General features: G+C 60.5%; 36 protein-coding genes and 2 rRNA genes (2 of these 38 running past the window's edge). 14 read left to right on the top strand and 24 right to left on the bottom strand.

The window, feature by feature from the left end; all coding sequences use genetic code 11:
• On the top strand, positions 1-754 hold the 3' portion of the coding sequence (locus tag I6L34_RS09295) for a triacylglycerol lipase (RefSeq protein WP_075115798.1). 158 nt of this gene lie to the left of the window's left edge; the window shows 754 of its 912 coding nt (coding positions 159-912); its start codon lies beyond the left edge, outside the window; it ends in the stop codon at positions 752-754.
• Positions 751-1,500: a lipase secretion chaperone gene (locus I6L34_RS09300; protein WP_075115797.1), complete on the top strand. Its 750-nt coding sequence runs from the start codon at positions 751-753 to the stop codon at positions 1,498-1,500. Before I6L34_RS09295 ends, I6L34_RS09300 begins: the two co-directional genes overlap by 4 nt.
• Positions 1,501-1,536: 36 nt before the next feature.
• Here I6L34_RS09300 and I6L34_RS09305 read toward each other — a convergent pair whose 3' ends face one another.
• The 4 genes from I6L34_RS09305 to sgrR all read right to left on the bottom strand — a co-directional run bounded on the left by I6L34_RS09305 (position 1,537) and on the right by sgrR (position 6,968).
• Positions 1,537-2,238, bottom strand: coding sequence for a hypothetical protein (locus I6L34_RS09305; RefSeq protein ID WP_075115861.1), 702 nt, complete (start codon positions 2,236-2,238; stop codon positions 1,537-1,539).
• Positions 2,239-2,282: 44 nt separating this feature from the next.
• A complete protein-coding gene (locus I6L34_RS09310) occupies positions 2,283-2,678 on the bottom strand; it encodes a thioesterase family protein (protein ID WP_075115796.1) in 396 nt (131 codons plus the stop codon).
• Positions 2,679-2,941: 263 nt separating this feature from the next.
• Positions 2,942-5,119, bottom strand: a complete 2,178-nt coding sequence (gene katG, locus I6L34_RS09315; protein ID WP_075115795.1) for a catalase/peroxidase HPI — start codon at positions 5,117-5,119, stop codon at positions 2,942-2,944.
• Positions 5,120-5,264: 145 nt separating this feature from the next.
• Entirely contained in the window at positions 5,265-6,968 is a 1,704-nt protein-coding gene (gene sgrR, locus I6L34_RS09320; RefSeq protein ID WP_216956664.1) for an HTH-type transcriptional regulator SgrR, read from the bottom strand.
• 100 nt (positions 6,969-7,068) lie between these two features.
• Here sgrR and I6L34_RS09325 point away from each other — a divergent pair, with 100 nt between their 5' ends.
• From I6L34_RS09325 to I6L34_RS09335, 3 genes are all read left to right on the top strand, one after another.
• On the top strand, positions 7,069-7,245 hold the full coding sequence (locus I6L34_RS09325; RefSeq protein WP_005336463.1) for a hypothetical protein: 177 nt from the start codon (positions 7,069-7,071) through the stop codon (positions 7,243-7,245).
• A gap of 152 nt (positions 7,246-7,397) precedes the next feature.
• On the top strand, positions 7,398-8,666 hold the full coding sequence (locus I6L34_RS09330) for an O-acetylhomoserine aminocarboxypropyltransferase/cysteine synthase family protein (RefSeq protein WP_075115793.1): 1,269 nt from the start codon (positions 7,398-7,400) through the stop codon (positions 8,664-8,666).
• A gap of 106 nt (positions 8,667-8,772) precedes the next feature.
• Positions 8,773-9,399, top strand: a complete 627-nt coding sequence (locus I6L34_RS09335; RefSeq protein WP_216956666.1) for a glutathione S-transferase family protein — start codon at positions 8,773-8,775, stop codon at positions 9,397-9,399.
• Between the two features lie 66 nt (positions 9,400-9,465).
• On the opposite strand, the gene I6L34_RS09340 is transcribed toward I6L34_RS09335, so the two are convergent.
• Positions 9,466-10,365 (bottom strand): DMT family transporter, encoded by a 900-nt coding sequence (locus I6L34_RS09340; protein ID WP_216956668.1) that lies wholly within the window; start codon positions 10,363-10,365, stop codon positions 9,466-9,468.
• A 137-nt stretch (positions 10,366-10,502) separates the two neighbouring features.
• Positions 10,503-10,943, bottom strand: coding sequence for a DUF2214 family protein (locus I6L34_RS09345; protein ID WP_005355246.1), 441 nt, complete (start codon positions 10,941-10,943; stop codon positions 10,503-10,505).
• 83 nt (positions 10,944-11,026) lie between these two features.
• On the opposite strand from I6L34_RS09345, the gene I6L34_RS09350 reads away from it, so the two are divergent.
• Positions 11,027-12,661 carry a sensor domain-containing diguanylate cyclase gene (locus tag I6L34_RS09350; RefSeq protein WP_216956670.1) on the top strand — a complete coding sequence of 545 codons (1,635 nt, stop codon included), beginning with the start codon at positions 11,027-11,029 and terminating at the stop codon, positions 12,659-12,661.
• A 115-nt stretch (positions 12,662-12,776) separates the two neighbouring features.
• Here the strand turns inward: I6L34_RS09350 and I6L34_RS09355 are convergent, their stop codons facing one another.
• The 6 genes from I6L34_RS09355 to I6L34_RS09380 are packed head-to-tail and all read right to left on the bottom strand — an operon-like array spanning position 12,777 to position 18,056.
• Positions 12,777-13,430, bottom strand: a complete 654-nt coding sequence (locus I6L34_RS09355; protein WP_058059842.1) for an HAD family phosphatase — start codon at positions 13,428-13,430, stop codon at positions 12,777-12,779.
• Positions 13,431-13,469: 39 nt separating this feature from the next.
• Positions 13,470-14,477, bottom strand: a complete 1,008-nt coding sequence (locus I6L34_RS09360; RefSeq protein ID WP_216956672.1) for an ABC transporter ATP-binding protein — start codon at positions 14,475-14,477, stop codon at positions 13,470-13,472.
• 6 nt (positions 14,478-14,483) lie between these two features.
• The gene (locus I6L34_RS09365) at positions 14,484-15,260 is read right to left on the bottom strand and encodes an ABC transporter permease (protein ID WP_005355251.1); all 777 of its coding nucleotides are present in this window, start codon (positions 15,258-15,260) and stop codon (positions 14,484-14,486) included.
• On the bottom strand, positions 15,253-16,152 hold the full coding sequence (locus I6L34_RS09370) for an ABC transporter permease subunit (RefSeq protein ID WP_216956674.1): 900 nt from the start codon (positions 16,150-16,152) through the stop codon (positions 15,253-15,255). Before I6L34_RS09370 ends, I6L34_RS09365 begins: the two co-directional genes overlap by 8 nt.
• The gene (locus tag I6L34_RS09375; protein WP_216956675.1) at positions 16,152-16,985 is read right to left on the bottom strand and encodes an alkaline phosphatase family protein; all 834 of its coding nucleotides are present in this window, start codon (positions 16,983-16,985) and stop codon (positions 16,152-16,154) included. The genes I6L34_RS09370 and I6L34_RS09375 overlap by 1 nt, the downstream gene beginning before the upstream one ends.
• Positions 16,986-16,994: 9 nt before the next feature.
• Positions 16,995-18,056, bottom strand: coding sequence for an ABC transporter substrate-binding protein (locus I6L34_RS09380; protein WP_005355254.1), 1,062 nt, complete (start codon positions 18,054-18,056; stop codon positions 16,995-16,997).
• Positions 18,057-18,268: 212 nt separating this feature from the next.
• Between I6L34_RS09380 and I6L34_RS09385 the strand changes: the two genes are divergently transcribed.
• Positions 18,269-19,081: a UTRA domain-containing protein gene (locus I6L34_RS09385; protein WP_201296131.1), complete on the top strand. Its 813-nt coding sequence runs from the start codon at positions 18,269-18,271 to the stop codon at positions 19,079-19,081.
• Between the two features lie 49 nt (positions 19,082-19,130).
• On the opposite strand, the gene I6L34_RS09390 is transcribed toward I6L34_RS09385, so the two are convergent.
• The gene (locus I6L34_RS09390; protein WP_005336490.1) at positions 19,131-19,895 is read right to left on the bottom strand and encodes a helix-turn-helix transcriptional regulator; all 765 of its coding nucleotides are present in this window, start codon (positions 19,893-19,895) and stop codon (positions 19,131-19,133) included.
• 1,276 nt (positions 19,896-21,171) lie between these two features.
• On the opposite strand from I6L34_RS09390, the gene I6L34_RS09395 reads away from it, so the two are divergent.
• The gene (locus tag I6L34_RS09395; protein WP_075115785.1) at positions 21,172-21,798 is read left to right on the top strand and encodes a porin family protein; all 627 of its coding nucleotides are present in this window, start codon (positions 21,172-21,174) and stop codon (positions 21,796-21,798) included.
• 84 nt (positions 21,799-21,882) lie between these two features.
• On the opposite strand, the gene I6L34_RS09400 is transcribed toward I6L34_RS09395, so the two are convergent.
• Positions 21,883-22,881: a sensor domain-containing diguanylate cyclase gene (locus I6L34_RS09400; RefSeq protein WP_216956677.1), complete on the bottom strand. Its 999-nt coding sequence runs from the start codon at positions 22,879-22,881 to the stop codon at positions 21,883-21,885.
• Between the two features lie 638 nt (positions 22,882-23,519).
• On the opposite strand from I6L34_RS09400, the gene I6L34_RS09405 reads away from it, so the two are divergent.
• The gene (locus I6L34_RS09405) at positions 23,520-24,437 is read left to right on the top strand and encodes a hypothetical protein (RefSeq protein WP_216956678.1); all 918 of its coding nucleotides are present in this window, start codon (positions 23,520-23,522) and stop codon (positions 24,435-24,437) included.
• Positions 24,438-24,490: 53 nt separating this feature from the next.
• On the opposite strand, the gene recD is transcribed toward I6L34_RS09405, so the two are convergent.
• From recD to I6L34_RS09435, 6 genes are all read right to left on the bottom strand, one after another.
• The gene (gene recD / locus I6L34_RS09410; RefSeq protein ID WP_216956679.1) at positions 24,491-26,554 is read right to left on the bottom strand and encodes an exodeoxyribonuclease V subunit alpha; all 2,064 of its coding nucleotides are present in this window, start codon (positions 26,552-26,554) and stop codon (positions 24,491-24,493) included.
• Entirely contained in the window at positions 26,551-30,159 is a 3,609-nt protein-coding gene (gene recB, locus I6L34_RS09415; RefSeq protein ID WP_216956680.1) for an exodeoxyribonuclease V subunit beta, read from the bottom strand. The genes recD and recB overlap by 4 nt, the downstream gene beginning before the upstream one ends.
• On the bottom strand, positions 30,159-33,512 hold the full coding sequence (gene recC / locus I6L34_RS09420) for an exodeoxyribonuclease V subunit gamma (RefSeq protein ID WP_216956681.1): 3,354 nt from the start codon (positions 33,510-33,512) through the stop codon (positions 30,159-30,161). Before recC ends, recB begins: the two co-directional genes overlap by 1 nt.
• A gap of 234 nt (positions 33,513-33,746) precedes the next feature.
• Positions 33,747-34,139: a DoxX family protein gene (locus I6L34_RS09425; RefSeq protein WP_159157816.1), complete on the bottom strand. Its 393-nt coding sequence runs from the start codon at positions 34,137-34,139 to the stop codon at positions 33,747-33,749.
• A 39-nt stretch (positions 34,140-34,178) separates the two neighbouring features.
• Positions 34,179-34,865, bottom strand: coding sequence for a pirin family protein (locus tag I6L34_RS09430; protein WP_159157817.1), 687 nt, complete (start codon positions 34,863-34,865; stop codon positions 34,179-34,181).
• Between the two features lie 30 nt (positions 34,866-34,895).
• Positions 34,896-35,228: a hypothetical protein gene (locus tag I6L34_RS09435; protein ID WP_013723379.1), complete on the bottom strand. Its 333-nt coding sequence runs from the start codon at positions 35,226-35,228 to the stop codon at positions 34,896-34,898.
• A 258-nt stretch (positions 35,229-35,486) separates the two neighbouring features.
• Between I6L34_RS09435 and I6L34_RS09440 the strand changes: the two genes are divergently transcribed.
• Together I6L34_RS09440 and I6L34_RS09445 are read left to right on the top strand one after the other, a co-directional pair.
• A complete protein-coding gene (locus I6L34_RS09440) occupies positions 35,487-36,401 on the top strand; it encodes a LysR family transcriptional regulator (protein ID WP_159157818.1) in 915 nt (304 codons plus the stop codon).
• A 99-nt stretch (positions 36,402-36,500) separates the two neighbouring features.
• A complete protein-coding gene (locus I6L34_RS09445; protein WP_019446736.1) occupies positions 36,501-36,920 on the top strand; it encodes a hypothetical protein in 420 nt (139 codons plus the stop codon).
• A gap of 178 nt (positions 36,921-37,098) precedes the next feature.
• On the opposite strand, the gene I6L34_RS09450 is transcribed toward I6L34_RS09445, so the two are convergent.
• Positions 37,099-37,449, bottom strand: a complete 351-nt coding sequence (locus tag I6L34_RS09450) for a hypothetical protein (RefSeq protein WP_216956682.1) — start codon at positions 37,447-37,449, stop codon at positions 37,099-37,101.
• A 199-nt stretch (positions 37,450-37,648) separates the two neighbouring features.
• Here I6L34_RS09450 and I6L34_RS09455 point away from each other — a divergent pair, with 199 nt between their 5' ends.
• The 3 genes from I6L34_RS09455 (at position 37,649) to I6L34_RS09465 (ending at position 41,295) form a co-directional block, all read left to right on the top strand.
• The gene (locus tag I6L34_RS09455; protein ID WP_216956683.1) at positions 37,649-38,371 is read left to right on the top strand and encodes a response regulator; all 723 of its coding nucleotides are present in this window, start codon (positions 37,649-37,651) and stop codon (positions 38,369-38,371) included.
• A 33-nt stretch (positions 38,372-38,404) separates the two neighbouring features.
• A complete protein-coding gene (locus I6L34_RS09460) occupies positions 38,405-39,766 on the top strand; it encodes an ATP-binding protein (RefSeq protein ID WP_075115775.1) in 1,362 nt (453 codons plus the stop codon).
• Positions 39,767-39,906: 140 nt separating this feature from the next.
• Positions 39,907-41,295, top strand: coding sequence for a transporter substrate-binding domain-containing protein (locus I6L34_RS09465; RefSeq protein ID WP_075115774.1), 1,389 nt, complete (start codon positions 39,907-39,909; stop codon positions 41,293-41,295).
• Positions 41,296-41,362: 67 nt separating this feature from the next.
• On the opposite strand, the gene I6L34_RS09470 is transcribed toward I6L34_RS09465, so the two are convergent.
• From I6L34_RS09470 to I6L34_RS09480, 3 genes are all read right to left on the bottom strand, one after another.
• Complete coding sequence (locus tag I6L34_RS09470; protein ID WP_058057074.1) at positions 41,363-43,315, bottom strand: ligand-gated channel protein; 1,953 nt, start codon at positions 43,313-43,315, stop codon at positions 41,363-41,365.
• Between the two features lie 377 nt (positions 43,316-43,692).
• Positions 43,693-43,807 (bottom strand): 5S ribosomal RNA (rrf, locus tag I6L34_RS09475).
• Between the two features lie 109 nt (positions 43,808-43,916).
• Positions 43,917-45,193: ribosomal RNA gene (locus I6L34_RS09480) — 23S ribosomal RNA — on the bottom strand (it continues 1,613 nt past the right edge of the window).

The following is a 45,193-nucleotide window of genomic DNA, read 5'->3' on the forward strand; positions in this document are numbered from 1 at the left end:
GAGCCGGGATGGTGCCAAAGTCTACGTGGCTCAGGTATCGGCCACCGCCAGTTCGGAGCAACGGGGCGAACAGCTGCTCGCCCAGGTTGAGCTGCTGCTGGCTGCCACCGGCGCCGAGAAGGTCAACCTCATCGGCCACTCCCACGGCGGCCCCACCATCCGCTATGTCGCCTCGGTCGCCCCCGAGCTGGTCGCCTCCGCCACCAGCGTCGGCGGGGTCAACTACGGCTCAGAGATTGCCGATCTGGTGCGGGCCAATGCCGCCCCCGGCAGCGCCGCCGAGAAGCTGGCGGCCGCCGCGGCCCACGCCCTCTCCGGCATGATTTCACTGCTCTCGGGCGGGAGCCAGCTGCCGCAAGATCCGGTCGCCGCCCTCGATGCCCTCACCAGCAAGGGGGCCAGCCAGTTCAACCAGCGCTACCCGGAGGGGCTGCCCAGCCGCTATTGCGGCGAGGGGCCGATGCAAGCAACCAACGGCGTCTACTACTTCTCCTGGAGCGGACGAGGCAATCTGACCAATCTGCTGGATCCGGTGGATCCTGCGCTGGCGCTGACCGGCGCCTTCTTCAAGGAGCCCAATGACGGGCTGGTCGGGGTCTGCAGCAGCCACCTCGGCAAGGTGATCGGCACCGGCTACCGGATGAACCATCTGGACGAAGTGAACCAGTCCTTCGGCATCCACCATCTGTTCGAGACCGATCCGGTCACCCTCTATCGCCAGCATGCCAACCGTCTCAAGGAGCTGGGACTATGAAGATAGCCACCCTGCTCGTCGTGCCCTGCGCCATCACCCTGCTGCTTGGCGGGGTGTTGCTCTGGCCCACGGCACCGACGGCAGACTCATCACCCGCTCAAACCAGCCAGCATGCACAGAGCCACCCGCACGATCCCGAGCAGGAGGCCGCCGATGCCCTGCAGGCGCGCTATCGCACCTTTGTCTCCGCCCAGAGCAGCCTGACGGTGCCCACCGAGATCTCCCTCGCCAGCCTGCAGATCCTGTTTGACGAGCGGGAGCAGCTGCGCCAGCAGAGCTTTACTCCGGCCGAGCAGGCCCAGCTGTTTGCCGAGGATCGGCTGATGGAGCAGCTGACCCTGCGGCGCAGGGCGCTGGCGGAGGCGAGAGACAGCGACAAGTCGCAGCTGGCCAGCGAGCTGGATCTCTGGCTGGCGGAGCAACCGGGCTGGTTTCGCGAGGCGGAGGCCAACAGCCGCCTGCTTGAGGAGTTGCAAGGGCTGGCACAGATGAACCCGGCCAAACGGGAGGCTCTGCTGCTGGAGACAGGGGGGCCGGAAGCGGTGGATCGGATGCGCCAGCTGGAGCAGAACCGGCAAGGGTTCGAGGAGCAGCTCAGCGGTTTTCTGGCCGAACTCAGGCAACTGCCGAACGAGGCCCGGGCCGAACAGCAGCAGGAGCTGCTGGCCCGCTGGTTCGAACCCGGACAGTGGCGCCGGGTCGAGGCGCTCACCCGGCTCAAGCTGGGGGAGCCACAAGCCGAATGAGAAGGGGGCCCGCGATGAGCCCCCTTGCTACTGCGCTTATTGCGGCTTGTTGGCACCCGGCAGCGGCTGCCAGGTGAGGCGGGTCACTTGGGTGCCCTGCACCTCGCACTTGAGGCTCAGCTCCTGCCACCCCTTCTCCTGACGCAGGGAGACCTCCCCTTCGATCCCCTGCTCGCCAATCTTCAGCTTATCCTGCTCGAAGATCACCTTGTCGCCGTGAGCGAGATCCATCAGTTTGCCGTTGCAGAGCCAATGAGCGAGATCCGACCCCTTCAGCTTGACGCCCCCCTTGGCCGCCTTCTGTTCGGCCGCGCTCACCACAAACAGCTTGCTCAGCTCGGCGGCTCGCTTGGTGAGCCACTCCTGACGCTGCTGCATGCTCATCTTGCTGACGAACTCGGCGGGCTGACCCTTCTCGTCCAGCCATTGGGTCAGCTTGCCGCTGTCGTCAAAGGCGAACTGGGCGGCGGGCTCTTTGACCCCGAACAGCTTGCCGCCCTTGAAGTAGTAGCGGCTCTCCCCTTCCAGCTTGCCCAACTCGTTCATGATGGGCACGGCGATGATGACGGGGGCGCCATCGATCCAGGCCTTGATATCGACGCCGTCATAGCTGAATTGACGGGTATCGAGGGCGCTCTCGGCCCCCTTCTCCATCAGGGTAAACTGCTCGGCGAGAGAAGCGGCCAGAGAAGGGAGGGAGCAGAATCCCAGGGTCAGCGCGATCGCTGTGTTGCGCATTGAGTTGTACATAACACTCCTGTGATGGGCCATCCGGCCCGTGGTTAACTCTCTGTCAGCCAGGCCCGCAGCCCTTCCCGGTGAGCATCGCTCAGGGGCAGGGATTGGCGGGCCCGGTAGTCAAAATGGATCAGGGTCGTTTCGGCGGTGACGGCCAGTTCGCCGCCCTGCCAGGCCTCCTGCCAGACAGTGAAAGAACTGGTGCCGATGCGGCGCACGCCAGTCTTGATGGTGACCGGCTGGCCGTAGAACAGCTCCCGTTTGAACTGCACCGTATAGCCCGCGATGATCAGATGCCAGTTATGCACATCCAGATCGGGGGAGAAGATCCGGAACAGGGGATCCCGCGCCGATTCGAACCAGACCGCCGGCACCGTATTGTTGATATGGCCGAGGGTATCTGTCTCCTGAAAGCGGGGTTGGATCTGCATTTCCAGCATGGGTTGACTCCTTGTCTCTTTGTTCTGTCCTTGTCCGTTCATGGGACATCAGTGGCCAATGGGTGGCCGCCGGGCATCACCAGCGGATCAGCATGTTACATGATACTGCTGGCCCAAGCACAGGGATGCCAGTGGCCCTGCGCGACCGGCCAGCGGGTGTCGCAGCGCGGCGGATTGTAGGGCTGCACAGAAAAGCGGGCAGTAAAAAGCCCCGCACATCTTGGCTGTGCGGGGCTGGTGCAGATAACCAAACGGCTTGGGGACTAGCCGAGCAGATCGAAGCGATCCGCATTCATTACCTTGTTCCAGGCGGTGATGAAGTCACAGACAAACTTCTCGCTGTTGTCATCCTGGGCATAGACCTCGGCATAGGCGCGCAGCACCGAGTTGGAGCCGAAAACCAGATCCACCCGGGTGGCCGTCCACTTCAGGGCGCCGCTGCGGCGATCGCGGATCTCGTAGAGATTGCTCGCTTTCGGCAGCCACTGGTAGCCCATGTCGGTCAGGTTGACGAAGAAGTCGTTGCTGAGTACCCCGACCCGATCGGTAAAGACCCCGTGCCCGGTACCGCCGTGGTTGGTGCCGAGCACCCGCATCCCGCCGACCAGCGCCGTCATCTCGCAGGCGGTGAGCCCCATCAGCTGGGCGCGATCCAGCAGCAGCTCCTCCGCCGTCACCACATAGTCCTGCTTGAGCCAGTTGCGGAAGCCATCGGCCCGCGGCTCCAGCACCTCGAACGAGGCCACATCGGTCTGAGCCTGAGTGGCATCCCCCCGGCCCGGCGCAAACGGCACGCTCACCGTCACCCCGGCGGCCTGGGCTGCCTGCTCGATGGCGAGGTTGCCCCCCAGCACGATGAGATCCGCGACGCTGACGCCACACTCGGCCGCCAGCTTGTCATAGACCGCCAGCACCTTCGCCAACTTCGCCGGTTCGTTGCCCGACCAATCCTTCTGCGGCGCCAGCCGGATGCGGGCACCGTTGGCTCCACCCCGCTTGTCGGAGCCTCGGAAGGTACGGGCACTATCCCAGGCGGTAGTGACCCGCTCGCTGATGGAGAGGCCGCTGGCGGCAATCCTGGCCTTGACCGCCGCCACGTCATAATCGGCACGTCCGGCAGGCACCGGATCCTGCCAGATCAGATCTTCTGTCGGCACATAGGGGCCAACATAGCGGCTCTTCGGCCCCATATCCCTGTGGGTCAGCTTGAACCAGGCCCGGGCGAAGGCGTCGGAGAAGGCCGCCGGATCATCGCGGAAGCGCTCGGCAATCTTGCGATACTCGGGGTCGAATTTGAGCGCCATGTCGGCATCCGTCATCATGGGTTTGCAGCGGATCGACGGATCCTCCACATCCACCGGCATATCCTCTTCGGCGATATTGATCGGTTCCCACTGATGGGCCCCCGCCGGTGATTTTTGCAACCACCAGTCGTACTTGAACAGCAGCTCGAAGTAGCCGTTGTCCCATTGGGTCGGGTGGGTGGTCCAGGCCCCTTCGATGCCGCTGGTCACAGTGTTGCGGCCGATGCCGCGGCTGTGGTGATTGATCCAGCCCAGCCCCTGCTCCTCGAGGCTGGCCCCTTCCGGCTCGGGGCCAAGCTGTTTGGCATCGCCGTTGCCGTGAGCCTTGCCGACGGTGTGGCCACCGGCGGTCAACGCCACCGTCTCTTCATCATCCATCGCCATGCGGGCGAAGGTGACCCGCATATCTTGCGCGGTTTTCAGCGGATCGGGCTGGCCATCCACCCCTTCCGGGTTGACGTAGATAAGCCCCATCATCACCGCCGCCAGCGGGTTTTCCAGATCCCGCTCGCCGGAGTAACGACCACCCGGCTTGCCGCTGGGCGCCAGCCACTCTTTCTCCGATCCCCAGTAGATATCCTTCTCCGGGTGCCAGATATCCTCGCGGCCAAAGGCGAAGCCAAAGGTCTTGAGCCCCATGGACTCGTAGGCCACGGTGCCCGCCAGAATGATCAGGTCGGCCCAACTGATCTTGTTGCCGTACTTCTTCTTGATGGGCCACAGCAGGCGACGGGCCTTGTCGAGGTTGGCGTTGTCCGGCCAGGAGTTGAGGGGGGCGAAACGCTGGTTGCCGCTGCCACCGCCGCCCCGGCCATCGGCGATGCGGTAAGTCCCGGCCGAATGCCAGGCCATGCGGATCATCAGGCCGCCGTAGTGGCCCCAGTCGGCGGGCCACCACTCCTGACTGTCGGTCATCAGGGCAGTCACATCCTGCTTGAGGGCCGCCATATCGAGCCCCTTCAAGGCTTCCCGATAGTTGAAACCGGCCCCCAGCGGATTGGTCTTGGTATCGTGTTGGTGAAGAATGTCGAGGTTGAGGCTCTTCGGCCACCACTCCATTCTGGACGTCTCGACGGAGGTGGTTCCCCCGTGCATGACCGGGCATTTTCCTGCGGAACTGTCTGAATTATTGCTCATCATTTTCCTCATTTGCTCTGCTGTCCATAACCTGAAACAGCATGGCACAGAGGCGTGACACAAACTGTGCAGCAGCGGCCGATTTACGGATCTTTCACGCAAGCGGCCACGGAACGCCCGTCAGCCGCGACAGAAATTGGACGAACTATGGCGCCTCTGCGGGCTGATGGGGCGGCTCGGGCCGCAGCCAGGCGCTGCGAAAATCGAACCAGCCGAGCGCCGTCATCCGCACCCCGTGCACGCCGACCCGGCTCTCCAGCTCCAGCCAGTGGTGAAACAGCGGCACAAACCAGCTCTGCTGCTGCACCCTTGCCAGCAGGGCGCGGGGGCCAGGTTCCTCACCGCTGGCGCGCCACTGCATCAACCCTTGCCACAGCTCATGCTGACTGCCCCACACCTTGCGCAGCAACGGGGTGCCCTGCAACCAGGCGTAAGGGGCAAAGGGACCGGCATGTTCGAGGTTGAGGGTACCGAGCCAGAGATCCACGTCTTCATCCTCGCCACTCACCCAGCGGCCGTAATCGAGGGTGCGCACCTCCAGCCGGATCCCCTGTTCGGCCAGCAGGCTGCTCATGGCGTTGGCGCACTCGTTGAACTCCAGATGCTGGTTGAAGCAGGCAAGCACCAAGGTCGTCGGCAACTGCACCGGTGTGGGCAAGGGCGCGGGCAGTGCTTCGCGCCAGTGGGGCAGCAGGCCGAGGGCGCTGGTCCAGCCCCGTTGCAACTCGGGGGCGACCCGCCCCATCAGGGCTACCGGATTGAGCAGCTGGCCCAGCCACTGCCGCAGGGCGGGATCCTGCAAGGATCCGGAACGATCATCCTGCAGCAGGAAGTAGCAGCCCGACTCCAGCTCCGACTCGCCGCGCATGGTGCCGAGCTCAGGGCTGTCGCGCCCCAGCTGCAGGTGGGTCTCCAGCCGCTCCGCCAGCTCCGGCAGCATCCAGATGTCGATCTCGTCGAGCAGGGCGCGCAGGCCGAAGTAGTCGTCAAACGCCGCAAGGCAAAGATGCAGGGGATCGTTCACAGCCACCCGGTAAGGACCGGTGCCCACAGGTTGCAGGGCAAAGCCCGCCTCCCCCTTGAGCTCCCGCGGCAAAATGGTCGCCACCGGCTCCGCCAGCAGGTGGGGCAGCCAGGGATCCGGGCTGTCGAGATAGAGATCCAGCGTGCGCGGCCAGGGGCTCTCCAGCCGAGTCAGATGGGAAAACAGCGGCCGATCCCGCAGGGCCAGCAGACTCTCCATCACATCTTCCACCACCAGCTCGCGGCCGTGGTGAAAACGCACCGCCGGGCGCAGGTAGAAACGCCAGTGGCAAGGACCCAGACACTCCCAGTGGTGGGCCAGATCCCCTTCGATTTCCCCATTTTCCTCATTTCGCCGGGTGAGGCCGTTGAAGATCTGGCGGCTCAGGTGGATTTCGGAGCGGCGCATCGGGCCGGTGGGCAGCAACTGCGGCAGCGGCCGATAGTAGGGCACCCGCAGGATCTGGCGCCCCTCGCGGGTGGCCTGACCGAGCTGTTCGATCAACAGCGGAGTGAGCAGATCGAGGCGATCTTCGGCCAGCCGCACCGCCTGCGCCAGCTGGCCCTGACTGAGCAGATCCCGCAAGCGGCGCCGGGTCAGGCTCTCCTGACTGTCGAGCAAGGTGAGCCGGGAGCGCCGCCCCCGCCCTGCTTCCGCCGACCAGCTGAGCCAGCCCTGATCCTGCATCCGCCGCAGCAGCAGACGGGCGTTGCGTGGGGTGCAGCAGAGCAGATCCGCCACCTCGGCGAGGCTGATCTCCCGCTCGTCGCTGCCAAGCAGCTGGGCGAGTCGTTGAAATTGCTGGTAGAGGCGACTGGTCGGCATAAAAGAGGAAATCCTGTTGCTATAAGTCATCAGTTTTTACTTCCGCATTTTAGCTCAATACTGCTGATGAACGTGAGAACCACAGTAGAGGAGCACCATCATGAGCCACGCCAACCCCCTCAAACCGAACCGGATCCAGCAGACCTTGCGCCGTTACTTCAAGCGGATCCTGCCGCGCCCCTTGCCGCTTATCGAGGATCCCATGCAGCAGCTCAACCGCCTGATGCAGTGGGATATGAACCAGATCGATGACAAGGAGTATCGCCGCCGCCTCTGAGTAAGGCAGGCCTGCCCGCCACTCGGGAGGCGCATCCCCTGCGGGTGACATTGCTTTGCCGGATCTTGCTGTTTACATCGGCCACGGGCCTGATAGATTGGACGTCTATCCATCTATAACTGCGACAAGCAACATCCAACAAGGAGTGTGTGATGAAAGATGCGACCCTGGCCCTGCACCACGGCTTTGCCAACGACCCCACCACCAAGGCGGTCGCCGTGCCCATCTACCAGACGGTGGCCTACGAGTTCGAGAGCGCCCAGCACGGGGCGGATCTGTTCAATCTGGCGGTGCCGGGCAACATCTACACCCGCATCATGAACCCCACCAACGATGTGCTGGAGCAGCGGATGGCCGCGCTGGAAGGGGGGATCGCCGCGCTGGTGGTCTCGGCAGGTTCCGCCGCCATCACCTACGCCATTCAGGCGCTGACCGCCGCCGGTGACAACATTGTCTCCACGCCCCAGCTCTATGGCGGCACCTACACCCTGTTCGCCCACATGCTGCCGAGTTTCGGGGTCGAGGTGCGCTTCGCCAAAGATGACAGTGCCGAAGCCATCGCCGCCCTGATCGACGACAAGACCAAGGCGGTCTACTGCGAGAGCATCGGCAACCCGGCGGGCAACATCGTCGATCTGGCCGCGCTGGCCAAGGCCGCCCACGCCCGTGGCGTGCCGCTCATCGTCGACAACACGGTCGCCACCCCGGTGCTGTGCAAGCCCATCGAACATGGCGCCGATATCGTGGTGCACAGCCTGACCAAATATGTCGGCGGCCACGGCAACTCGCTGGGTGGCGTCATCGTCGACTCGGGCAAGTTCCCCTGGGCGGATCACGCCGAGCGCTTCCCCCAGCTGACCAAACCCGAACCCTCCTACCACGGGGTGGTCTATACCGAGGCCTTTGGCCCGGCCGCCTTTATCGGGCGGGTGCGTACCGTGCCGCTGCGCAATACCGGCGCGGCGCTGGCGCCGATGAACGCCTTCCTGCTGCTGCAGGGGCTGGAGACCCTGAGCCTGCGCATGGAGCGCCACGTGGATAACGCTCTGCGGGTTGCCCATCACCTCAAGCATCACCCCAAGGTGGCCTGGGTCAGCTACGCCGGTCTGCCGGGTCACCCGCACTATCTGCTGGCGGAGAAGTACATGGCCGGTCGCCCCTCGGCCATCCTCTCGTTCGGTCTGAAGGATGGCTACGAGGCGGGCGTGCGCTTCTACGATGCGCTGAAGATCTTCAAGCGGCTGGTCAATATCGGCGACGCCAAATCGCTGGCCTGCCACCCGGCCTCCACCACTCATCGCCAGCTGAGCGAGGAGGAGCAGGCCAAAGCCGGGGTGAAACCCGAGATGATCCGGCTGTCGGTCGGGATCGAGGCGATCGAAGACATTCTGGCGGATCTGGATCAGGCGCTGGAGGCCTGAGTCAGTCAACGAGGGAGCGGGCATCAAGCCCGCTCTTTTTTACTGCCGGTGAACCGCCCCCCTCGCCCGCTCGTATACCCCACCCTGCCACCGAATCGAGGTCGTTATGATAGTCCTGCACCACCTGAACAAATCCCGCTCCCAACGCATCATCTGGCTGCTCGAAGAGCTGGGCCAGCCCTATGAGATCAAGGCGTATCAGCGCGATGCCACCACCTTTCTGGCACCGCCCGAGCTAAAAGCCATCCACCCTCTCGGCAAGTCGCCGGTCATCGAGTTCGACGGCCGGGTGCTGGCGGAATCGGGCGCCATCACCGAGTACCTGATCGCCCGCTACGCCGCCGAGCGGCTGGCTCCGGCATCAGATAGCCCCGACTATCCCGAATATCTGCAGTGGCTCCACTTTGCCGAGAGCTCGGGCATTCTGCCGCTGCTGCTCGACATGTTCGTGCGCAAGGATGGCAGCCCGATGCGCTTCCTGCCGGACTACGCCAGGGCGGAGTGTGCCAAGGTGCTAGGCTACCTCAATGAGGTACTGGCGAATCGCCACTATCTGGTGGGGGATCGCCTCTCCGGCGCCGACATCATGAACTCCTTCCTGGTGGATCTGCTGGCGCAAAGCGGCCAGCTGGCCCACTTCCCACATCTGCAAGCCTATTGGGAACGCCTCAATACCCATCCGGCCCGTCAGAAGGCGGTAGAGCTGGAGAGCGAGCTGGATCAGCGCCCCTGATCCGAGTCGCCATCATGCAAAACACCCCGACAGTCGGGGCGTTTTTGTTATGCAGCGGGCTGCGGTTTACTTGGTCGCTGGCACCTTGTCCCGGCGCGACTTCCACCACCAGCGCAGCCGGATTTGAGAGATAAGCATCCCCGCCAGCATCAGGGCGCAACCGGCAATGGCGCGCTCATCCAGCGTCTCACCCAACAGCAACACGCCCCCCACGGCGGCAAAGACGGTCTCCAGACTGAGGATGATGGCGGCGTGGGCCGGATGAGCACCCCGCTGCCCCACCACCTGCAGGGTATAACCCACCCCGACCGACACCAGCCCGGCATAGAGCAGTGCCTGCCAACCGGCCACGGTGCCAGCCACAGTCGGGGTTTCGATGACAAAGGCGGTGGCGAGGCTGAGCAGGCCGCAGACCACGAACTGCACTCCAGCCAGCTTGATGGGGGCAACCCGGTTGGAATAGTGATCCACCAGCAGCAGATGCACAGCCCAGAACAGGGCGCCGACCACCTGCAACAGATCGCCAAAGCCGATGGTGAACTCGTCGGTGACGCTCAACACATAGAGACCGGCCAGCGCGATGACGGCGCCGATCCAGGTATTGAGGCCACTCTTGTGGCGCAGCAGCAGCCCCAGTACCGGCACCAGAATGATGTAGAGCCCGGTGATGAAACCGGCCTTGGCGGCAGTGGTATAGAGCAGCCCCACCTGCTGCAGGGAGGCGGCACAGAACAGCACCAGCCCGGCCAGTACACCACCGATCAGCAGCTGGCGATGGTCGCCCGCAACGGCAACAGGTTGTCGGGATTTGAGCCACCAGAGCAGCGGCAGCAGGGAGAGGGCGCCGAGCAGAAAGCGCAGGCCATTGAAGGTATAGGGCCCCATGTGATCCATCCCGAGGCGCTGGGCGACAAAGCCCATACCCCAGATGGTGGCAGCCATCAGCAACATCAGATTGGAGCGCATGGCGATTCTTCCTTAAATCGGCGCGTGACGGGTTATCCGATCCAAGATACCCGCCTCCCTATCCTCTTGTCTCCACTCTTTGTCTTCGCTCTCGCTCTCAACGCGCTGCATCGCACTGCTTTTGAGCACCGCGAGTGTTACAGCAGCGAGGGCTTGGTGAACACGGCCAACAGGGCAATCAGTAGCAGATTGCCCCGCAGGATCCACACCACCCGGAAGTGCTGCTGGATGGAGATCATCGGCGCCTTGCCCAGACGCAGGGCGCGACGCCAGCGATAGAAGAGACGGCTGGGATAAACGAGGGAGCCGACAATCAGCAGAAACAGCCCCATCTTGAGGCCGTGGGCAGGATGGGCAAAGATCTCTGCCACCGAGCTGGCATGCTCGAGGGCCAGCAGACACCCGGTGGCAAAGATGGAGAAGAGCGCCAGCGCCGCCACCCCATCTGCCAGCAGCAGGCGGCGCACTCGCAGCATGTTCAGGCCGCGCCGAAAGATCAGATACTCGACACAGAGGGCAAGGATTAGCACCGCTATGCTGCCATAATGAATCATTGAGAGCAGAGTGTGGTTCAGCATCGGAAACATCTCATTTTCTGCCTTTAGACGAGCCGCACAGCATCATATATGCTGGTGTCACCCGAGACGAAAAGGATCTGTTCATGTCCCCCGCCAAGCCCAAGAACACTTGGTCTTTGATCACCCGCATGCGGCTGGGCCTCCTCTTGCTCTTTATCCCTGTGTTGCTGCTCGGCAGCATCTACTACCTGCATATGGAGCGCACCCTGCGCCACGAGCAGCAACAATATCTGATTGCTCGTAACACCCAGTATTTCCATACCCTGATCGAACCCTATCTGGCGACCCTCAAACGCCAGTTTACGCTCATTTATCAGCAGGTAAATTATCGGGATTTCAGCGGCCCGGAGATCCGCAACGGCGAGCGCTACCTGCAACAGTGGCAGGCCTACCACAAGGTGATGGAGCTCGATTACGTCTACGTGGGCACCGAGCATCGCAAGATGCTGATCCACCCCTCCTGGCAGGCTGACGAGAAGTTCGATCCCAGAACCCGCCCCTGGTATCTGCTGGCATCCAGCCATCCCGGACAGATTGTCTGGACCGATCCTTATTACGACTACACCTTGGGCACCCTCACCATGGCGCTGGCCCGGGTGATTGAAGATCCTGACGGCAAGCGGGTTGGCGTACTCTCGCTGGATACCCAGCTCACCCCCCTCGCCAGCTGGCTAAACAGTCGGCATGCTCAGAGTCACCATCTGGGTAATGGCTATCAGATCCTGCTCAACCATGACGGACTGGTGCTGGTCCATCCGGATCGTGAACGGGTATTCAAACCCCTCGCCCACCCCGACTGGCTGGCCCGGATGCAACAGCCGCAGGGCTTTTTCCTCGATGATGCCAGCGGCCTGATGGTCTCCTACTACCGCATCCCCGAGCAGCGCTGGATCCTGCTCAGCGTCGAGCCGACTGCCAGCATGCAGCAGGTGATCGACAGCGTCTCCATCAACGTGCAGCTGATGATTGCCGTCGCCTGCATTCTCTATCTGCTGCTGGCCCTGCTCTGGTCCCGCTACTTCCGCCGGATGCTGGGGGAGATCACCCTGCTGATCCGCGCCAGCCGCTCCGGCGGTATCGCCTACAACGGCCGCCGCATGCTGGAGCTGGCCAAGGTCTACGAAGAGATGGATGCCGCCAGCCAGGACTTTGCCCAGATCCGCCTGCAAGCCCATCAGGACAAACTCACCGGGCTCTACAATCGTCGCTTCTTCGACGAGTGTCTGCAGAAGCAGCTCAACAGTGGCACCCCCTTCGGGGTGGTGATGTTCGATCTGGATGATTTCAAACGGGTCAACGATACCCACGGCCATCAGGCGGGGGATGTGGTGCTCAAGCGGGTGAGCAAGCTGGGCATGAATCTGTTCCACGAGTGGGGCTGGTTCTGCCGCTATGGCGGCGAGGAGCTGGTGCTGATCTTCCGTTACGGCGAAGAGCAGCCGATGCTTCCCTCACTGCTGGAAGCGTTCCGGCTCGGGGTGGAGCAACTGGAGTGGCGCGAACCCAATCTCACTATCACCATCAGCGGCGGGGTGGCCTTCAGCCGCTCCGGGCTCTCGGCCAAAGAGCTGGTGGAGCTGGCCGACAAGGGGGTCTATCAAGCCAAGCGGGAGGGGAAAAACCGTATCTGTTTCCCGCTGCGCCACACCCCTCACCAGAGTGCCGAGGAGGAAGTGCCCGCCTTTGGCGAGCCTCAGCAACAAACCAACGAGGGGTAGCCACAGCGGCCAGCCTCAACCACAACGTCGTCAGTAAAAACAAAGAGAGAGGCTCCTGCCTCTCTCTTTGTTTTTCGTGCTTCTTGTCGCACTTTAAGCCTGTGTGACGCACGACTCAGCGCTGCCACTCCCACACCAGCCAACCCAGCTCCTCGGCTTGCTGGCGCAGCGCGGGGGCAGGATTGACCGCATGGGGATGGCTAACCGCCCGCAGCATGGGCAGATCGTTATGGGAGTCGCTGTAGCCAAAGCTCCCCTGCCAAAGGTGGTCCCTGCCGGCAAAGAGCTGGTTGATGCGGGCCACCTTGCCCTCGCGAAAGCTGAGGGTGCCACGGGTCTGGCCGGTCAGCATCCCCTCCTCCTCATCGAGCAAAATGGCGACGCAGTGATCCATCCCCAGCATCTTCGCCATGGGCGCCACCAGATGCTCGCCGGAGGCGGAGATAAGCACCAGGTCGTCGCCCCGCTCCCGATGCCATTCGATGCGCGCCAACCCCTCGGGGTAGAGGCGCTCGCGCAGCACCTGCTCGGCAAAGCGGGTAGAGAGCGAGTCGAGCCATTGGCGCGTCTTGCCCGCCAGCGGTTGCAGGGTGAAGGCCATGTACTGGTGCATGTCCATCTTGCCCTGATGGTAGAGGGACATCATGGCCTGCTCCTCCGCGATCATGCTGGCGGGGGCCAGCTCCTCGGCCACCATGTACTCCAGCCAGAGGCTGGCGGAATCCCCCGCAATCAGGGTCTCGTCCAGATCAAACAGTGCCAGTGCCATGGGCGCTCCTCGCAGTGAAAATGGAAATGAAATGCGGCCTCATGCTACCTCACAGAGTTGATCCCGGGCCACCGCCAGGGTCACGGCACTGCCGGTGGCCAGCAGATCGCCAGCCGAACGGTTGAGGCAATCCACCGTCAACAGCCCTGCCTCGCACTCCACCTGATAGCGGATCACGTTGCCGAGCAGCTGTTGCTGGCGAATGATGCCGGGCAGGCTGGGTTCGCTGCTGATCGCCCCTGCGGGCAGCAGGGTGATGGACTCCGGCCGCAACGCCAGCTTGCCCTGAAAACGGGGGCCAAACAGCGACTTGCCCTGCTCGGCGCCAAGCAGGTTGTAGTTGCCGATAAAGCCCGCCACAAACTCGCTGGCGGGGCGGGTATAGATCTGCTCCGGCGTACCGCTCTGGACGATGGATCCCTTGTTCATCAGGAAGATCCGATCCGACATGGTGAGCGCCTCCTCCTGATCGTGAGTCACGAAGATGGTGGTGAGCTCAAGGCGCTGCTGGATCTCGCGGATCTGCTGGCGCAGGCTGCGGCGGATGCGGGCATCCAGCGCCGAGAGCGGCTCGTCCAGCAGCAGGATCCGCGGCTGCACCACCAACGCCCGGGCCAGCGCCACCCGCTGGCGCTGACCGCCGGAGAGCTCGGCAGGATAGCGGCGCTCGAAACCGGTCAGCTCTACCAATTCCAGCGCCTCCTGCACGCTGGCCGCCAGCTCCCGCCCCGGCTGGGGTTTCATCTTGAGGCCGAAGGCGACGTTGTCCCACACCGTCATGTTGGGGAACAGCGCATAACTCTGGAACACCATGCCGATACCCCGCTTCTGGGGCGCCTGCCAGGTGATCTCCTCACCGGCCACCCGCACCTGACCGCCATCCACCGGAGTGAGCCCGGCCAGCGCCCGCAGCAGGGTGGACTTGCCGCAGCCAGAGGGGCCGAGCAGGGTAACCAGCTCCCCCTTGCGAATGCCGAATTCGATCCCCTCGAACACCGGCGTATCGCCGTAGGATTTGTGCAACTGATTGACTTCTAAATGAAACATCTTGGATCACCGATGAAATCTGTTGGCCGCCCAGGTGAGCAGCAGGGTCAGCAGGAAGTAGCTCATCACCAGCGCACTGGTGAAGTGGCCCGAAGTGGCGCGCATGTTGTAGAGGTAAACCTGCAGGGTCTCGTAACGGGTGCCCACCAGCATGTTGGCAAACACGAACTCGCCGAGCAGGAAGGAGAGAGAGAGAAACAGCGCCGCCAGCAATCCCTTGCGCAGGCAGGGGATCACCACCAACAGAAAGGCGCGCCGACTACTTGCCCCCAGCAGATGGGCGGCATCCATCAAATCCCTGAGCGGTACCCCTTGCAGGCTGTTGGCCAGCGCCCGATACATGAAGGGGAGCACCACGGTGAACCAGGTGCCGATCAGGATCCACGGCGTGCCGATAATGGGCAGCACGCCGTCAGCGTAGATCTGCAGCAGCCCCACTGACGAAACCACAGGTGGCACCGCGAAGGGGAGCAGGATCAACAGGTTCATCCAGGGATCCAGCTTGGGGAAGTAGTAGGCAACCACCAGCACGGTCGGTACCAGCACCAGGGTCCCCAGCAGCAGGGTGGCGAAACAGACCAGGAGGCTGCGGCCAAACGCCGCCAGAAAACGCGGATCGCCCCACAGCTTGAGATACCAGTCGAGGGTAAAGCCGTCCGGCAGCAGGGTCGCCCCCCAGCGGGTGGAGATGGAGTAGAGAAAGGTGGCCAGCAGCGGTAGCAGCAGGGTGGCGACCAGCCCACCCAGCACCCACTTGGGCCAGCGCGGCGTCAAATCATGCATGGGATTGCCCCTTGTTCACATAGCTCTTTTTCAGCAGCCACTGGTTGGCAGCCGTCACTACCCCCAGCAGCACCATCAGGATCACCGCCAACGCCGCCGCCATATTGGGCTCGAGGAAGATATCGCCGGAGACCAGACTCGCCACCCGGATGGTCACCAGATTGAAGTTGCCGGTGGTGAGGGCGTAGGCAGAGGCATAGGCCCCCACCGCGTTGGCAAACAGGATGATCAGGGTGCCGAGCAGCGCAGGCGTCAGCACCGGCAGTGCCACGTGCCACACATACTGCCCCTTGCTCGCGCCGAGCAGCGCGGCCGCTTGCGGCCACTCATCCTGCAGCGCATCAAACGCCGGATAGAGCAGCAGCAGGGCGAGCGGGATCTGGAAGTAGGTGTAGATGAGGATAAGGCCCGACCCCGAGTAGAGGTTGAAGCCGTCGATCAATCCCCATGATTTCAGCAGCAGGGTCACCGCACCGTTAATGCCGAGAATGATGATAAAGGCGAATGCCAGCGGCACCCCGCTGAAGTTGCCGGTCATGGTGACGAAGGCCAGCAGCAGCCGCTTGACCCGCTCACCGCTGTGGCGCAGCGCCGCCGCCCCGAGGGTGCCGATGGCAAGCCCCGCCAGACTGGCGATACCGGCGATGCGCAATGAGTTGCCGAACGATTGCAGGTAGAAGGGGGAGCTCAAAATCTCCCGGTAGTAGTCGAGGCCCCAGCCATCTGGGGTCTGAAAGCTGCCCACCAGCACCCACACCATGGGAGCGAGCTGGAACAGGATCATCAAGAGGATAAACGGCAGCAGCACCAGCGCGGGCAGCCAGTGGCGGCGCACCTTGTGCTTGGTTGCCACGGGTTGATCCACCAAGATCTCGGTGGTGGCAGGCATCATCAGTGCACCTCGCGCATAAAGGCGGCCTTGAGCAGCGGTGGCGCTGCCGGCTTGTCGTGGGGAATGCCCAACAGATCGGCCATCAGGGCGCAGAGCTGGGTCTGGGCGATCACTACCCCATCCGGCCAGCGCTCGATAAAGGCATCGCCAAACAACCAGAGTGGCACGGTGCGCTCTTCCGGCAGGGTGCCGCCGTGGCTCAGGTCGTTGTTCATGCCATGATCCGAGGTGACTACCACCTGATACCCCTCCGCCAGCCACTGGGGCAGCAGATCGGCCAGCAGGCTGTCCATCCGGCGCGCCTGATTGCGGTACTGGCGGGAATCGAGGCCAAACTTGTGGCCCGCATCGTCCACCCCCATCGGGTGGATCAGCAGAAAATCGGGGTCATATTGGGTTCTGAGCCATTCCCCATCCATCAGCAGATGGCTGTCGGGGTAGTGGTCATCCCAGTAGAAGCAGCCGTGCTGGATGGGCAACTGCTCGTCGTGAGTAAAGCGATCGCGGGCCGCCAGCCAGGGGCTGCGGTTGTAGAGTTCGCTCATCCAATGGTAAGCCGCCGCAGCGGTGCGTTTGCCCGCGGCGCGGGCCAGATGGAAGATGGAGTCATGCAGACTGAGGCGACTCACCCCGTTGTGGGTGATGCCGCTCACCACCGGCGGCACGCCGGTCAGGATGCACTCGTAGAGGGGTCGGGAGAGAGACGGCAGGGCAGCATTCAGGGTCGTATGCAGGCCCCGCCCCGCCTCCACCATGCCACCGAGGTAGCCCATGGTGTGGGCTACCTCGGCTGCCAGACCATCCACAAGTACCACTATCACCTTGTGTTGCACTGGATTCCCTTACTGCATGTTGATCATGACGGTTTCTTGCCACTGGCGCGGCAGGGCTTTGGAGCTCTGCTCCCAGGCGGCGTGATCCTGCACCGGCTTGGCATTGGCGTACTGCTCGGCTGGCAGCAGCTTAGCCTTCACGTCATCCGGCAGGGTCACGTTGCTGCGGATCGGGCGAGCGTAGCCACGGGCCAGGTTGATTTGACCGGCATCGGAGAGGATGTATTCACGGGCCAGTTTGGCGGCGTTGGGGTTCTTGGCCCACTTGTTGATGATGGTGGTGTAACCGGCGATGACGGAGCCGTCACTCGGGATCACCACATCAAACTTCTTGGGGTCGATCTGGTCGCGGTAGTTGAGGGCGTTGAAGTCCCACAGCACCCCGACTTCCACCTCGCCCTTCTCGATATTGGCGATGGTGGGATCGTTCAGGGAGAGACGACCCTGCTTGGCCAGCTGACCGAACAGCTCCAGTGCAGGTTTCAGATTCTTCTCGCTGCCGCCGGTGGCATAGGCCGCCGCCAGCACGCCGTTGTTGGCCTGAGAGGCAACGCCCACATCACCCAGGGTCACCTTGTAGTCACCACCCAGCAGGGATTGCCAGCTGGTGGGGGCTGCCTTGACCAGATCCTTGTTGATCAGGAAGGCGATGGTGCCGGTATAGGCCAGCATCCAGTGACCGTCCGCATCCTTGGCCCAGTTGGGAATATCGGCCCAGGTGGAGGGTTTGTAGGGCTGGGTAACACCCTGCTTGACCGCAACCGGACCGAAGGCGCCGCCCACGTCGCCGATATCGGCGGTGGCATTGGCCTTCTCGGCGGCGAACTTGGCGATCTCCTGCGCCGAGCTCATGTCGGTATCCTGATGCTTGATGCCGTAGATGCTGCCCAGCTGCTGCCAGGTATCCTTCCAGTTGGCCCAGCTGTCGGGCATGCCGATGCTGTGGAGCTGGCCTTCGCCACGGGCGGCCTTTTCGAGATCCGCGATATTTTCGGCTGCATAGCTATTTGTGGCAAACAACGGTTGGCTGATGGCCACCATGGCCAGTGCACTTGCGATCACGCTTTTCATCATCCCATCCCTCTGGACTAGGTCAGTTAAGGTTCGAGAGGGATGCTAGAGGGGAATTGTGACGGTGGCGGGGCGCTTTAATGGCAGTTTGATGACAATCACCCTGTCATGGCGCTGTCATCCACAGCGGTTACAACTCTGAACCCAAGTGAAGCTGGACTACTCCAGCAAGGGCTGAACCAACAAGGGCCAGGCCAGCCCGTACAGCCAGAATGAGCGACAGGGACATGAGCGTGATTGAACCGAGATTGAGCGAACGGGTAGCGGCAGAGGGCCGCGCCTCCAAATGTGAACAAATTTGCCAGACCCTGCGCCGCTATATCGGCAGCGGTCAGCTGGCGGCGGGGCAGCAGTTGCCCGCCGAACGGGCCCTGAGCGAGCGTTTCTCTACCACCCGCATCACTATCAAGGAGGCGCTCTCCAGCCTCGAAGCGGATGGCCTTATCTACCGGGCCGAGCGGCGTGGCTGGTTCGTTGCGCCGCCCCGCCTCACCTACGATCCCGCCATCCACACCCACTTTCACCAGTGGATCGGCGAGCAGCAGCGCACCGCCGAAACCCGGGTGCTGGCCCACGGCAGCGAGCTCGCCAGCAGCGAGCTCTGCCGCTGGATGGGGCTGGATCCTTTTACGCCGCTGTATGAAATTCGCCGCCTGCGCCTGATCGACGGCCGCCCTGTGCTCCACGTCAGCCACCATCTGCTGGCGAGTCGCTTTCCCGATATCGCCAGCGCGCCGCTGGCCAACTCCCTCACCGAGCTCTATCAGCAGCGCTATGGCATAGGCCAGGGCGGGGCGAGTCTCGAGATCACCCCCTCGGCGGCGCGAGGTGCCATCGCCCGCGCCCTCAATCTGGCGGAGGGGAGCGCGGTGCTGCGGCTGGTGCGGGTCAACTATGACGAGCGGGGCAGTCTGGTGGATTGCGATATCGAGCACTGGCGGCCGGATGCCATTCGTATCTGTCTCGATACCCGGGCGCTGCAACCCATCATCGCCAAAGCGCAGCCCATGCAACTGGCAGAGTAACCACAATCAGACTCACGAGCAGACACGGATCCCGCAGGATCCGCCGGGATCAGTTGTCGATATTGGGGATCATGTCGTCAAAGCTCTGGTAGCCGCAGTCGGCCAGTTGCAGCGACATGGTGTAGGTCTTGGCGTGCTCCTGCTGACCGATGGCGGGGCGGTTGAGCTTGATCTCCTGATGCCAGTACTCCTTCATCCGATCGATCAGCGCCATCGCCTCTCCCTCGTTGAGGTGCAGCTGGCAGAGCGCCATATAGTTGTTCGACTTGTGCATGTTCTCCACCAGATACTCCCCTAGCACCGACATTGCCTGCCGCGCCTGCTGGCGGGCGAAACGGCTGTGCTGCTCGAAGCTGATCCGCTCGCTGATGAGGAAGTGGTAACTGTTGTCGATACCGAGCTGCAAGATACCGAGCTTCTCCAGCTTGCGCAGATAGAGGTAGCAGGAGGCATCGGTCAGGCCGTACTCCCGCTTGAGATCGATCAGCGTCTTGTCGCGCCAGAAGATATTGGCGAGAAAGGCGTAGAGCCCCGGTTCGTTGTGAAACGCCTCATCCTGCTCCTGAGTAAAGACGGCGCGGCGGCTCTGGGCGTCCTGAGTGCGATCCAGCAACTCCTCGAACGAGAGCCCCACCAGATGGCAGATCTCCAGCAGAGTATCGAACGGCAGCGAGGGCTTGTTCATCATCCGTTTCACGGTCGCGATGGAGACACCCATGGCTTCTGCCAGGGTCTGATAGCGGATCCCCTTGTCGGTCAGGGTCTTCTTCAGGGTGTCGAGAATATTGTTGGCCAGGGTCTGGCTGTAGGTCATGCCACTCTTCCTTGTTATCGCACTTTCATTGCATGGTTATGCCGAGTCAGCTTCTGACCTGTTTTTACCTTCAAGGCTCAGATATTGACACCGAAAAAACAGCCTAGAGAAAAAATCGCCTACAACGCCCATCAGGACAGACCAGTTGAACGGTGAGGTCGCAAAATCTGACACCAGACAGTGCATATCTTTCAACCCGCAAACATTTTGCTAGTGCTGCATAGAACATCGCGCATAATCGAAACGTATCGAATTCAAGACCCTTCCTGGTTGAGAAATCGATTGTTTGCTTCCAAATTTTTATCTTTTAAACCGTAAGGTTTTTTCTCTTTCCTGGCATTGGGCGGCGCTGATAGCACCGCCCTTTTCTTTTCCCTGAATTCGCAGGTCAGGTCAAGGGCCCCGGCAAGGGGAAGTGTCACCGGCCACCCGCCGCCCACTGATGCGCCAGCCACTACGACCTCTCTGGCAAGGTATCCTAAACGATCATCAATAGCGTTTCATTGCCATTCAATATATTTAAATGGCTTGATTGGAAAGCTTCATTAAATATAAAAACGAATATAATAAAGTTATTTAAAACTCCAAAAATCTATCTTTTAAATGGCTTGTGTATATAAGCAGACAAAATTAATCAGGCCGCACGCCCCATATCTGCTTATCGCGCCTCATGCCCACCCCAACAACTGCTACCGGGTAAAGAGAAAAGCCACCCATAAGAACCCACCCACTCATCTGGTGGGCAACATAGCCCACGCAAAAACAGCCTCAAAAGACCACCAAAACCCTCAATGGGAACAATCCCAAACCTCAAAAAGAGCAAAAAACAGGCAAAAAGATAGATTTTTTTCTCACGGTTTCACCTTGTGATGGGTTCAAAAAATCATCAAAAAGAACCTGATGCCAATCAGTGACATCTGAGATGCAAATTTTTAGACAACTCATCACGGCCACGCTCGAATGAAAATTTAATGCTGATAAAAATCAATCACATAGAATCAAAACCGAACTCTCAGCCTGTCATTTGCCTCACCAGTTAATTATTTAAACCTCAATAAAGCTAAAACTCTAATAACACCATTTATTAAACAAAATGACCCTGCTTGCAGCCAGTCATATTTAGAAGAATGGGGAAATCACTCTCTTGTTATTCAGAAATGTGCTGACTATACTGCGGCCCCTCTGTGAAAGCAGAGCAATGACGGAAATATAAAAAGCTTCATGGATTGAGCAATATAAATCACACGCAGTTCACGCAACACAAGGTTATTTATCCATGAACAAGTTTAATAAAATTGCCGCTTTCTCCCTGCTTGCTCTGGCCATGAATGGCGGTGCCCATGCCGAAGGCTGGTATGCAGGTCTGGATCTGACCACCTCCAAGATGGATCTCGATGGTGCTGCCAAAGACGTCTATGACGCCAAAGTGATCGACGACCAGCTCGACGGCGGCAGCCTGATCGTGGGTTACAGCTTCAAACCCTGGCTGGCGGTTGAAGGTGGCCTGCACGCCCAACAGATGGATCAGCTGACCTGGGTAACCTCCCCGATTGCAAGCGGCTTTGCCGACACCACCATCGAAACCCGCAGCATCAGCCTGGCCGCCAAGCTGAGCCAGCCGCTGGCCTGGGGCTTCAGCGCCTATGCCAAACCGGGTATCGCCTACACCCGCACCGAATTGGAAGTTGTCGGCAACGCCACCCTCCTCGGTTTCAGCGGTCAGGTAAACGAGAGCGCAACCAAGAGCAAGGTACACCCCAATCTGGAAGTAGGTCTGGACTACGCCTTCAACGACCACTTCTCTGCAGGTATCGGTTACGAGCGCCAGTTCAACGCCCTGAGCCTGGGTGACGAGCACTACTCTCTGGATACCTTCAAGCTGGGTCTGCGCTACCACTTCTAAGTCGCGCCGCGTCAGTAACAATACAAAAGGGCCGCAGGTTTCAAACCTGCGGCCCTTTTTACTGCTCTTTTTCCGTACTCCGCGTTAGCAGATCTGGTCTTTACCCAGCTGCTTGGCCTGATAGAGCGCCCGATCGGCGCGCACCATCAGGCTCTCCTTCTGCTCATCCTGCTGATACTCCGCCAACCCGAAGCTCATGGAAGCGGGAGCGTGCGGGCAGATGGGCTCGCTCGCCATCAATGCCTGAAACTTGCTCGCCACCACCAGCGCATCCTCGCGGCCGGTGTTGGGCAGCAACACCATAAACTCGTCACCGCCCCAGCGGGCCAGCAGATCGATCTCGCGGATATGACGGCGCACCAGCGCCACTATGTTGATCAGGGTCTGATCCCCGGCGTTGTGGCCATAGCTGTCGTTGATCTGCTTGAAGTTGTCCACATCCATGGCGATCACCGTAAACGGCTGATGGAAGCGGCGCGCCCGCTCGCACTCCAGCTGCAACGCCCGCTCCAGCCGATAGCGACTGGCGGCGCCGGTCAGGGCATCGGTCTCTGCCAGCAGACGGTTCTCCTCGGCTTTCTGTTGCAGCGCCTCGTTGAGTCGCACCAGCTCGGCGGTGCGCTCGGCAACCTGCTGCTCCAGCGACTGATTGCGCCGCTCCAGCTGCTCCAGCAACAACTTGCTGGCGTGGATATCGCGATGGGCACCGATCATCCGCGCCACAGACCCGTCGGGATTGCGCTCAATGATGCGGCCGCAATCCTCAATCCAGAGGTAACTGCCATCCCGGCAGCGGCAACGATACTCGGCGCGATACTCATGGGCGCTGCCGCTCAGGCAGAGATCGAACTTCGCCATCACAGCCGCCAGATCGTCGGGGTGGATCACGTTCTCCCAGGTGAAGACGGTATTGCCGAGGGAGTGAGGCTCATAACCCAGCATCCGGTACCAGCCGGGGTTGCGATAGACAAAACCGGTATTGGCATTCCAGTCCCAGATGCCGTCGCTGATCACCTCCAGAATGCCGTGCACCACAGCTTCGCTGAGGTTGGAGATCCTGACCGTATCACTATCTTGCCGCATATGAGGTCATCCTCTCTTCTTGCCTGCGCCACTCTTGCTTGCCCACCAAACGGCGTTGTCGAGTCGGCGTGAAGCGCTACCTTGGCACACGGCGGAAATCCTGTCAGCCAGAATGCCGCGATCCCCCTGCCATCCGGTTATTGAGTGTTCACACAGTATGCTAAATGCGCAGATCAGGGTGTCAGCAAGTGTGGCCCAGTCCTCTCCATTTGCTGACAAAAGCGGAGGGGACAGCGTGGGGAAAAAACAGAAGGGAATAGGCAGAGCATCTATGTAGGGTGTAATAAGCGAAGCGCATGACACCTTTTGCCAGCTCAATATAAGCGGTGCAATTCACTTCGTTCTTTGCACCCTACCCGCCCCTCTCCCAAAGGGAGAAGGGATCAATCAGCATTGGGGATATGGCGTTGGTAATGGGGAAAGTTCAAGTGTGGTGGATTACATGGTTTTTTGATTACACGATCTTCCTATACCTGATAAACCAATGGAGTGAAATACGAAGGGTTATGGGTAAGCGCTGGAAAACAGATGATAAACACTAAATTTATCCGTTTTGTTTACGAGGGGTGGATATTATTATCCCTGTACTTTAAAAAACACTAATGATATATTAAACAAAAACAAGGTGTGACATAAGTATGTTCATATACATTATCATGATGCTAATTTTTATATTTTTCTCTGGTGCTATTATCGCTTATGGTGATGATAGTTTTTCACAATGCGACAAAACAGATTACACAAACATATATTGCTATATATCCACTACAGTCAAAGCTATTCCTAGTTGGCTTGTACCTGCTATGGGCATATTCTTATCTGCATTTTTCACTCATCAGTATACAAAAAAAAGAACTAAAGAAGATGATATAAAGAAAAAGTATGAGCAATATAAACAAGACTCTACCTCAATATGCATTGAACTTGTTAATTGTTTTGAACAATTATCAGAGATAAAAAGAACATTTATGAGTGCCATAGGGAATGACGATGATGTGATAAGATGTTTAAAATTACTACATGCATCTCAATATAACCTTACACCGTGTAAAACCAGCATGGCACTGCTATGTTTCATTACTAAAGGAATGGACAGTTTTAATAAGCATGATGTTTCCAATCCTATTTTTATAGGGAAGGCTATTTTTAATTACAACACTTTGGTAAATGAATATGCGAAACTTGCAGGATTAGCCAATCAGATACATACATCTTTAGTGAAGGATGGATTGTTGATTATGAATGGTGGCTCTTGTTTTTTTGATATAAAGATCATCTTTGATGAAAACAAAAAAAGTTTCCATGACATTAATACATTCATAATCCTATATGAGAAATTTGTTATAGCAATCAACGCTTGCATTGATATACTAGCATTAATAATAAATGCTCTACCGAGTGAAATAGATAAGCATTTTATATCATCATCTCAAGAGCGATTTCTATTACGTTATACTTTCGACGAGAGCATATTAATAAATCCACCTGAAGTTAACATAGATGGTGAACTGAAAAATTTAATATTTCGTCTCAATCGTTCTCAAGAAGTAGTCTAGCTGCATTTCGCTGAAAAATTGATGGCGGTAAATCCCTTTACCGCCAACATCAATCACTCCCCCAACCTCTCCGCCAATCCGGAATAACGCTCGGTCTTTTTCCGTACTGCCTGTGCCAGCAGGGCGCGATCGCCGTAGAGATCGAGTTTCGCCTTGGCGCGGGTGATGCCGGTATAGACCAGCTCGCGGGTCAGCAGCGGGCTGGGGCTGTCGGGCAGCACCAGTACGGTATGGGCAAACTCCGACCCTTGGGATTTGTGAATGGTCATGGCGTAGACAGTCTCGTGGGGCGGCAGCCGGCTGGGCAACAGGGCACGCAGGGTACCGTCCGGCTGCTCAAACCAGACCTTAAGCCGCCCAGTTTCATCGGGCAGGCAGAGCCCCATATCACCGTTGTAGAGGCCAACCCCGTGGTCGTTTCGCACCACCATCACCGGGCGACCGGCATACCAGTCGCCATCACGGCCAATCAGGCCAGCCCGTGACAGGGCCAGTTCGAGCCGCTCGTTAAGTCCCAGCACGCCAAACGGGCCATCGCGCAGGGCGCAGAGGATCTGGAAGCTGTTGAATGCCTTGAACACGGCGGCGGGCGCCTCCCCCGCGCGGGCCGCCTTCAGATAGCTGCCGTAACCGGCCACCCCCTGTGAAATCAGGGCGTCGTAGGCCTCCCCCGCCCAGGGGTGCAGGTTGATATCGCTAAAGCCCATGCCCCAGACAGCTTCCACCGCCGTGGCATCGCCGCTGTTGCAGGCGCGCGCCAGCTGACCGATGCCGGAGTGCTGATCAAAGCGCCAGCTCTTGGCCAGCAAACAGAGGCTGTCGCGCACCGGTGCCCCTGCTGGCGTGCCCTGCAGGCGGTAGCCGGTCTGGCGGGAGAGCCAATCCGCCTGCGCCGGGCTGATGCCCTGTTCGATAAAGCTGCAGATATCGCCGAGCACGGCCCCCGCCTCCACCGAGGCGAGCTGATCCTTGTCGCCGAGCAGGATCAGGCGGGCGTGGCTCGGCAGCGCATCGAGCAGGCGCGCCATCATCGGCAAATCGACCATGGAGGCCTCATCCACCACCAGCAAGTCGAGGTGCAGCGGGTTGCCTTTGTGGTGGCGGAACTGGCTGCGCCCCGGAATGACCCCGAGCAGCCGGTGCAGGGTGCCCGCTTCGGTGGGGATCGCTTCGACCCACTCGGGGGGCAGATCGAGGGCCTGCAGGGCAGAACCGATACTCTCGGTGAGGCGCGCCGCCGCCTTGCCGGTGGGGGCCACCAGCCGGATCGCCGGGGCCTTGCCCGCTTGCAGGCCGGTCTCCACCAGAATGGCGAGCAGTTTGGCCACAGTCGTGGTCTTGCCGGTGCCGGGGCCGCCGGAGATCACCGCAAAGGGGCGCGCCGCCGCGGTGGCCGCCGCCAACTTCTGGCCGTTGCAGCAGAGCGCCTCAGGCACCAGCGCATCCAGTTTGCTCAGGTCGCTCGCCGCCTGGGCACTGGCGAGCAGCTCCTCGATGGCGGGCCAATCCACCTCGTTCGGGAACACCAGATCCAGATACTTCTCGATAAAGTGGCGGGCCGAGAAGTCGGGGGTGAGGCGGGCCTTGAGCAGCGCCGCGAACACCAACCCGTAGTCGCGGGCAAACAGCCGCGACAGGGCGGGAGCAATCTCCGGCCATTCGGCGCGCTCGCTCAAAGCGCGCAGATGGCGGGCTACCCCCAGTTCAAAATCGTGGTAGCGGGTGAGGTAGAGCCGCCCGTGCCACAGCCGCAGCGGCCAGCGCGGAGCAAGCCCCTCATCCTGTTCGGTACCCACCAGGGGACTCTCTGCAAACAGGGCGGGCCAGCGGGCAGGATCCGCCAGATCAGCCAACAGATCCCGGCTCTGCTGGGGATCCAGCCCGAACGGCCGCAGGGATCCGGCAGTCAACATTTCAAGCGGCAAACAGACATGGCCACGCCCCAGCTCGAAGCAGGTGAGCGCCGCCCCCAGCACCAGCTCGGGACTGCCGCCAAGGTCTGCCACCAACCGGGCAAATTGCAGATCCAGCTGGCGGATGCGGCCAGCCAGCGCCAGTGTTTTCAACCGTTCAACCATCATTGTGCTGGCTGCGGTGCTGATCATGGTGCCGCTCATGCCTCCACCTCGTTTAATTCTGCTGATGAAACACCGCCTGAGCGATCACCATTTCTAAACAACTCATCCAGCCCCAGCACCAGTTCACGGCTCGGACGGGTATGGAAAATGCCCCCCTGCGGCATGCCGCGCAGGAACAGATAGAAGACCCCGCCAAAGTGCTGCTCGAAGTCGTAGCCCGGCAGGCGCAGGGTGAGCAGCCGGTGCAGCGCCAGCGAGTAGAGCTGGTATTGCAGGTCGTAGCGGTGCTCCGCCATCGCCCGCTCCAGCGCCGGACGGCTGTAATCGGCGGGGCTCATGCCGAGGTGGTTCGATTTGTAGTCGAGCAGATACCAGCGTCCCTGCCACTCGAACACCAGATCGATAAAGCCCTTGAGCATCCCCTGCACGGTGGCAAAGCTGAGCGGCTTGTTGCCGCGTGACAGCGGGTCGTGCTGCTGGCAGAGGGCGGTCAGCGCCGGTGCCGTCACCCGCCCCATGGGCAGGAAGAACTCCAGCTCCACCTGTTTGCGCTCGGCACTCAAGTCCCGCAGCCGCACCGGTTCGCCAAAGCCAGTATCGAGCGGGGTATCCAGCACCGCCTCCACCTGCTGTTGCAGCACGGGGGCCCAGCTCTCCTCGAAGCCATCCTGTGCCAGCAGGGTGGCGATATGCTGCGCCAGCGGCTCGCCAGCGGCGCTTTGAAAGTCGATGGTCTCGAACAGGCTGTGCAGCAGGGTGCCGGGGCGTGCCCCTTTCGGGAAGGTGAAGATGGAGGGCTGGGGCGCCTCGTCCGGTTGCTCGGAAGCCAGCGCAGCCGCCTCGGTCACTACCTCGTCATCGAAGCCGGGGTTGGCCAAGACACCCTTGCTGTGACCGTGGCCCTGCGCCGCCAGCCCGGAGTAGGAGCTGATCCACCAGTCCCGCTCAAGTGAACCGCTAAAGTGACGCACCTGCGGCTCGCCCAGCTGCTCCTCCTCTGGCGGCAGCGGGGCCGGACGGGTGAGCGAGGGCTCACCGACGGCTACCCCGGGCAGCGCCTGTGACAGCTCGGTCAGGGCGGTCGCCAGCGTCTGCGCATCCCCCTCTTCGCCCTTTTGCAGCAGGTAGCCGATGGCGGTGTGGTGCAGGTCGGTCTTCTCCGACTTGCCCGCCCCCGCCCGCACCGGCGCCAGCCCCAGCCAGGTGGCGTAAACGCCCCGGGTCAGCGCCACATAGAGCAGCCGCAAATCTTCGGCGAGGCGCTCCTTGTCAGCTTCCGCCAGAGAGCCCTCGGCGCCGGTCAGATCGAGAATGGTGCGATTGCCCGCCTCGTCCGCCTCGTGATAGAGCGGGGTCTCGGCGGTTCTGTGGCTGCAGATAAAGGGCAGGAACACCAGCGGGTACTCCAGCCCCTTGGATTTGTGGATGGTGACGATCTGCACCAATTTCCGCTCGGATTCGAGGCGCAGTACCTGCTCCGCATCCTGCCCGTTGGGGCGGCTCACCGCCTCCCCCAACCAGCGCAGCAGGGCGTACTCCCCGTCCAGCTCGCTGCTCACCTGTTGCAGCAGCTCGCCAAGATGGAGGAAGTTGGTCAGCCGCCGCTCGCCATAGGGGCTCGCCAAAAGCGAAGAGGCAAGATTGCGCCGGTGCAGCAGGGCCCGCAGCATCGCCAGCACGCCACGGCGATGCCAGATCTTGCGGTACTCCATAAACTCCTGCACTGCACTCTCCCACGCCCGCTCGTCGCTGGCCAGCCCATCGAGCGCCTTGGCGTCGAGATCAAACAGGCCGGTGGCGAGCGCCGCCCGCAGGCTGCGCTCTTCGCTCGGGTTCTGGCAGGCGTGCAAAATCAGCAGGATCTCCCGCGCCTCCACCTGCTCCAGCACGCTCTCGCGATTCGACAGATAGACGGAGGCGATGGCGAGGCGCGCCAATTCCTGCTGCACCAGCTTGCCCTCGGCTCCGGTTCGCACCAGCACGGCGATATCCCCGGCCTTCACCGCCTTGTCACCGATCAGCGCCTTACCCTCACGAGCGAGGGTCAGCAGGCGGTGGATCTCGGCGGCGGTGGCGCGGGCCATCTTGCTCTGGTAATCCCCCCGGTTGAAGGTGGGCTGGCCGGTCAGCTGCCAGCACTGGAGCACGGGCGCGGTGGTGCCATCGAGCAGCAGCGCCTTGCTCTTGCCCTGCGCCTCCACCGGCAGGAAGGGGATATCCGCCTCGTAGATAAAGGGATCTTTCGCCCGCTCGAACAGGCCGTTGACCGCCCCCACCAGCGCACTGCTGGAGCGCCAGTTGCGCCCGAGGGTGTAGTGGGCGCTCACATTTCGCCGCGCCTGAATGTAGGTAAAGATGTCGGCGCCGCGAAAGCCGTAGATGGCCTGCTTGGGGTCACCGATCATCAACAGCGCCGTGTCTGTGTGGCCGCCGTAAAGACGATGGAAGATGCGGTACTGCTGGGGATCGGTATCCTGAAATTCGTCGATCATTGCCACCCGGTAGGTGGCGCGAATGCGCTCGCAGAGCCGCTCGCCAAGGCTGGAACCGAGCGCCCCGTCGAGGTCTTTGAGCAAGTCATCGAACGAGAGCTGATGGGCCTGCCGCTTGCTGGCCTGCATCCGGCTGCGCACCACCTTGGCCGCCCGTTGCAGGATAAGGTCCCGAATACCGGGGCGGCTCGCCAGCAGCTCGTCTATCTGGCTGAACAGCGGCAGGGTCGGCACTGCCCCTCCCTTCTTGAGGTTCTCCTCCAGCACCGTCTGGCCAAAGCGCTCCAGCTCCTTGGGGATGGCGTAGCCACTGCTCTCGTCCTGTGCCCAGTCGGCTATCTTGGCAAGCCACCCTTCGTAGTTCTTGCCGGTGTAGCGGCTGATCTGGCCGTCGGTCTGGCGGCGGATCTCGTCCGTCTGCGCCAGCCATTCGCTTTTCACTGCCGCGATGCGACTCATAGCCGCCTGATGGCGGGCGGCCAGAGTCTCGTCACCCAGCGCGGGGTGGATCTCCAGCTCGCTGTTGTCGAGCCAGCTGCCCATCTCCCGCAGCAGGGCTGCGGGGCTCGGCCAGAGCGCGCGCACCGCGCTGGCGAGGGCTTTATCCACCGGATAGAACTCGGCGCGCCAGTAGTCGCTCACCGCCTGCAGCCTGAGCTGGCTATCGTCGGTAAGAAATTCGGTTTCAAAGAGGGCGCCGGACTCGAAGGCGTTCTGCTTGAGCATCCGCTGGCAGAAACCGTGGATGGTAAAGACCGCCGCTTCGTCCATCTGCCGCTCGGCAGCCAGCAGGCGGCGGGCCGCCAGCTCGTGATCCTCCACCTCGTCCAGCAGCTGGGCCAGCAGGGCATCACTGCTATGGCCGCGCATAAAGGCGAGGCGCGCCTCGTGGATGCGCCCGCGGATCCGCCCGCGCAGCTCGGCGGTGGCCGCTTCGGTAAAGGTCACCACCAGAATCTCGGTCACCGAGAGTGGCCGCTCGTGGGCGCTCGGCTGACCGACATCGGCGCCCTCTTCGATGAGCGGGCCGTGGCCCAGCAGCAGGCGCAGGTAGAGACCAGCGATGGTGTAGGTCTTGCCGGTACCGGCGGAGGCTTCGATCAGTCGTTCACCATGGAGGGGAAAACGCAGGGTATTGAGCGGGTTAGCCATTATTTCAGCTCCTCCAGGGTCTTGAGCAGCGGGGTCAGGTGTTCGCGGGCCAGCGCCTGCAACTGACCAAGCACCTCGTCATCGAGTTCGGGGAAGCAGCGGGCGACGTAAACGTCTTGCCCCTCCCCATTGATCATCCAGCCGCCGTTGAAACGGGTGAGGGCCGCCTTGTCGGCCGCCTCCGGCTTGTCGGGATCCTTCTCGATCGTCTTGAGCCAATCCCAGGCGGTGTTGGGGAAGAAGGGCAGCGGCCGCTTCATCCCCTGCGCCCAGCACGCCACCAGCGCCGCCAGCTTGGGCCGCGCCTCGTCGGCCGAGAGCTTGGGCAGTCGCAGACTCTGTTTGGCATCGAACAGCAGGGTGTCGCCGGGGGCGCCGCTCAATGAGAGGCAGAGGTGCTGGATCCAGCCCAGCAGCAGATCCTTGCCGTTGAAGCTGCCGGGTTTGACCACCAGCAAGCGCCCTTTCTGGGTGTCGATCCACCCTTGCAGCTGGCCCTGAGTGAGGGAGATATCGATCTCCACCGCCTGTTTTTCTGCCTCATTGGCCGCAACCCATGGCCGCAGCCGATCCGCCAGCTTGCCCATCTCGGCATCCAGATCGTCCAGCAGCAAGCTGCCGAACCACCCTTGCGGCAACAGGCCGGTGAGCTGCAACCGCTCGCGCCGCTCGGTGCTATCCCCTTCCGCCAGATGGGCATCGAGCAGCAGATCTTTCAGCTGATAATGTTGCAGGCCATCCAGCTCGAACGGCTCGCTGTCCTCGATGTTGGCTTCGTTCAACTCAAACCACACCTTGAGGCGGCGATTGAGGAAATATTTGGTGGGCTGGCGATAGAAGCGCAGCAGCTCCGCCAGCTCCAGCCCCTGCTCCTTGCCCCATTCGGGGGGCAGCGGCAGCTCGCCGCTCTGGAAGTTGGCCGCGCCGCGCACCGGATTGAGGGCAGGCAACCAGTCGGCGGCATAGGTAAAGAGGCGCGAACCCGCCTCCGGATAGAAGTAGTTGCGGCTGTAGGGGGTGAGCGGGTGCGCCACCATCAGGTGGTTGAGCAGCCGCTTGCCGGAGGTTTCGTCGTCGAGATCCTCATCCCCCGCCAGCACAAAGCCCTGCCGCACATAGTCGATCAGCTCCGCCAGCAGCACCGATGGCACCTTGTCGCCGTTGTCCTGCGCGCTGAAACCCTGATAACTGATATAGAGCCCCTGCTGGGCGCTCAGCAGTGCCTCGAGGAACAGGTAGCGGTCATCATCACGTCGGGAGCGATCCCCGCGCCGCGACGCCACCGCCATCAAGTCGAACCCCATGGGAGCCAGGGTGCGCGGGTAGACGCCATCGTTCATGCCGAGCAGGCAGACCTGTTTGAAGGGGATGGAACGCATCGGCATCAGGGTGCAGAAGTTGACCTGACCGGCAAGGAAGCGCTGGCTGGAGCGGGACTCCCCCAGCACGCTGCCGAGGTAATCCTGCAGCAGATCGGCGGTGATGGACTGCTCGAAACGGGCTTCGCCGAGCCGGGTCTGCCACTCGGCCAGCTGGCTGCGAATGAGCTGGAGCTGACGTTCTTCATCCTCGTCGGCCAGATAGAAGCGCTCCAGCAATGCCAGCAGGCAAGCGTTCCACTCCGCCAGCGGCTGCGCCTGTTGCAGCCGGGGCAAAAACTCGGCCAGCGAGTCGACAAACCAGGCGAGCTTGCCGAGCGCCAGCCCCTGCTGCCCCTCGATATCGGCATAGGGCAGAATGCCCGCCACCGGCTCGCCATCCCCCATGGCGAAGCCGAGCAGCATGCGGCGCAGGCCGAACAGCCAGCTGTTGCCGGACATGGGCGGCAGAGCGAAACGGACGGGGTAGCCGTCATCCAGCCCCCAGCGGATGCCGGTCTCCTGCACCCAGACCCGCAGCTGGTTGAACTCGTCGTCATCCAGCTCGAAACGGCGCAGCACGGCGGGCACCTCGAGAATGGCGAGCAGCTCCCCCGCCCCGAAGCGAGCGTTGGGCAGCCTGAGCAGGGCGAGGAAGCTTTGCAGCAGCGGGCTCTCCTGACTCGCCGCCCGATCCGAGACCGCAAACGGGATCTGGCCGCGCGCGCCAAACACCGCCTGAATGTAGGGGCCGTAGCTGTTCACATCCGGCATCATCACCACCACATCTTTCGGGGTGAGGGCGGGATCCTGCTCGAACAGCGCCAGCAGCCGGTCGTGCAGCACCTCGAGTTCGCGCATCGGGCCGTGGCAGGCGTGGATCTGCAAGGATCCATCCGCCGGATCTATGGGGCTCTTGTGATGGCTGCTGTCGAGATCGAACTGACCGGCGCCTCGTTCGGCCAGCTCCAGCACATCCTTCTGGATGGCATGCAGCAGCTTGATATTGCCCTTGCCATCCACTTCGTCGATATCGACGAAGGCCTCGATTTGCGGCACCTCCAGCTCCATCAGCTGATGCAGGTAGTCGCGTCCCAGCTTGCCCATGGAGGCGAGCAGCGGGTTAGCGGGGCCTTGCAATGTCTCGATATCGGTGCCGGGTTTGAGCTTGTTTTCGAGGCGCGCCAACGTCTTGCGATCCAGCAGATCCCCCCAGTAGTAGCGGCAGGGGTTGGTGACGAACAGGTGTACCTCTACCTCCGGCCGGCTGCCGAGGGCCAGCAGCGCCTCCACATAGCGCGGCGGCAGCGCCGAGATGCCGAACACAAAGACCCGCTGCGGCAGCTTGCCCGGCAGATCGGCGGTACGCTCCAGCTCGTGGATAAACTCCTCGTAGAGATTGGCGCGGTGGTAACCGCTTGGAGAGAGCGCCAGCGTGCGAGCCACCAACTCGCGCCACAGTTCGGGCTGCCAGTCCTGACCGCTCACCCCGGCCAGCTCCTGACTCAATCCTTCCCCCTCTTCCCAACGGGCGATCCAGTCCGGCCGATAGACCAGATACTGGTCAAAGAGATCCGCCACCTTCTGGCAGAGCTGCCACAACCGAACTTGCTCAGGATCCCTGGCAGGCGCTTCCTCATCTCCCCCACCCAGATAGGCGGCGAGCGGGGCAAAAGCAGGACGATCCAGCAAGGCAGGCAGAATGGTCATCAGCTGCCAGCTCATGGATCCCTTGTTGTAGGGGCTCTGGCGCGGCACATCTGCCAGCCCCCGGGTGAACATCTCCCAGATAAAGCTGGCGGGCAGCGGAAAGTCGATATTGGCGGCGATGCCGAAGGCTTTGGCCAGCTCCAGCTTGAGCCACTGGGCCATGCCCGGGCTCTGCACCAGGATCTGCTCCCGATCGAAGGGGTGAGAGAGAGGGGCCTGCCGGATGCGGCTCACCAGCAGCTCTTTGAGCAGATCCAGCTGATTGGAGTGGTAGAGGGTAAACATGAGCAATTCCCGCCTGTGGATGAGAGGGGGCGAGGGAAAAGGCGAGCCATTTCCGTCACTTCACAAGAGAGGGAATTGTCAGGGATCGGGGGATAAGATGCAAAAGGCACTTGTGGCCAGCAGGCGGAACCATGAGGGGCGCCGCAGATTTGTGCAGCACTATCTCGCAGACAGAAAAAAGCCGGTGCTGTTGCACCGGCCAAAAGGCATTGGAAAACTTGACTCTTCAGGGCATTACCAGTTTTTGCCGAGACGGGCATCCACACTGAAAGCCCCTGCTCCGGCCGCCGCCAGCGCCAGGAAACCACCGGCCACTGAGACGTTCTTCATAAACATCAGCATCTGCATCTGTTCGGCAGGCTGGTAGTGGAAAATAAAGGCAGCCATCAGGGTGAAACCGGCCAGCAGCACGGAGAGGCTGCGGGTAAAGAGACCGAACACGACGGCAAGGCCACCACCCAGCTCAAGCAGGATCACCAGCGGCAACATAAAGCCCGGCACGCCCATCGCTTCCATATAGCCCTGAGTACCGGCGTAGCCACCGATCTTGCTCCAGCCCGCCATTACGAACATCAGCGCCAGCAGTACACGACCCGCCAGCAGCGCTACATCTTTCATCTTGTCCATTTCATATTCCTCGTTTGTGTCACATCACCGCTGACTGCTTCAGGGTAGGTCAAATAACAGAGCTTGGCTGGCACAGGTCGCAACCAGCTCCCACCGGTATTCATCACGACTGAGCACCCCGTCGCCGGGTCGGGCAGCCAGACCGTTGGCGGTCAACTCCCCTGAAATCATCTGCAGGTAACCGTGTCGGCCAGCCAGTGCCCATTCGAGCGTCTCGCCCGGGGCCAGTTCCAGCCGCCATACGCGGGCCTGTTGGCGGATCCGCAGCGATCCCGCCTCGCCATCCGGTGACGCCACCAGCGTCATGCCCGGTCTGGACTCGATCTTCTTCTGCTGATACCCGGGTGGCGTGCCGAACTCGTTCGGCTCGATCCAGATCTGCAACAGGGAGAGAGGATCCGTCTGCGAGGGGTTGTACTCGCTGTGGCGGATCCCGCTGCCTGCGCTCATCAGCTGGAAATCCCCTGCCGGGATCTGCTCGGCATGGCCGAGGCTGTCCTTGTGCTCTATGGTGCCTTGCAGCACGCAGGTGAGGATCTCCATATTGGCGTGAGGGTGGGTGGCGAATCCGCCACCCGGCGCAACCAGATCCTGATTGATCACCCGCAGTACCGAGTGCCCCATCCACTCCGGGTCATAGTAGTGACCGAAGGAGAAACTGTGGCGCGCGTCCAGCCAGCCAAAGTTGGCCTTGCCCCGCGCTTCTGCGGCTCTCAATTGCATCATGGTCTGCTCCTCACCTACCGGGACGGTTGATTAACGCTGTTTGCCGCTACCGATGCCGAACGGAATACGGTATTCGCTGCTCTGGTCAGCCAAGCTGACGGTCAGGTTGCCCTGGGTACGGCTCGGGATCCGCACCTGCTGGGTGCCAGTCAGGTTGGCGTGGACTGATGCCAGCAGATCACCAGACTCGTCACGCACTTCCAGCATCGGATTGGCTTTGCCATCCATTGCGGCAGTGGCGTTCCAGTTCACAAACAGCACGCCGGGCATGGCATTGAAGTCAGCCGGTACGGAAGCTTGGGCGAAACCAGTGGTCATCAGGCCTGCAACGGCCAGCATCTTGATTACGTTTTTCATGTTCATTCACTCTCTTGTTTTATATGTCATTGCCAAGGCCTTTTCGGCCAGAATCAATGCATCCATGCAAGAGGTTATTCAAATAGTGTGTTGTTCTTTCACCGACATCAGACAGACCGATTTGGTGTGTCACAGTGCGGAACTACCCGCATATTTGGCCGCTCGACGTTCCTGCCTAAGCGTTGATTGAATATTAAAGTGACATGACCTAACTTGTTAGCGAGATAAACTGGCAAACATATTCAAAAAAATTGAAGGTGAGGAATGGCCAAGGAATCGAACAAGGAGCGGGCGCTGACCCTGGAGGCAATCCGGGTGCTGGATGCCATCGACCGCCGCGGCAGCTTTGCGGCGGCGGCCGACGAGCTGGGCAAGGTGCCCTCGGCATTGAGCTATACGGTGCAGAAGCTGGAAGACGAACTGGATGCCATGCTGTTTGACCGCAGCGGCCACCGCACCAAGTTCACCCCGGCGGGGCGCATGCTGCTGGAGCGCGGCCGGGTGCTGCTGGAGGCAGCCGAGCATCTGGTAGGCGAGACCCGGGCATTGGCCCGTGGCTGGGAGACCGACATCACAGTCGCCGTCGATGCGCTGGTCCCGGTGCAGGCCCTCTACCCCTTGGTGGAGAAACTGGCCGAGCAGACCGATACCCGACTGCGGCTGCGGGCCGAGGTGCTGGCGGGTAGCTGGGAGTGTCTGGAAGATGGTCGTGCCGACCTGCTGATCTCCTCCATCAACCCGGACATCATGATGACCGGCATCAAGCATCAGGTGATCAAGGAAGAGGTGATGCTCTACGTCGCCCATCCCGATCATCCGCTGCATCAGGAGCCCGAACCTCTGGCCGACGAGACCCTGCGCCGCTACCGCGCCATCGCGGTGGCCGACACAGCCCTGCGCAAACCGGTGCTCACCTACCGCCTGCTGGACAAGCAGCCGCGCCTCACTGTCAGCACCATGACGGAGAAACGGGATGCCCTGCTGGCAGGGATCGGGGTCGGCACCATGCCACAGAGCTGGATTGAGGAGGACATCCGAGCCGGACGGCTTAAGGTGATCAGCCCCGAATATCGCCATCAGCTGCAGGTCGTGCTGGCCTGGCGGCGAGACACCATGGGCAAGGCCAAAAGCTGGCTGGTGCGGGAGATACCAAAACTGTTTGCGACTGGTGAGAAATGAGATCCAGTTAACAGAAATGTTAATTGCATGCCTCACTTGACGCCCAATATCTTTGCTGATTTCATAGCCGCCTCATTGAACCCATGGAAGCTGTAGAAAATGAAAAAGAGTTTGCTGGTTGCCCTCACCACCCTGCCCCTGTTTGCCAATGCCGGCCTGATGGATTCGCTGACCGACAGCGTCACCAGCAGCGTCAAGGATGCGGCCAGCACTGCCGTATCCGGTGCCATGGACAGCGCATCCAACGAAGCCATCAAGAAGGCACTGGATATCAAGGAAGGCGGCTCCAACAAGCAGGCAGTCAAAGAGAAGCTGGGCGCTCCTGCCACCACCAAGACTGAATCCGGTCTGGAAGTGTGGACCTATGATCTGGATGCCCTGAAGAAGGCTTCTCCGCTGCTGGCAGAGACAACCACAACCCTGCTGAAAGATACCGACGCCGCCAAGAAAAACGTGGTCATCAAGTTCGAAGGCGAAACCGTCAAGAAAGTAGAGCTGACCGACAAGGCTCAGGGCTAAGTTCGCTCGTCCGGTGGAGTGGGCTGAACACCCGCATCGGCACAGATAGCAAGAGGGGGAGCATCAGGCTCCCCCTCTTTTATTGGCAATCACCAGCGTTCAGCCAATCTGCTGCTCAACGCAGTAAGCACAAAAAGGGTGGCATCGGCCACCCTTGGGTTGATAACAGCTGGCGCTGTTACTGGTTCGCTTCGGCGAACTGCTTCATCGCTTCAGCGTGCTTGGTCATGCCGGCGGCACGCTCGTTGAGCTTCTTGATGAACTCCGCCTTCTTGGCCGGATCTTCAATGCGGTCATAACGTTGCTGCAGGTTGGCCTGGATCTGCTCCGGGGTCATGTTCTGCATGCGGGCCATCTTGTCGTGGCGACCACTGTGGTGTTTGCCACCCATCATGCCACCACCGTCCATCGGGCAATCCACCATGGCACCGGGCTGGCCAGTGGGGGCCGCTTCACTGGCAGCATAGGCACCCAGCGGCAGGCCAAGGATCAGGGTGGCGGTCAGCAGGGTTTTGGTCAGCTTTTTCATGGTCTATCTCCTGTAGGGATGATTCTGGTTCGGCGCTCTTGCCTTGCCCTCAAGTAAACACCCTATCGGTGTCTGAACTTTGCCAGCATCACCCTTTTTTGTAGCAGAGTGTGGCATCGTGCGGATCTGGCACACTTTGACACAAACCGCCGGGCGGATTTTCGTATACTCGTGCCAACGCCAAGCAGGGGAGGTATTCATGAACCAGGGCAACACCCACATTCTGGTGGTCGACGACCACAGCGAGATCCGCGATCTCTTGAAGCGCTTTCTCGAACAGCACGGCCTGCGGGTCAGCTGCGCCCGGGATGGCAAGGAGATGAAGCGACTGCTGGAGGAGCGGGAGTTCGACCTGTTGGTGCTGGATCTGATGATGCCGGGTGAAGATGGCCTGACCCTCTGCCGCGAGCTGCGGGTCAAATCGAACCTGCCCATCATCATGCTCACTGCCATGGGGGAAGAGACCGACCGCATCATCGGATTGGAGATGGGGGCCGACGACTATCTGGCCAAGCCTTTCAATCCGCGCGAGCTGCTGGCGCGCATCAAGGCGGTGATGCGCCGCACCCAGGCAGAGACCCAACCCGCCGCCGAGACCCTGACCCGGGATCTGCGCTTCGCTCGCTGGCTGCTCGACGTCAATCGCCGGGAGCTGGTAGATGAGGATGGAGTGGGCCTCAGCCTCTCCACCGCCGAGTTCGATCTTCTCAAGGTGTTTCTGGAACGCCCGCAGCGGGTGCTGAGCCGGGATCAACTGCTGGATCTGGCCCGTGGCCGCGAGGCGGTAGCCTTTGATCGCGCCATCGATACCCTGGTGAGCCGCCTGCGCCGCAAGCTGGAGCGGGATCCCAAGAATCCGGAGCTGATCAAAACCATCTGGGGTGGCGGCTATATGTTCTCCGCCGACGTGACGCAGGTTTAAGCAGTGGGCACCTTGCGACGACTGTGGGCACGGATGTGGCCCAAGGGGCTGACCGGCCAGATCATTCTGGTGGCGCTGGCGGGCTTGATCCTGATCCAGCTGCTCAGCATCCAGATCTACCGCACGGATCGGGAGGAGGCGCTCGGCTTCGTCAACAGCCGCAACGCCATGCAGCGGATCATCTCTGTGGTCAGGCTGCTCTCCCTCTCCCCCCCGTCCCTCTATGACGAGATCCTCAAGGCGAGCCGCAGCGAGACTCTGCTGCTGCGCCTCTCCGACGAACCGCTGCAACCGGATAACCGCAGCCCCCGCTTCGAGCAGCTGGTGCGCTCGCGCCTCAACTACCCCCTCGGCCTCACGGTCGAGATCAGCGCCGAGCTGAAAGAGGATAACCAGCGCAGCAAAGCGTGGGAGCATCACGCCCGCATGATGCGGGATCGCAAGGGGCCGCCCCCGCCGCGGGATATGCGGCTCTACGGCTCCATCGAACTGCCTCAGGGGGGCTGGCTGCAGTTCAGCTCGCTGGTCGACAAGGAGGCGGGTAGCTGGTCGTGGCAGACCACCCTCAACCTGATGCTGGTCGCCAGTCTGGTGATCGGGCTGATGGTGCAGCTGTTTCGTCGCGCCACCCGCCCGCTCAAGCAGCTGGCAGGCAATGCGGAGCGGCTCGGACGGGGCGAGGATATCGAGCCCTTGAAAGAGGAGGGGCCGACCGAGATCCGCGAATCGATTCAGGCCTTCAACCGGATGCACACCCGACTCGACCGCTTCGTGCAGGACAGAACCCGGATGCTGGCGGCCATCTCCCACGATCTGCGCACCCCCATCACCAGCCTGCGGCTGCGCACCGAGTTTCTGGCCGATGGCGAGGACAAGGAGCGCATCCAGCAGACCCTGCAACAGATGGAGCAGATGCTGGCCGCGACCCTCAGCTTTGCTCGCGAGGAAGGGCAGCAGGAGGCCACCCGCGAGCTGGATCTGGTCAGCCTGCTGGTCAGCCTGTGCGATGACTATGCCGATACCGGCCAGCCGGTCACCTGTCTGGCGGAAGGCAAAGAGGTCTACGCCTGCCGGGCCAACACCCTGCGCCGAGTGCTGCAGAACCTGATCGGCAACGCCATCAAATATGCCGGCAGCGCCGAAGTGTCGCTGGAGCGGCGCAAGGAGGAGCTGTTGATCCGGGTCTGCGATAACGGGCCGGGGATCGATCCGGCGCGACTCGAGGATGTGTTCAAGCCGTTCGTGCGACTCGATGAAGCGCGCAACACCGAGTCCGGCAGTGTCGGGTTGGGGCTTTCCATCGCCCGCACTCTGGTCCATCAGCACGGCGGCGAGCTGACCCTGCTCAATCGGCCACAGGGGGGACTGGAGGCGCGGATCAGCCTGCCGCTGTAAGTAGTTACTCTATCCGCCAGCCTTGTCATGGCACCATTTGCATCATGCAAACTTCATCATTTGGGCGCTTGTTCTTCGATCAGAAAGGCGGTGATAATCGATGACCACGGGACGGTATACGGCAACGGATTGGAGCAAGGATGGCCTCTTCCAGGACAGGAGTCATAGTCAGTATCGGGTGGGGGCTCCTGCTGCTCGCCCTTGCCTTGCCTGTCTGGGCCAAAGCCCCGGAAGAGCCGATCATCATTACCAACTCCAAAGCCTGGCAGCCCTTCTCCTATATCAATGAGTCGGGCCAGCCGGATGGCCTGCTGATCGATTTGTGGCGTGAATATGCCAGGGTCACCGGCCAGAAGATCGAGTTCAGGCTGGTCGACTGGCAAGGCTCCCTCTACCTGCTCCATGAGGGGAAAGCGGACGTTCACGCCGGACTGCTATGGTCACCGGAGCGGGACAAGCTGTTCGACTATGGCCGGCCTCTCGCCCAGCTCGACTCCCAGCTCTTCTTCTCGAGCGAATTGCGCGGCACCGATGTCCACTACTACCTGCTCCATGAAACGGTCGGAGTGGTAGCCGGTGGCTACGAGGAGTATTACGCCAGACGATACTTCCCCGGCACCAGACTACAAACCTTCAATGACAATGACACCCTGCTGGCGGCGGCCTTTCGGGGCGACATAAAGGCCTTTATCGCCGATCTGCAGGTCGCCAACTTCTACATCTATACCTCGGACGATCCCACCCGCTTTATTCCGGTTCGCCACCTCTATACCGACCAGATCCGCTTTGCGGTGAAAAAAGGCGACCTTGCCCTGTTAAACCGGCTGGAAGAGGGCTTCGCCAAGCTCAAAGAGAGTGATCGGGAGCGGATCATCCGCAAATGGATGCATATCGAGACCGTCTACCCCATCCATCTCGGTCCCTGGCTACTGCTGGCCGGTGCATTGATCATGGTGGCCTACATAGTGCAATTGCGCCGCGCCGTTGCCAGCCGTACCACCGAGTTAAGCCGCGCCAACGCCAGACTGGAGAAGCAGGCCAGTACCGACCCGCTGACCTGCCTGCTCAACCGACGGGCATTCATGCCTGCCATGGAGCAACGACTGGCAAGCGGGGCTCCCTGTGCTCTGCTGCTGTTCGATGTGGATCACTTCAAGGAGACCAATGACCGCTTTGGTCATGGCATCGGGGATCTGCTGCTGGAAAAGCTGGCCACGACTGTGACCAACCTGTTGCCCGAAGAGGCTCTGCTGGCCCGCATCGGCGGCGAAGAGTTTTGCCTGCTGCTGCCGCTGGCCACACTGGCAGAGACAGAACAATGGGCCGAGCGTATCTGCCTGGAGAGCAACCGGCAAACCCTGCACACCAGCAGCGGCGAGGTGACTCTCTCCATCAGCACCGGGGCTGTCTGGGTCGCCGCAGAGAGAGAGGCTGATGCCGAGCAGCTACTGCGGCAGGCTGACGCCCTCATGTATCAGGCCAAGGGACGGGGGCGCAATACCTGGCAAGCCGCCGCCTATCAGGCGTAGTCCCCTGACGGACGCGCAATAAAAACGGCCGCCATCGGAAGATGGTGGCCGCATGACAGGTTCCCTATCAGAAGTTGTAGGTCACGCCCAGGTTGTAGCGGCGACCATCCAGCACAGTGCCATAGCTGCTGTAATCCACCGTCTTGTCGAAGAGGTTGTAGACCCCGGCAGTCAGATCCAGATGCTTGTTGGCCTTGTAGACCAAGCCCATATCAAAGAAGGTATAGGAAGGCGTCCCCTCCGCCATCTTGACCCGGTTCAGGTACTCGGAGGTCTCGCCACGGAAGTTTACCCGTGACCAGAGGCTGAACTCCTCGGTAGTCTGCCACTCTACGCTGCCGTTGAACATGTGACGGGGCATCTGGTTGAGGGCATGACCCGCCAGTGGACCACTCTTCTGCTCGGACTGGGTAAAGGTGTAGCTGGAGCTGACCGACCAGTCCTCATTGATGGCCCAATCCATCATCCCCTCGACACCGCGCATATTCGCCTTGTCGACGTTGACCCGATCACTGATAAAATCATAACTGTAACCATTGAGGGTACAGGCAGGATCGCTCTTGCTGGTGCAGCGACGCACTTCGGAGATTTTGTTCTTGAAGTCGGTGTTGAACAGGGTAACACCGGCGTTGAAGCCCTGATGACCGTTCCACAGCAGGCCGATCTCTTCACTCACGCTGGTCTCGGGTTTGAGATCAGGGTTACCGACAAGCATGCCATCCAGGCTGCCACCACCGGTGACCTGGCCCCAGTTGGCCGCCGACATCCGCAAGTCAGGGGAGCGGTAACCGGTTGATACGCCCCCTTTCAGGGTCCAGCTATCATCCAGATGCCAGACGCCGTAGAGGCGCGGGCTCCAGTGAGAGCCGTAATTCTGATCCCGATCCATGCGTGCGCCCCCTGTCAGGGCAAAGCTGTCAGTAAGTGACCACTCATCCTCGACAAACATCGCCCAACTCCAGCGGGTCAGCTGCTCGGCAGGGTTGGCTACTTTCATGTTATTGCCCTGGTCGTGCAGATCCTCATAGCGGTACTGACCACCAACACTCAGGTAGTGATCCCCCAGAATAAACTGGGTATGGGTATCGGCGATGGTGTTGGTAAGCTCCATCTTGCGAGCGGGGTTGCTGTTGGTCTCCTGCTGCAGATAGCTGCTGGAAGAGCCGAAATCATACTGGCCATCATGAGTCAGCGCATAGTTGGTGCGCTCATAGCGATAAAGGTTATCTTTCGCCTTGGCAGCCAGTGAATTGCCGGCCGTGCGATTCCGATCCTGTAGGCTGCGACTGGCTTCCAGATCGAAGCGGTTATGGTCATCAGGCTTGAAACTAAGCACCACCGTGCCACTGCGAGTCTCTTGCTCGGCAAAACCCTGGGTAAACTTATCCTCGCCACGATGGGCCAGCTGACCATTGAAGCGCAGCCCCAACACGCCATCGATCAGTGAACCTGCGGTATAGGCATCGGTCTGGAAGCTGTTGCCGGCATCTTTGTTCTCCTGGAAGGTCGAATCAGCGTGTACCGAACCCTGCCAGGCCAGACCGGTAGTCTTGCGGGTAATCACGTTAATCACGCCGCCCATGGCATCTGAACCATAACGGGATGACATGGGCCCGCGGACGACCTCAATCCGCTCGATTGCCTGTAGCGGCGGTAACCAACCCTGCTCGATACCGGGTCCATCACTATTGGGGCGGGTACCACGGCTATCCACCTTTTTACCATCAACCAGCATCAGGGTGTATTTCGAGCCCATACCGCGAATGCTGATATCACTGCTGCTGCCACCACCGGTCACTACCACACCGGGAACATCCTTCAGTGCGTCGGTCACATCGCGATAGGCGCGCTTCTCCAGCTGCTCGCGAGTAATGACAGAGATAGAAGCTGCGGAATCCTCGATTTTTTGCTGAAAACCCGAGGCGGTGACAACCATCACTTCCTGTTCGGAAGCTACGGCGTGAATAGAAAGAAGAGAACCGATCAGCAAGGCAAGCTTGCTTGGTTGTATTGTTGTCATGATTTGGCCTGAACGTTTCAAGTAGGAAAGTGGCGTATTCCCTTACTTCACTCGTTACAAGACCCGGCCTCCTGCCGGGGACGGCGATTAATAAATGCTCATTTGAAACGCAACTTATTAATCGGTCTGGATTGTAACGACCAGGGCAAGATCAATCAAACAATAATCATTATCATTTAAGTAATTATAGTTAAATCCGCTTGAACGCGAAGCATGAGGCAGATGCTATATAACATCATGATTTATAATGATTAGTTTACTTATAGAAGGGATTGGTAGGAGCAGGCTGCAAACCAGTGCGGATAACAGCAAACCAGACGCCTGGATTACAGGCAATAAAAAACCCCACTCATCGAGCGGGGTTCCTTGTATTGGATGCCTGGCAGTGTCCTACTCTCGCATGGCGAATGCCACACTACCATCGGCGCTACCGCGTTTCACTTCTGAGTTCGGCATGGGATCAGGTGGTTCCACGGCGCTATGGCCGCCAGGCAAATTCTTAATCTAGAAAGCTGACGTGAATAACGACTAGGTCATTATCACTGAATTAGTAGTTCGCTTGGTATCTGTTACAAGCCTTAGAACACTTCTTGGGTGTTGTATGGTTAAGCCTCACGGGTAATTAGTATGGGTTAGCTCAACACATCACTGCGCTTACACACCCCACCTATCAACGTTGTGGTCTCCAACGGCCCTTTAGGACCCTCAAGGGGTCAGGGATGACTCATCTCAGGGCTCGCTTCCCGCTTAGATGCTTTCAGCGGTTATCGATTCCGAACTTAGCTACCGGGCAGTGCCACTGGCGTGACAACCCGAACACCAGAGGTTCGTTCACTCCGGTCCTCTCGTACTAGGAGCAACTCCCTTCAATCATCCAACGCCCACGGCAGATAGGGACCGAACTGTCTCACGACGTTCTGAACCCAGCTCGCGTACCACTTTAAATGGCGAACAGCCATACCCTTGGGACCGACTTCAGCCCCAGGATGTGATGAGCCGACATCGAGGTGCCAAACACCGCCGTCGATATGAACTCTTGGGCGGTATCAGCCTGTTATCCCCGGAGTACCTTTTATCCGTTGAGCGATGGCCCTTCCATTCAGAACCACCGGATCACTATGACCTACTTTCGTACCTGCTCGACCTGTCCGTCTCGCAGTTAAGCTGGCTTATGCCATTGCACTAACCTCCTGATGTCCGACCAGGATTAGCCAACCTTCGTGCTCCTCCGTTACTCTTTGGGAGGAGACCGCCCCAGTCAAACTACCCACCAGGCACTGTCCGCGAGCCCGATTCAGGGCCCTGCGTTAGAACATCAAACATACAAGGGTGGTATTTCAAGGACGGCTCCAGCGCAACTGGCGTCACGCCTTCAAAGCCTCCCACCTATCCTACACATGTAGGTTCAATGTTCAGTGCCAAGCTGTAGTAAAGGTTCACGGGGTCTTTCCGTCTAGCCGCGGGTACACCGCATCTTCACGGCGAATTCGATTTCACTGAGTCTCGGGTGGAGACAGCATGGCCATGGTTACACCATTCGTGCAGGTCGGAACTTACCCGACAAGGAATTTCGCTACCTTAGGACCGTTATAGTTACGGCCGCCGTTTACCGGGGCTTCGATCAAGAGCTTCGCTTGCGCTAACCCCATCAATTAACCTTCCGGCACCGGGCAGGTGTCACACCCTATACGTCCACTTTCGTGTTTGCAGAGTGCTGTGTTTTTGATAAACAGTCCCAGCCATCTGGTCACTGCGACTCCCAACTGCTCCATCCGCAAGGGACTTCACTGTCAGGAGCGAACCTTCTCCCGAAGTTACGGTTCTATTTTGCCTAGTTCCTTCACCCGAGTTCTCTCAAGCGCCTTGGTATTCTCTACC

The sequence above is a fragment of the Aeromonas sp. FDAARGOS 1404 genome, assembly GCF_019047085.1.
Classification (GTDB): Bacteria; Pseudomonadota; Gammaproteobacteria; order Enterobacterales; family Aeromonadaceae; genus Aeromonas; species Aeromonas veronii.

Bases quoted from the DNA above. Each gene is read 5' to 3' on its own strand.
- I6L34_RS09300 (WP_075115797.1), top strand. From the start codon at position 751: ATGAAGATAGCCACCCTGCTCGTCGTGCCCTGCGCCATCACCCTGCTG.
- I6L34_RS09305 (WP_075115861.1), bottom strand. From the start codon at position 2,238: ATGCGCAACACAGCGATCGCGCTGACCCTGGGATTCTGCTCCCTCCCT.
- I6L34_RS09310 (WP_075115796.1), bottom strand. From the start codon at position 2,678: ATGCTGGAAATGCAGATCCAACCCCGCTTTCAGGAGACAGATACCCTC.
- katG (WP_075115795.1), bottom strand. From the start codon at position 5,119: ATGAGCAATAATTCAGACAGTTCCGCAGGAAAATGCCCGGTCATGCAC.
- sgrR (WP_216956664.1), bottom strand. From the start codon at position 6,968: ATGCCGACCAGTCGCCTCTACCAGCAATTTCAACGACTCGCCCAGCTG.
- I6L34_RS09325 (WP_005336463.1), top strand. From the start codon at position 7,069: ATGAGCCACGCCAACCCCCTCAAACCGAACCGGATCCAGCAGACCTTG.
- I6L34_RS09330 (WP_075115793.1), top strand. From the start codon at position 7,398: ATGAAAGATGCGACCCTGGCCCTGCACCACGGCTTTGCCAACGACCCC.
- I6L34_RS09335 (WP_216956666.1), top strand. From the start codon at position 8,773: ATGATAGTCCTGCACCACCTGAACAAATCCCGCTCCCAACGCATCATC.
- I6L34_RS09340 (WP_216956668.1), bottom strand. From the start codon at position 10,365: ATGCGCTCCAATCTGATGTTGCTGATGGCTGCCACCATCTGGGGTATG.
- I6L34_RS09345 (WP_005355246.1), bottom strand. From the start codon at position 10,943: ATGCTGAACCACACTCTGCTCTCAATGATTCATTATGGCAGCATAGCG.
- I6L34_RS09350 (WP_216956670.1), top strand. From the start codon at position 11,027: ATGTCCCCCGCCAAGCCCAAGAACACTTGGTCTTTGATCACCCGCATG.
- I6L34_RS09355 (WP_058059842.1), bottom strand. From the start codon at position 13,430: ATGGCACTGGCACTGTTTGATCTGGACGAGACCCTGATTGCGGGGGAT.
- I6L34_RS09360 (WP_216956672.1), bottom strand. From the start codon at position 14,477: ATGTTTCATTTAGAAGTCAATCAGTTGCACAAATCCTACGGCGATACG.
- I6L34_RS09365 (WP_005355251.1), bottom strand. From the start codon at position 15,260: ATGCATGATTTGACGCCGCGCTGGCCCAAGTGGGTGCTGGGTGGGCTG.
- I6L34_RS09370 (WP_216956674.1), bottom strand. From the start codon at position 16,152: ATGATGCCTGCCACCACCGAGATCTTGGTGGATCAACCCGTGGCAACC.
- I6L34_RS09380 (WP_005355254.1), bottom strand. From the start codon at position 18,056: ATGAAAAGCGTGATCGCAAGTGCACTGGCCATGGTGGCCATCAGCCAA.
- I6L34_RS09385 (WP_201296131.1), top strand. From the start codon at position 18,269: ATGAGCGACAGGGACATGAGCGTGATTGAACCGAGATTGAGCGAACGG.
- I6L34_RS09390 (WP_005336490.1), bottom strand. From the start codon at position 19,895: ATGACCTACAGCCAGACCCTGGCCAACAATATTCTCGACACCCTGAAG.
- I6L34_RS09395 (WP_075115785.1), top strand. From the start codon at position 21,172: ATGAACAAGTTTAATAAAATTGCCGCTTTCTCCCTGCTTGCTCTGGCC.
- I6L34_RS09400 (WP_216956677.1), bottom strand. From the start codon at position 22,881: ATGCGGCAAGATAGTGATACGGTCAGGATCTCCAACCTCAGCGAAGCT.
- I6L34_RS09405 (WP_216956678.1), top strand. From the start codon at position 23,520: ATGTTCATATACATTATCATGATGCTAATTTTTATATTTTTCTCTGGT.
- recD (WP_216956679.1), bottom strand. From the start codon at position 26,554: ATGAGCGGCACCATGATCAGCACCGCAGCCAGCACAATGATGGTTGAA.
- recB (WP_216956680.1), bottom strand. From the start codon at position 30,159: ATGGCTAACCCGCTCAATACCCTGCGTTTTCCCCTCCATGGTGAACGA.
- recC (WP_216956681.1), bottom strand. From the start codon at position 33,512: ATGTTTACCCTCTACCACTCCAATCAGCTGGATCTGCTCAAAGAGCTG.
- I6L34_RS09425 (WP_159157816.1), bottom strand. From the start codon at position 34,139: ATGGACAAGATGAAAGATGTAGCGCTGCTGGCGGGTCGTGTACTGCTG.
- I6L34_RS09430 (WP_159157817.1), bottom strand. From the start codon at position 34,865: ATGATGCAATTGAGAGCCGCAGAAGCGCGGGGCAAGGCCAACTTTGGC.
- I6L34_RS09435 (WP_013723379.1), bottom strand. From the start codon at position 35,228: ATGAACATGAAAAACGTAATCAAGATGCTGGCCGTTGCAGGCCTGATG.
- I6L34_RS09440 (WP_159157818.1), top strand. From the start codon at position 35,487: ATGGCCAAGGAATCGAACAAGGAGCGGGCGCTGACCCTGGAGGCAATC.
- I6L34_RS09445 (WP_019446736.1), top strand. From the start codon at position 36,501: ATGAAAAAGAGTTTGCTGGTTGCCCTCACCACCCTGCCCCTGTTTGCC.
- I6L34_RS09450 (WP_216956682.1), bottom strand. From the start codon at position 37,449: ATGAAAAAGCTGACCAAAACCCTGCTGACCGCCACCCTGATCCTTGGC.
- I6L34_RS09455 (WP_216956683.1), top strand. From the start codon at position 37,649: ATGAACCAGGGCAACACCCACATTCTGGTGGTCGACGACCACAGCGAG.
- I6L34_RS09460 (WP_075115775.1), top strand. From the start codon at position 38,405: ATGTGGCCCAAGGGGCTGACCGGCCAGATCATTCTGGTGGCGCTGGCG.
- I6L34_RS09465 (WP_075115774.1), top strand. From the start codon at position 39,907: ATGGCCTCTTCCAGGACAGGAGTCATAGTCAGTATCGGGTGGGGGCTC.
- I6L34_RS09470 (WP_058057074.1), bottom strand. From the start codon at position 43,315: ATGACAACAATACAACCAAGCAAGCTTGCCTTGCTGATCGGTTCTCTT.